The sequence below is a fragment of the Halobacillus litoralis genome (assembly GCF_009856415.1).
Classification (GTDB): Bacteria; Bacillota; Bacilli; order Bacillales; family Halobacillaceae; genus Halobacillus; species Halobacillus litoralis_C.
In genome coordinates this window covers 173,014-230,684 of sequence record NZ_WMEZ01000005.1, presented here as the reverse complement: position 1 = coordinate 230,684, position 57,671 = coordinate 173,014, and the positions used below count along the sequence as shown (strand labels likewise).

Genomic DNA, 57,671 nt, shown 5'->3' with positions numbered 1-57,671 from the left:
TTATACTAAGATAAAATGGGGAATAAGAAAAACTAACGTTATTGGAAGGAGAACGATATGGATCAATTAAATGAACGTTTAGCCCAATATTTTAATGACAATCAAACTAAATTAGTGAATGAATTACTCCCAAAAACCTTGGACAAGCTTCAAATCAACTATACAGATCAAGATCTGAATTATCATTTTGAGATGCTTCGTCTACTTCTCGACCGCGTGGCTAAAAGCCTCTTGCAGCACCCAGATGAAACAAATGCAGCTGCCATCGGTTACGACACCGAAAATTACCTCTATTCGAAAGGAGTCCTTCTGAAACAGACCGTAGATGTGTTGAGCGTCTTCCGCCTTTCTCTCATGAAGCACATGAGGAGTTCGAACATGATCCAGGAGGCTGATATCGAAGAAGGATTCGTTGTAGCGGAAGAAGTAGTCTCAGCATTTGACGCGGCTATTCGAGCGACAACAGACAGTTATAACAAAACCAAGGAAAGAGAACATGAAGAAATGGAGAAGCATTTGAATTCTGTCTCTACCCCTGTCGTACTCATTGATGAATTTCAAGCTGTTCTTCCATTGGTCGGAGAATTTTCAACCGAACGTTTCGATGTAGTCAAAGATCACACGCTACATAAAGTCAAAGAGCATGGCTTGCGACTTTTATTTATTGACTTTTCAGGCATCGCTACGTTCAATGAGGTCTTCATTAATGACTTGTTCAATTTAACAAAAACCATTAAACTGCTGGGTACAAGAACAGTACTCACCGGAATTCGTACAGAGATGGCCATTGCGGCGATCCAATCAGAAATGAATTTTGAGGAACTGGAGACCTTCAAAGATCTTAAGCAGGCCCTGATTACCATAAACGAGAAGGAATAAGGAGTTGGACTGATGATTCGCGTAGCTTTATTAAGTAAGTGGCATGTGCATGCCGTGGATTATGCACGTGAAGCTTATGAAAATCCCGATATTTGCATCTCAAAAGTTTGGGATGAAGATGTAGAGCGGGGCAAAATGTGGGCGGAGGAACTCGAGGTCCCCTTCGATGGCGACCTCGACCGCGTGCTTTCAGACCCGGAAATCGATGGTGTCATTGTCACAAGTCCAACAAACGTCCATAAGGAAATCATCATGGCAGCTGCCGATCACGGAAAGCATATTTACACAGAGAAAGTCCTCTCTTTCAGTAGTAAGGACGATGAAGAAATTCTTTCAAGCATTGAGAAGGCTGGCGTGCATTTTATGATCTCCCTACCTAGATTGACTTCCGATTATTATCTTTATGCGCAAAAGATCATAGATGATGAGGTGCTCGGAACTGTAAATATGATCCGCTGCCGTGTGGCTCATAATGGAGCGGTATCTAATGAAAGCCATCCAAATGGTTGGCTCCCTGACCGTTTTTTTGACAGGGACCAATGCGGAGGCGGAACGTTGATCGACCTCGGTGCCCACCCGATATACTTGGCGAACCGTCTTGCCGGTAGACCGAAGGCCGTATCTGCTCGTCTTCATGCGCTCATGGACCGAGGTGTAGATGATCATTCTGTAGCCACCGTAGAGTATGAATCTGGTATTCTAGCGGTATTGGAATCGAGTTTTGTCTCATCCGGGAGCCCTTTCCAGCTCGAGATTTACGGGACAGAAGGGACACTTATGGTTGAAGGAAAAGAAGTGCGTATCAAAAGCAGGACACACGGGATGGATGAATGGATATACCCCGATCTCCCAGAGGCTATCCATTCCCCTCTGCAACAATGGGTGGATGATATCCTCCACCAAGAGAAGCCAACCATCAAGATAGAAGATGCCCTCCAATTGACAGCCGTCAACGAAGCAGCCGCTCTTTCACACAAAAACCAAAAGAGAATTACCCTCGAATAAAAAAAACGCCTGCCCATCATTTTCGTGATGGACAGGCGTCATTTAAGCTCTTTTTTCAATGTTACTAATGGCCTTGATCTACCTCGAAACCATTCTTCTGTGATTTCCCCTGTCGGTACAAATCCGTTCTTTTCAAAAAAGCGTAAGCTCCCCTGATTATCCTCATAAACTTCCGCAAAAACGCTCTTCATGCCAAAAAGAGCATGGATCTCTTCGAGAAATAAATGGAGAGCCTCTGTTCCAACACCACAGTTCCTTTTTTCGGCAATCACCATACCGATAAAATCCCTTTCTGGTGTTCGGAACAATTCCACCTTACCAATTAAGCGGTCATCCAAAACCACAGCTTTCATATATAAATTTGGTTTTTCACCGTTGAAGTAGGATTGATAAGCTTTTACGAATTGCTCATATGTACGTGGAACATCCACACCTGTTTGCACTTGTAATTTTTCGTCCATTTCCCACTTATGCAACACTTCTATGTGACTACTGTTAATGGCTTCAATGGAAACTTCCATAAATCAATCTCCTCTTTAAAAATAACCTGAATCATAAATTCAGTACCAGACAAAATGCCTGGTACTGTGAATATTCCCTGTTCTATTATTTTGAACCCATTAATTTCGAACCGTAAACTTAGGAAAACGAAACACGATAGCCAGAAGTCCTGAAAGAGCAAGCAGAATCGGATAAAAACAGTAAGGAACAATACTGACAGGTGATAGGCTTGCCACTCCTGCTACAGACAAAATTTGCGCACCATACGGAAGCAATCCTTGGACAGAACTTGAGAAGATATCCAACAAGCTCGCTGATCTCTTCGAGTCAATCTCAAACCGTTCTGAGATTTGTTTAGCAAGCGGTCCTGCTGTCATGATGGAGATCGTATTATTGGCCGTCGATACATTCACGGCGCTTACCAATCCTGCAATACTGAATTCTCCACCTCTATTCGAATGAGCACCTCGACTAATTTTGTGAAGCAGAAAATCAATGCCGCCATTTTGACGGATTAGTTCAACAAGGCCTCCGAGCAGGATGACAAGCAAGGCCAATTCCTGCATGCCGGCAAATCCGTCTCCTAAAAGGGTTACGAATTCCATCCCTGAAAAGTCCCCCATAAAGAGGCCGATCAAACCTGCAAAGCCGATGCCTCCCATAAGGACGTAGATGACATTGATGCCCATAATAGCAAAGATAAGGACCCCTAGATACGGCAACACTTTTACAATGCTAAACGGATGTTCATCCTGAAGCGTGGACGCTGCATCCATTGTAAGAACGCCAAAAATAATAGCCGTCACAATTGCAGCCGGAAGAACGATAAAGAAGTTCGCTTTGAACTTGTCCTTCATTTCTGTCCCTTGTGTACGAACGGCGGCAATTGTTGTATCAGAGATAATGGAAAGGTTGTCTCCAAACATCGCCCCACTGACAATGGCCCCCATCGTCAGGGCGGCCGCGACATCGGTCTGCTCCGCAATGCCCATTCCAACGGGAGCCAGAGCTACAATCGTTCCCACAGAGGTCCCCATGGAGATGGAAATGAAACAAGCGATAATAAATAAACCGACAATAAGCAAGTTCCCAGGCAATACACTCAACCCTAAGTTAACAGTAGAATCAACAGCGCCCATCCCTTCTGCGACTGTAGAAAAGGCACCGGCCAATAGGAATATGACCACCATCAAAATAATATTGGAATGCCCTCCGCCTTCCGTCAATTGTTGTAATTTCGTTTGAAAAGCTGTTTTTCTATTCATGAAAAGGGCAACGAGAATGGCGGCAAAGACAGCCACCAATACAGGCATTTTATAAAAGTCACCGGTCAATATTCCAGACCCGATGAACAGCAGGATGAATACCCCGAACGGAATCAGCGCCCATCCATTCCCCTTATTCCACTCTTTCGTTTCCATAAAAATCCTCCTTAGTCAGGATTCGTTTATAAGCTTCATATAAAGCAATAGAACCTTGATAAGCTCTTTCATACTCTACAACACTCGAAGATGAGATATCAAGTTCTAAGGAGTATTCATATTCATTAGAATGACGAACCGACCGTTTAAAAGAAACATATCTATCGTTTTTTTCAAATATCAGATACTCCGTTATTCATTCCTGCCTTTTCTTCTCCATTTACTGCATCCAGAAATAGCCTCATAAATTTCAAAAGAATCAGCTATGTAAAACCCCCAAAAACAATAAAGGATGAGCGAAACCTATCCATGTAATGACCTCCCCTATTGTAAATAAACGAGGCGCAGCTGAAAATTTCAGCTGCGCCTTTTTTTACCTAATCCATATCCCATTTCATAATTAAAACTGCAGGAGACCCTGTTTAACAAAGCCATCCTTTTTCCTTCTTTAAAAGAATAGTAGGTGAGCAAGCAGTGCTGCAATGGGTAAAGTAATGACTGTACGCTGCAGGAAAATCACGAAAAGCTCAAAGAAGTTGATTGGAATTTTAGACTTAATCAATAGGATGCCGATTTCAGACATGTAAATCAGCTGAGTCAATGACATGACTCCAATAATGAAACGGGTCAGTTCTGATTCAATGCCGCTTCCCACCACAGCAGGTAGGAACATATCTGCAAACCCAACGATCATTGCCGGTGCGGCCTCTGCCGCTTCTGGAATTTGCAAAAGGTTCAGAAACGGAATGAACGGGTAGGAAAGCCATGTGAATACCGGCGTGAATTCAGCAATGACAAGGGCGGTGGTTCCAAGGGCCATCACAAGTGGAATCAGGCCGAACCAAATATCCGCTACATTAAACATTCCTTTTCTTACGATTGATCCAGCGCTTTTCACTTGATCCGCCTTCGCTACTGCCTGGTCAAGACCGAACTTGAACGTAGAGGTTCCTTCTGGCACAATTTCATCAATCTGCTTCCCTACAGGTTCGTAATACGTTTCTTTCTTCCAAGAAAGCGGCGGAATTCTCGGACAAACGACCGCTGCTACAATCCCACAAACCACAACCGTGAAGTAAAAGGACACAAACATGTGATCAATCGATAAAAACTTTGCAATCACAAGACTGAACGCAATCGACGCAATCGAAAAGTTACTTGCAACGACTGCCGCTTCCCGTTTGGAATAGTAACCATTCTCATACTGCTGAGTGGTCAACAGCACACCTACCGTCCCACTACCCATCCAAGAAGCCATCGCATCTACAGATGAACGACCAGGCAACTTGAACAGTGGATGCATCACTTTTCTTACGACCGTTCCAATTAAGTCCATCAAACCGAATTCTAGTAACAGTGGCATAAATAAACTAGCAAATAAAAACCAAACCATAAGAACAGGAATTAAATCATAGAGGACAACGCCCCCTGTCAGTTCAGAACCGATGAAGGAAGGGCCGACCTCAAGGAGCGTCAGGATAGCAAAAGCTGCTCCAAAGAAACGCAATACCATCCAGAACGGTCCGACATCAAAAACATTTGCAATGAATGGGTGATTTCTTATTTTACTGCTCGCACCTTTGACCCCGACACTTCCTATCGCAGAAAGCGAGATGACAATGGTCATGAACAAAGGGATCCAAGGGCCAATCGAGGCTTGAAGCCCATCAGCTAACAAACCGAGTCCGATTGTCACCCTTCCATCAACAGAGATGGGGACGAGGAATAATAAAACCCCGATCAGAGATGGTAGAAAAAATTTCATCCATTGCTTTGTTGTATAGGATGTGGATGATTGAATAGTGCTCACTTTTGATTGTTGAATAGCCATGATTCGTCCTCCTCCGTCATTTTTATGCATAATAAGGTATAGATAAACAGTGCGTGATAGTTAATAACTATACATTTTCATGCATGAAAATTCAATAGATTTTATGAAGTTTTCCTAGACGGTTTATTCAAGTAAAGAAAAAGGAATAAATAAGACTACGAGAATGCTAGTAGAGGAGGAGTTACATAATGACGGTCAACGTACCGAAAGACAAGACGATCGACAACACTCTTGCGATCTTTAAAGACGGGTACAACTTTATACCAAAACGGGTACAGAATCATCACTTGGATGTATATGAAACGAGGGTGCTTGGAGAAAAAGTGGCTCTCCTCAGTGGGATCGAGGGGGCAAAACTTTTTTACGACACCAGTCGTATGAACCGCAAAAACGCTCTCCCTAAGAGAGTATTGAAAACCTTGTTCGGGGAAGATGCCATCCAAACAATGGATGGCGATGCACACACGCATCGCAAATTGCTGTTCATGTCACTAATGACTCCTGAAGCTCTACAAGAACTGTATGAGCTCACAACTAAGAACTGGGCGCGTTTCACGAAAAAGTGGAGCACCATGAAAAAGGTGACGCTTTACGACGAGTCCCGTGAACTCCTTTGCCGGACAGCGTGTGAATGGGCCGGCATCCCATTAGAAGAAAAAGAAGTGAAGAAAAGAACAAGGGATTTAAGTAACATGATTGATGGCTTCAGCGCTGTCGGACCGAAGCATATAGAAAGCCGAAGAGCACGCAAACGGTCGGAGGATTGGGTGGAAGACCTCATTTTACAAGTCCGGCAAGGTCAGCTTGAAGCTGAAAAAGGAAGAGCGATTCATGAAATGGCTATGCATAAAGATTTGGAGGGTCACCCGTTAGACGCAAGAATGGCGGCCATTGAAGTGTTGAATGTGATCCGGCCACTTGTCGCCATTTCTAAATTCATCGCATTCGGCGGTGTCGCTCTGCATGAACATCCAGAAATTCAAACGCGCGTCGCCCTGGATGATGAATATTTATTCCGGTTCGCACAGGAAGTCCGTCGTTACTTCCCTTTCGTTCCTTTTCTCGGTGCGAGGGTCGACCACGACTTCACATGGCAGCAATATCCGTTTAAAAAAGATCAGCTTGTTTTGATTGATATCTACGGAATTAACCATGACCCTAAAATTTGGGAGAACCCTGATCAATTCAATCCTGATAGATTTATCGACTGGGATGGAGGATTGTTCGACTTAGTCCCTCAAGGTGGAGGCGGGTATTATAAAGGGCACCGCTGTCCAGGAGAATGGCCGACCATCGAAGTATTACAAGCAAGCTTCCGGTACATGACTAAACACTTAGGCTATGATGTACCGAAACAAGACTACAGCTACAGTTTGAAAAAGATGCCTGCCCTTCCGAAGAGCGGTTTCACTATAAGCAACGTCCACTTTAAAAATTAACGATCAAAAGCTAAAAACCGTCCAGGTGTTTATTCCTGGACGGTTTTTCTATTCAGAGGGGTGATAGAGTCGGTAAAAATCATACCCGTGTTTCAGCAAAACTTTTATTACGGAATACGTAGGTACAGCGATAATCATCCCGACCACTCCATACAACGGTGCTGCCACCACAAGTAACAGAATGACCGTTAACGGATGGATATCCAAGCGTTCTCCAAAGATTAAGGGGGCAACTAAATTCCCCTCTAATTGTTGGACAACAATGAATATGATGATCACATAAATAGCCATCGAAGGCTCCTGCATGAGAGCAACTACAATTGCCGGAATCGCACCAATAACCGGCCCCACAAAAGGAATGACACACGTTAACATTACAAATATTCCTAGGATCAATGCATAATCCAACCCGATGATTACATAACCGATATACGTCAATACACCATCCACCGCAGCGATGGTCGCTTGCCCGACAATATAGGAAGAAACCGTATAATCTAAATCTTTGAGGACCTTTTCCCCACGTGGTTTATGTTTTTCTGGCAAAGCTCTTTTTAAGAAAGGGATCAGTTTGTGGCCATCTTTCAAAAAGAAGAACAACACGAATGGAACGATAATTAAGACCGTGGTGGCGCCAGCGATGGTGGAGAAAACACTCATCATGTGTTCCCCGATTTGTTGAGTTAACCCGCCGAAGTATTCGGTTACTCGCTGTTTAATGGAAACGACGGACACCATCCCCATATCGTTTTGCTCAAGCTTTCGGCCCGCCTCTTCGGCTGTCTGTTTTAATTTTTCAGGCAGCTGTGATATATCCGTAATCTGTTTTTTTATGGTACCTGCCAAAAAACGGATTCCTCCATAAATGAGAGCCCCAATGACCGCAAAAACGAGCAGGATGGCAACTGGCAAGGGAAAGAATTTTGATTTTGCTATGAAGTGCACGGCCGGTCGCAAAATATAAAAAAGAAACCCAGCAATTAACATCGGGTAAAATAGTGTTCCAAAAATCGTTTTGACTGGATTCAACAGCTCTAGCTTTTCTAAGAAATAATACAGAATGAGTATAAGTATAGCTGCTGTAACGTACTTAAAAAATGAATGTCTAATCCACATGTCCCTTCACCGTCCTTTTACCTCATTCATTCACTAAATGGACGGATTGTAAACTAAAGATTAGAAGCCATGAATGATACCCCACACCAATCCATTATTGCTCCCTATTCTTGAGAGCTCCGTTTCGAGAATGCAGCAATCTTCCTCATTCATTGAATAAGCCACCCTAGGATTCACTTCCCATGTAAAAGAGACCTGCATCGTGGCAAGTCTCTTCTTTTTAAGAATCATGTTGTATGATGTAACCTAACCCTGCATACGTATTTTTAAAAGTTTTCAGCCTTTTGTCAAAGTATTGGAACGATAGAGCGAGCTTTGGTGTAATTCCCACTACAAGACATTCGGTACCTACTAATTGCAGCGCCTGATTCAGTTGCTTTAAGTGTCTGCTGAACTGGTCGTTAAATGTGTGAATACCGCTCAAGTCGATCAAGGCATACTCAATATCCCCTTCTGTACACTCTTTCAGCAGGGAGGAAATCAGATGGTCGACCCTTTTTTCATCCAGCTCACCAATAAGCGGAACAGCTACCGCGTGTTCCCATACTTTCAAAATAGGAATAGAGAGCGATTCTATGAGGTGATCCTTCCGCTCCTCTTCCTCTGTCTTCAAGGTTATATCCATTAACATGATGATATAGTAACTCACTTCCCCTTCTCTATTTCTTAATGGAGTAATCACTGTGTCTGCAACAAACTGATTTTTCAAATTGATACGTCCCTGAAGTTTCTCCGTTAACTTATCCACACTGTGGAGTTGACTTCCTTCATTAACATAAAAATTGTCCATGTTCTTCCCAATCAAATCATCCGCGTGCTCGTACCCAAATAACGGAGCAATATCTGTGAAAAGACTTTTGGCCTCATCGTTCATCCACACCAGATCATAATTGAGGTCTGCGAGTAATATGTTCTCCCTCATACTATTAAGCGCATCTGTCATCGTTAGATCTGAAGTCATTAAAGCCATCCATGCTCCCACCTTAATCAATTATTTTTTCTTTATTATAATATCATTTGCGTCCCATAGGTAGAGGTGAAAAAAGTCGAATACTCTCATGTTATAAAACATAACAAATTAAATATTATATGTTAGATTATCTTACATATTAAGTGACATATAAAAGTTTTTCCGCTATTCTATATTCATCAGATAAGAATAGGAGGAGATCATGGTCTTTTTTCCACCCCGACGATTCGATGCGCCAAAAAGAGAAAGATTTCTCACATACGGGAGTGAACCTTAATGAAAAACCATTTGAGGACCGCTGTTGAAAGTATGAAAGAACATTACATTCAGAAACTTATTGATGCAGGAATGTATCAAGACTCTGATGAAATGCTACAGTCGTTGACATTAACGGAGCTCGAAGCACTCGCTTCAAGGGTCGAACGACCATAAGGAGGCGCAACATCGAGGAGGAGAAGTGATGTCGTCTTACAAGCACAAGAAAGTAATTTCAATAGGTACGGTCAACGAACTCACAGGCCTCTCCCTCAGGCAGATCCGGTATTACGAGGAACGGCAGTTGATTTATCCTGAACGTACCAAGAGAGGAACACGCAAGTATTCTTTTTCTGATGTTGAAACCCTCTTGCAGATTGCCGACAAACGGGAAGAAGGTGTACAAACGTACGAGATCCGAAAAGATTTACAGTCTTCCAACAAAGGGAAGGTTATGGAGCGAATGCTTCGCGGGCAATTAAATGCCCATTTTCGAATGAACAAATGAATTCATTTACAGGCAGCCCGGACACCCCTAGGTCCAGGGCTTTTTTTTGCACACATTAAATATCTCGACATAAAATATCTTGACTTCAAAATAAATAGAGCGTATAGTTTTATTTAGAATTCAAACTATTTTATTTCAAAGGAGAATGTAAAATGACTAATTTAACGTTGGATCAAGTCCATAGCAGCTTGAATTTCCAAATCAAACATATGATGGTATCAAAAGCGAAGGGTGAATTTGAAACGTTCGACGTAGAATTTTCCGGTGATTTGAATGATTTACCTTCTGCTAAAGTGACCGTTACCATTCCTCTCTCTTCAATTAATACAGGGAATGAACAGCGTGACGGCCACCTTCGTTCCGGCGACTTTTTTGAAGCTGAAAAATACCCGAACCTCGTGTTCCGCAGCACGTCCATCAAGAAGATTTCAGATGACGAATTTGAAGTAACCGGTGACTTCACGATAAAAGAAGTGACGCATCAGGAAACCTTCACGGTTGAATATAACGGGACTTCGAAAAGCCCGATGGATGGCAGCACAATTGCCGGTTTCGATGTGAGTGGAAAAATAGATCGTGAAGCATATGGGTTAACCTATAACGCGGCTCTTGAAACAGGCGGTGTGCTTTTAGGGAAAGACGTTAAATTCGAAGGAAACTTTGAGTTTGTTGTAGGGGAATAAATCTACACCATTGAAAAAAGCTGAGTCTACTCATAGGCTCAGTTTTCTTTCATTCTGGTAGATTTTCAATTTATCATTCCAGCCTGTGATCACGTTCAGTCACTTTAGCTTCGAGTTAAGGCACTTTCCCTTGCAGTTAAGTCACTTTCAACGAAGTTCAGACACTTTGAGTCTGAGTTAAGCCACTTTCACCTCGAGTCAGGGCACTTTCACGCTCCCTATCTACTTCAAACATAAAAAACCGCCCACAAGATGGACGGTTACATTTCAAAATATAGAGGATAATGCAGGCGGCAGCCTTCATTGAATCCATGCTGACACACGGGACATCGGGGCGCATTCATATATTCGTGAACGGTCAACTCATGGTTGCAGCTGCCACAAAGAATCGCGCGTTCATCCCACAAGCGCTTTGGCCAACGTGACGGTTCATGGTCCGCCTGTTCCTGATGACAGGAATAACAAGCATAATATTCTCCGCAACAGTGAAACCGGATGGCAATGACATCGACATCACTGTGATAATGGGCACAGCGTGTCTGGATATCCACCTGAATTCCTTTGACGAGAGGCGTCTTCCCCATTTTACTCTCTCCTTTAAACAACTCTTTCTATCAACCATATCTCTATCAATCTTCACAATTAAAATAGCATAGCCATGGTCTCGATTATAACACGGACAATTACCAAAAAAAGGTGTACCAGGTCATCCAGAATATGGATGACCTGGTCACTCATTCGTCTTTATAGAGTGGTAGGAAGATATATAGGAGGATGAGCAGGAAGGTGACGCTCAACACTCCTGTCCATTGGTAGCTTTCCCAGAGGGTACCGATGGCTGTACTGCCGATGGCTACGCCTAAGTAATAGCTGATCAAGTAGAACCCTGATGCTCCACTTTTATGGTGAGTGGCGGATTTGCTGACAAGGGCAGCGGCCATGGAGTGAGCGACAAAGAAACCCATGCAGATGAGAGACAGTCCCACTAGTACAGATGTTCCAGATGGAAGTGCAGTTAGGGCCGCGCCGACAATAAGGATGGTCACACCAGTAAACATCACTTTTTTCAAACCAATCACATCAGAAACCCGGCCGGCAAGAGGGGGCGCGAGGACCCCGAAAACATAAGCAAAATATGTGAAGGCGATCCATTTTAGGGACCAGCTGAATGGGTCCCCTTGTAAATGAAATGGGATATAAGTCCAAATCGCCGTGAAGACGATTTGAAGCAGAACCCCCATCATGAACAAGACGAGCATCGAACGACTCTTCAAGTGGACAAGCATCCCTTTCAAATCATCACTGATCGCCTGATCTGTTTTTTCAAAGAAGCGCTCTTTTGGAAAAAGGACTAAAAATAGAAAAGCTGAAAGCAGTCCAAATGCAGCAAATATATATAACGTCGACTGCCAGTCAAACAAATCCGTCACGTACCCACCTACGACTCTTCCTCCCATTCCTCCGAGAGCATTGCTGGATATGTATAAGGTCATCGCCAGACCCAAGTGTTTATGAGCCACCTCCGCTCCTAAATATCCCATCGCCGCAGCAGGGATTCCAGCTAAAAAGAACCCCTGTATAAGTCTCACGACAACCATCCACCCGAAGGTCGGAGTAAACGGCAAAAGGATGAGGGTCCCTGCTGTTATAAACAAGGAAACTTTCATGACAGCCGCCCGGCCATATCGATCGGCAGAAAAACCGAGGATGAATAGACCGACGACCATGGCGATGACACAAGCTGACATAAGTAAACTGGATTCCGTTGCCGACACTTGGAATTGATCAGTAAACACAGGGAGCAACGGCTGAAAAACATATAATGTTGAGAATATGGATAAGGAAGCCAGCATTAAGGCAATGGTGACGCGCCAAAATTCACTTTGTCCTGGTGTATAGGGTTGTCTGTTTTTTTGTACGGCTTCCATATCTATCATCCTCTGTTATGAGTTAAAACGGTCCGGAAATGTTGTTAGATCGATTCCCCAAACGAATGGCAGGTAGAAATAAATAGCGATGGTGATCAAAATGACGGCTGCAATATTCAGCCACAACCCGGCTTTTGCCATGTCTGGAATTCTCAAATATCCACTTCCGAAAACGACGGCGTTCGGAGGTGTCGCAACAGGCAGCATAAACGCACAGCTTGCCGCTACACCCGCTGCAATCATCAAGCTGTAAGGGTGTACCGAGATAGCGCTGGCTAGAGAGGCCATAATCGGAAACATCATCGTCGCTGTCGCTGTATTGGATGTAATTTCTGTTAAGAAGATGACGAGGGCTGCAACGATCACAACGATCAAAATCAGACTGACGCCCTCTAAAATCGTTAGCTGCGTCCCAATCCATTCGGCAAGCCCTGTTTCCTGAAATCCCGCGGCAATAGCCAGGCCTGCACCAAATAGTAGCAGGATTCCCCACGGCAGCCCTTTTGCTGTATCCCAATCCAGGAGGTAATCCCCTTTCTTGTTCTTGGAAGGAATGAGAAAAAGGAGGATGGATGCGCTCATCGCGATCATCGTATCGTTGATATTTTCATTGATGTTTACGAGTAAAAATGATCTGGATATCCACGCCACTGCTGTCACAGTGAACACGGTCATGACGATTTTTTCTTCTACACTCATGACCCCGAGCGCACGCCTTTCTTCCCCAATAACTTTTCTACCACCAGGCAATTCTTTAATTTTCATAGGGAAGGCAATTTTCACTAAATAGAACCAGGCGAGTGCTAAAAATAGAATCGTCAACGGAACACCGAACGCCATCCAGCCTGCAAAGCTGATCTCAATTCCGTAGGTTTGTTCAACAACGGCTTTGAAAATCGTGTTGGGTGGTGTTCCGATCAGGGTTGCCAATCCACCAATAGAAGCACTATAGGCGACCCCGAGCATGACAGCTTTTCCGAAATTGAAATTTTCGTGATCGACCGCTTCCCCTTTTTTCTTCAACTGCTCAGAAGCCTGATAGATGACCGCCATGCCAATCGGGACCATCATCATGGCCGTCGCTGTATTGGAAATCCACATTGACAACGTCCCCGTCGCAACCATGAAACCAAGCACGATTTGTTCTGTGCTTGTCCCTACGGATGCGATGATGAACAAAGCCATCCGCTTATGCAAGTTCCATTTTTGCATCGCAAGGGCAATGAGGAAACCACCCATAAACAGGAATATCGTATTATCACCATACGAGGAAGCCGTCGTCCCACCGTCCAGTCCTCCGGTGAGAGGAAAAAGAATCAACGGCAGAAGGGATGTCGCAGGAATCGGAATCGCTTCTGTAATCCACCATGTGGCAATCCAGATGGTACTCGCTAAAACAGCGACCGCACTTTGCGATAGTCCATCCGCTTCTAAAAACAAAAGTGTAAGCGCAAACAAAATTGGACCTAGAAAAAGCCCTACTTTTTGACGCGTATCAAAAGATGGGCCCGGGTCTTGCCCTTCAGCCTTTTGATTCGTCTGCGTCATCGTCGAAGATCCACCGCCATTTCCTGTCACCGTAAACCTCAATAAATCCTTCGCCTCGTAGTGCATCGTCCAAAGGCGGCTCCATGCCCCCCTTAACATTGATTGTGCACCCATGCTTATTCCCTCACTTTCTATTTGTCAAATATGTATGAATATTTACAAATTTTATCATAAAGTACCGCTTCTTGTAACACATTCGCCTCCACTTAAGACCGATGACTCAACAACTACCGCTTAATGGAAAAAATATACACACCAGGTCATCCATATTATGGATGACCTGGTGTGTCAAATTATCCCATATCTTATGTTATTTCTTATAAAGGAGGTAGTACTTTCTTACTTTGTTGAAGTCTTTGAGCTCATCTTCCCAACGATCTTTCATGTCTTCGACGGATTCGCCGTTTTCGATCGCTTCGCGGATCCACCCATTACCGACTAAAAGATCGAAGAAGGAAACGCCAGCTGAGTTTTCTGCACGGAACTCGAAATCTTCCGGATACATGTCATGAATCGTCTTCACGAGATAAACACCGGTTTCTACAGCATTGAACTCTTCACGATCGATGACGTGGATCTGCACACCATTACTCAAATTTCCTGCATGCTTCGAGAAAGATGGTGTAAAGGAGGCCGCTCTGAATTTGACGCCTGGTAAATTATAGGCATTCATCTCTGCAGCTAAATCTGTACTATTGATGAACGGTGCGCCAATCAGTTCGAATGGTTGCGTCGTTCCCCGTCCTTCAGAAACATTCGTCCCTTCGATCAAGGCTGCTCCTGGGTATACGAAAGCCGTATCGACAGTCGGCATATTCGGAGAAGGAGCAACGAATTCAAGGCCTGTCTCATCATAGTCCATGCTACGCTTCCATCCTTGCATTTCCACAACAGTCAAATCCGCACCAATATCAAACTCATTATTGAAAAGCTTCGCAAGTTCCCCAACTGTCATTCCATGGCGAAGTGGGATCGGGTAGTTTCCGACGAAGGACTTGTATTCTTCATTCAATACAGGACCTTCCACTTGTTCTCCACCGAGCGGATTCGGACGGTCAAGCACGATGAATGGAATGTCATTTTCCTGAGCAGCTTCCATCGCATAAGCCATCGTGTAGATGTACGTGTAAAAACGTGTGCCTACATCCTGGATATCAAACAGAAGCACATCAATGTCTTCTAACATTTCAGGAGTCGGCTTCCGCGTCTTACCATAAAGACTGTAGACAGGAACTCCTGTCTTTTCGTCAATATAAAAATCCACATACTCTCCAGCCTGAGCACTGCCCCTGACCCCATGTTCCGGGCCATACAAGGCCGTAAGGTTAACATCCTCATCGTTGTGTAACAAATCAACGATACTGTTCAAGTTTTGATCAACACCAGTCGGGTTTGTAATTAGCCCCACATTCTTACCTTCAATCAGTTCTTTTTCTTCATCTAAAAGGACTTCCACTCCAAGCTTGAATGGTTCTCCTTTTTTATGGTGTCCTTTGTGTTTCCCAGGGTTGCCGTTATGATCTGCGAAAACGACCGAGAACGTCGACCATGTCATAATTAAAACGAGCCCGAGCATCAACCATTTTTTCAAAATAACCCTCTCCCTTTTGATAATGATGAAGAAGGGCGTGAAGCCCTTCTACTTGAAAACAGCCTTACACTAGTAGCTCAACCCCGTACCATATTCAAACAATACGCCACCATCTGCACCTGGAATCGTCACAGGCAGTTGTCCGGTTGGATTATTTGCACCAAATATGGTTGCAGCCGTTGCTTCAAAGCTTGCATCTCTAAAGCCGTATTGCGCGATATAAGCGTCCACCCCTGGATAGGCCATGACGTCATAAGGATTTCTAATCCCAACACCGATTACTTCTGCATCTGTGTTCGCCATCACATCCTGCATCAACTGCATTTGAGGATGGTTTGCCGAACGAGAATATACGTTGTACGTGTACGTTCCGAAAATGACTTTGTCCGCTTCAGATACTACCGCCCTTTGCTCGTCCGTCAGTGCACTATTTTCAGAGCTGATCAAAGTTGTATTGGAGTGGTGGTCAGATACAGCATCTGCAAGGTCACCAATAAATGTGTCCCCAATCACCACGACTTTTTCATCACCTGATGCGTCTAAAGGCAGAACCCCATCATTTTTCACAAGAGTAATCGAACGTTCAGCTGCTTCTTTTTCAACAGCTTTATGTGCTTCTGATCCGACGACTTTTTCCGCTTCTGCGATTTTTTCATCAATCGGCTGCGGCGTCTCTTCTTTAATGATGCCTCGGTTCAACTTCAATGTAAGGATGCGTTCAACCGAATCTTCAATCGTAGCCATTGGGATTTCACCGGACTCTACAGCATCATAGACCCCTGAAGCCACTTCTTCGAGACCTACAGGCATGAGCGCAATGTCTGTTCCGGCATTGATCGCACGAATAACGGCATCGACCGGTCCGAAATGGTCAGCAATTGCTTTCATATTCAAAGCGTCCGTGACGACGACTCCTTCATAATTCATCTCCTCACGCATCAGCCCTGTAAGTACCTTCTTAGACAGCGTTGCTGGAAGTGCAATTTCAGTACCATCTTTCTGTGAAATCACTTTTGTATCATCAATTTTAGGGAACGTGATATGTGCGGTCATGATCGCATCAATCCCCGCATCCATTGCCTGTTGGAACGGATACAGTTCAACTTCCTTCAGACGCTCAAGATCATAAGGGACTTCAGGAAGCCCAAGGTGGGAGTCTGTCGCCGTATCCCCATGACCCGGGAAGTGTTTCGCCGTCGCAGCTACACCGTGCTGTTGCAGGCCTTTCGTGTAAGCGACTCCCATTTTTCCGACGAGCTCTGGATTTCCACCAAAAGAACGAACGCCGATGACAGGGTTATCTGGGTTATTGTTGACATCCATGACAGGGGCAAAGTTCATGTTGATGCCGAGGGATTCAAGTTCAGCTCCGATGACTGACCCTACATCTTCAGCAATTTCTTCTGAACGCGTGGCACCTAAGGCCATATTCCCAGGCATGTCCGTCCCAGATTGAAGACGTGTAACAATACCACCTTCCTGGTCAATCGTCATGAGCAGTCCGTACTTTTCAGATGCCGCTTGATAATCGGAGACAAGCTTCGCTGTTTGTTCTGTCTGCACAACGTTTTCCCTGAATAAAATGACCCCTCCTAGATGGTATTTCTGTACCATCTCTTCGATTTCAGGGAGCATTTTCGTCACGTTTTCGCCTTCCCATTTCCTGAAATCAGGCATGAGCATCTGCCCTACTTTTTCCTCCATCGTCATGTTCTCCAGTGCATGTTGCACGAGGTTATAACGATCACCGTCCTGCTTTTTAATGGAAGGCTTGAATTCCGGCTTTCCTTTCTTTTTCGTTGAACGATCCGGCTTGTAGTCCAAGGCGATCCGGTCTTCGAATTGACCATTCGATACCGTCACCCATGCTCGTCCAGGCTGCCCTGTGAAAGTGACTGTACCGTCATCTTCGACAGTGGCAACATTTGAATTCTTAGATTTCCAAACCAGTCCTTCATCCACCTTTGTGAAATGTCCATCTTCATACACGTTCAGTGCGGAAAGAGTGAATTCATTTCCTTCCATCGTTACATCTGCCTGCGGTACATTTTCAAAGATGACGATATCCGATAGTCCGTCCGCTTCAGCCGCCTCCACCTTTGTACCCATCAACCACGACGGCAGCATCATGCCAATGGTCAGTATAAAGATCAACATCCATTTGCCCGCCATTCTCATTCACCATTCCTCCTTGATTTATCTATTTGTAAAAGGTGCCTTCCTATCCAAAAAGACCCTTTTGCAAAACATTTTTCAAAAATAAGTGCCACCATAAAGTCGGTACAGGAGAAATTTTGTTGTAAACGTTTACATTTTGTAATAAAAGCGTAACGGAAATAGATATAGTCGTCTATACCACTTAAGGCCCTAATCTTCATATTTTCATCTGATTTCCAAAGCTTTCCTACTATTCCAATCGACTCATTTTAAAATATAATGTCAAATTATTTTAAAACCACTGTAAAAAAAGTACATAAAAAAAGAGCACCTGAAACAGGTGCTCACCCTCCCCTTAAGAGGCGCTCTTCCATACTTTTTTTCCATTTTCCACTGTGAACTTCGGATACCTGAAAGCGATCGCTAAAAGACCAGCCACAGCTGTCAGTAGAGGGTAAATACAATACGGAACAATCGCGACAGGAGAAATGCTCGCCACACCTGCTACCGCTAAAATCTGCCCGCCATAAGGAATAATCCCTTGAACAGAACTGGCAAAAATATCGAGAATACTTGCGGAGCGACGTCCTTCAATCCCGTATTCATCAGATATTTGTTTAGCCAGCGGTCCTGCGGTAATGATGGAAATCGTATTGTTCGCGGTAGAAAAGTTGACCGCCGTCACAATCCCCGCAATGCCAAGCTCCCCTCCACGATTGGAGTTCACTTTCCTGCTCACGACTTGCAACAAAAATTCAATGCCTCCATTTGCCCGGATCAATTCCACAAGTCCGCCTAACAAAATCGCAATCATGGCAAGCGTCTGCATGTTTGTAAATCCATCACCTACAAGGGTTACAAATTCCATGCCGGAGAATTTCCCAAGCAAGAGTCCGACTCCACCCGCAAAAACAATGCCTCCGATCAGGACATAAATCACGTTCACGCCGGCAATCGCAAATCCAAGTACTCCTAAGTAAGGCAGGATCTCCACAATATTGTACGAGTAATTTTCATTCAAACTGGCCGATGCATCAGCGGTCATCACTCCAAAGATGATGGCGGTAATGATGGCAGCCGGAAGAACAATGAAGAAATTCGCTTTGAACTTCTCTTTCATCTCCGTCCCCTGTGTTCGTACAGCAGCAATGGTCGTATCCGAAATGACAGAAAGGTTGTCCCCGAACATCGCACCACTGACAATTGCCCCCATCACCAGTGCAAGTCCAATGTCCGTCTGTTCGGCCACCCCCACGCCAATCGGAGCAAGAGCCACAACCGTACCCGTGGATGTCCCCATGGAAATCGAGATGAAGCAGCCGATAACAAACAACCCGACGACCATCCAGCCACCAGGCAGGTAGGTTAAGCCGAGATTGACCGTTGATTCAACCGCGCCCATTCCCGATGCTACGGCAGCAAAAGCTCCTGCAAGCAGGAAGATCATGACCATCAAGATAATGTTCGGATGTCCTCCTCCTTTCGTCAGCTGGGATATCTTCGTTTGGAAATCCGCTTTCCGGTTTATGGCTAAAGCGAAGAGGATCGCTACAAACAGGGCGACAAGAACTGGCATTTTATAAAAATCCCCTGTGATGATGCCCGATCCTATGAAAAGCAAAATAAAAATTGCAAATGGGATAAGTGCGTAAGCGTTGCTCAATGGTTTTGTCATGATTTGACCTCCTTTATTGTATAACTCATCAGAATAGTTGGTTTTATCCCGAGAAAAGTTCCTGATTCAAAAGAAGGCGGCCAATAAAAAAGAGCCTTCTCACATAAGAAGGCTCTTGAAACGTATCCGTTCATTCCTTCTTATCTCTCAAGTGATCAACACTTGCTGGAATTAGCACCGGCCAACCGATGTTGGTGGTTGCTGAAGCTTCACAGGACCAGTTCCTCTGCTTCTCTTGATAAGAAATATTCAATTGAGTTAATGGTTACTTTACAATAAAAACCATACGATGACAAGCGTTTTTTCAGAAAAAATGTTATCGATCATAACGCCCGATCACTTCCATCGCTTCTTCTGAAAGAGAGGTGTCGATGGCATCATTGAAGTCAATATCTCCACGGATGGCGCCGTTCGCGTCATACATCTCGAATTGCTTCTTAATATCCTCAATAAACATTTCTCCGTTCGGATCAAGTCCCGTCACACCGACTTTTTTCCAAACTTCTGCGTCCTTCAACGCTGTGTGTTTCGTCATGATATCAATTACTTCATCCAGTCCTTCATCGTGGAGAAATGCATCATTATAATCACGCACACCCTTCAGGTAGGCAGCCATAAAGCGTACGGATACGTCGGTTTCTTTTTCGATGAAATCAGGCGATCCAAGCACCATGGCAATCTGTGCATCCGGAGCGAAATCTGTGGCGTCACCGAAGCGGACGTGCAGATCTTGCGCTTCCCCCTGGGTAATCAGAGGCTCAATTTGCAGAGCGGCATCAATCGACTTATTGCCCATGGCCGCAAGCATGTTTCCAAAGTCAGACATGAGGACGAATTCCACATCGTCTTCCGTCAGCCCGGCGTGTTCAAGCATGCGCTGGAAGATGTAATCATCGACGGCGTTTCTCGATGAAACGGCAATCCGCTTCCCTTTCAAGTCGCTGTACTCTTTGATTTCATCCTGAAGATCTTCACGAATCACAAAGCTGAAGTATGAGCTGCCATCAAAATAGTGTCCTTTATCAGCGATGATTTTTACGTCAATGCCCTGGGCGATGGCGTTGAAGAAGGAAGCCGTGGAAACGCCGCCGGCTATGTCCACTTCACCCGCTGCCAGCGCTGGTAGCATGTCGTCACTGTTGGCGAATGTCGTGAACTTGATATCGATATTGTAATCATCAAAATAGCCTTTTTCCTCAGCGATATAAAAACCGGCTCCCGATGCGGCGCCGTCTTCAGCAATGAAGACTGTCGCTTTCTTATCTAATGGTGCGAAATCGCCGTCAGTAATTTCCCCGCTCCCCGTACCTTCCCCATTATCCCCAGAGGCACAGCCGAACAACACAAAGATAATGAACAAAAAAGAAAACAGATGACATACTTTTTTCACCATGGGATTTTAATCCCCTTTCTTTCACTATTTACGTGAACGCTGCACTTCATCCTGAAGGTGATTCCAAATCTCTACAAAATGCTCCGCCATCAAAGGATCTGCCCGGACCTGCTCCATATTCCTCGGCCGCGGCAGGTCAATGCGTTTTTCATCAATGATGGTGCCGGGCTGTGAGCTCATTAACAGAATCCGATCGCTAAGTAGGAGCGCTTCATCTATGCTATGGGTGATAAATAAGACCGTTTTCTTCGTCTCCGACCAAATATTTAATAGTTCTTCCTGCAAAATGAATTTGTTCTGCTCATCGAGTGCGGCAAAAGGTTCATCCATGAGGAGAATTTCCGGATCGTTTGCAAACGCTCTGGCAATACTGACACGCTGTTTCATCCCGCCGGACAGCTCTTTTGGATAGAGTTTAGCGAATTTTTCGAGTCCCACTTTATTCAAATAATATGCCGTCCGTTCCTTGATCACGTCTGCAGGCAGATGCCTCATTTTCAACCCGAAACTGACATTGCCTTCAACGGTCAACCACGGAATGACCCCGCGCTCCTGAAAAACCATCGACTGCAGCGGACGTTCTTTTTTACTTTTCGCAATTTCAAAAGATCCCCCGCTCGGCTTTTCTAATTCAGCCAGAATCCTTAGTAACGTCGTCTTCCCACAACCACTTGGTCCGACAAGACACACGAACTCCCCATCCGCAATATCAAGCGAAATCCCTTCAAGTGCAGTCACGCGGGTCTCTTTTTTGTAAAACACTTTCGTTAAATCCTTAATCGATATTTTAGCCTCCATCCCCTGTCGCTCCTTTCATGTTAGCGCCATGGCAGCAGTTTGGCCTGCAGCCCCCGGAGAATGATCGAAAATAAATAGCCGAAAAACGAAATGAGCACAAGCCCGACAAACATCTCTTTCAATAAAAAGGCTTTATACGATGTCCAGATCAAATACCCAATTCCTGAATTAGCCCCCATCATCTCCGCCGCGACAATTGTCAGAAGCGCAATCGCCTGCCCCATCTGAATCCCTTCAAGCATGACCGGAAGTGAACCCGGCAAAGCGATTTTGAAAAAGAACTGCTTCGAATCCGCGCCATAGTTTTTCGCTACATCCAAATAAATGCGGTCGATGTTTACAACACCTGCTACCGTATTAATAACGACAGGGAAAAACACACTACCCGCTATCGTCACCACTTTAGATACTTCTCCGACACCAAATAAAATGATGATGATCGGCAAAAGCGCAAGCGTTGGAATCGGCATCAATGCCATGATAAGCGGCGACAGGAAATGCCGAATCGGTCCGTAAAGCCCCATGAGGAGACCAATCACAATAGCCGGTATGACTCCGAGCAAAAAGCCTGCAAAAATACGAAACAAAGAAATCCCGACATGATGGAACAGCTCTCCGCTCATCCCCATCGCCCAGAACGTCCCGACGATTTCTGTCGGAGGCGGAAAGAACCGGGCATCAATTAATCCCGTTCGTGATAAAAACTCCCACAGCAATACAATGAAGATTGGCGAGGATATGGTCAGTATCTGCTTCAGACGATGTTGCATCTGCCGCTTTTTCCATTCTTGTTTTTCCATTTGTAAAGGGTCTGTCATAGATTCCCTTCGGACATCTTTCATTCTCACCACCTCTACAGCTAATTTATGTGCGAACGCCCAATTGTGTGAAATTGTTCCTTTTATATATCAAGAAAAGCATAAAAAAAACGCCAACCAGGCGTCTTTTTTAATCTTTCTCTTCGTTTGTTTCCTCAAGATTCGTCGAAAGTTCTTCCAACTTCTTTTCTAATACTTTCATGAAGGCGACCTTTCCTTCTTGATTTCCAGATGGTGTAATTTCTTCTCCAAAGATGTACCTCATGTGTTCCTCCATCTGAGAAAAAAACTCCCCTTCACCGATCTGTTCTAAATAGGGAGGAGACTGAAAAGCACCCAACTCTTTTTTCAATGCTTCATTCTCTTCCCGCTGCTTTTCTGACTCACTAATATGCTTATTTATTTGAGTACGCAGGCGTTTTGTTTCTGCTTGGTTAGTAGAAAGGGATTTTTGTAGCCTTTTAACTTCTCCCTTGAAGGTATTGCACTCTTCTTTCCATTTATTCAAATCTTTATCGGCTTCTTGTTTCTCTTTCGACCTTTCCTTTTCAAGCTGTGCTTTTTCTTTCTGATAGGTGTTTTCTAATGCTGAATAATCGTCACGCGCTTTAGCGAGGGATTCTTTCACACCTTCTAACTCTTCCTTGAAGGTTTGTGAACGGTGAGTGAGTTCTTCATTCTTCCTTTCTAACTCTTCCTTATTCTTTTTCCAATTTCCCGCTGCCTTTGTATGCTTTTGATTGGCTTCATTCAACCGTTTACTTATTGCTTCACATTCCTGCTTGGCTCTCTTTTTCATCTGCATCTCATTAAGTCTTGCGGTCCGCTCATTGTTGAAGTTATTTTGTAGAAAAGAAAAATCTCTTTGTCCTTGGTTGATCATTTCTTTTTTCTGCTCAAGGTGTTCGTTTAACTGTGCACATTCATTCTCTAGTTTCTCAATCTCATTTGAATAGCTTTTCTTGGTATCTGCTAATGCTTCTTTTAATGTGTTCACTTTCTCTTCCGCTTCCATTCTTGCTTCCATCACTATTTGTAGTTTTTGCTGTATTTCCGCATAGCTTCTTTGTAACATGGAAAGGTCTTTTTGAGATTGAAAGAGTCTCCTTCTTGTCTCTGCCAGTCCGCCTTCGAGATCCTGAACTTGACCAGACCATTCTTTTTCTTTATGGCTCCACTCGATGGCTCGATTTTGCCAATCATTGATCTCACTCTTGTATTTTTCCTCTTGTTCCTCATAACGTTTCACTTGTTCCTCAAATCCTTGAATCCTCCGTGTTAATTCTCCATTTAATACGGATTCTTCTTTATTCCATTGCTCCATGGTCTCTTGTAATTCTTCGTTCTCTACTTTTAACTTCTCTAGTTGGGAGTAATGATAATTCTCTTGATAATCCTTCACCTTTTTCTTGTATTTGTCCAACTCAGCCCTATAATAAATCAACTTCTGCTGTAACTGGATAGGATCTTTTTTCACTCACTCCGCCCCCTTCTAACAGTAAACCGGTTGATTCATTTTATGTTAGAAGTTTTCCTTTTATCACTTTCCTTCCCTTACCAATTGAAGATCCGAATGAGCCGTCTCCATTATGGAGGAACTGCTTATGATATCTATAAGAAAGGAGAAGGAGTATGAGAAGAAAAAAGCATAGAGAATCTTTAAGACAAAGAACACAACAAAAAAGCGAGACCAATACCACCCAAACAGCAAGAAAACGAACTCGAAAAAGAGCAGGCGGTTGTGGATGTGGCAAGAAAAAGAAATAAGTCATAAAAAAGAATGGAAGCTAACCTTCCATTCTTTTTTATGATGGGCCGACTTCGGTATAGGCATTCTGATCAGCCACTACATCCAGTCCTTCCGGAACACGGATATAAAGAGCGGAACCGTTCCAATGCGAAACAGTTGTATCTCCCCACGCATACCCACCTTCTTCATCAAACAATCGGAATGGAAACTCAGAACCGAACATCTTGTATTTGAGGTTCAATTTCTCCCCTGGATAAACCGAAAGTGTTGCCATATCCATACTCAATGCCGGCATGTACTTTTCTTCCACTTCATATCCATTGATCATCAGGGGTGTCTGAAAGTAGAAGGCCTCCAAAGTATCTGTAAGGTCATCTGTACGCTCGATAAACAAGTTGATTCCATTCACATCATTTTCTAATACTTGAAGATTTAATTGTTCTTCATCAAAGGGAAACGACCATTCCTGGATGCGCCATTCTTCTATTTCATCTAACCTCCCCTCTTGAACAGCTTCATAGAATTGCTGAGACTTTCGCTCCGCGTCTCTATCATTCTCTTGTCCTTTCAGTTCAGTACTCCCAAGTGGAATCGCAAGAAAAATAACCGCAGATACGACTAGCAGGGCCGCATAACCCATAAGCATCCAAAGTCCTATCTTACCTCTCCCAAAGCCGAACCGGGAACTTTTCTTTATGAGAAGGCTCATAGCAATGAAAACCGCCAGCAAGATCAGGATTGGCATGAAAGCTACAACAATCATTGCTTCACCTCCAAACGATTGGAAACAAGGACAGCCAGCGCATAGAAAATGGTCGTCGCAGCGAGGGTTTTAAGTGTAAACAGCCAAGCATTGCTTTCTTCAAAAAAGAATTCAAAGAAATACACTTGAACTTGAAAACCGCTTCTATATAACAAAATCATCAGCCCCACGACAACGACCGGCAGAATAATGACGAGCATTTTGTTCAACTGAACAATCATGCCAGCCAAATAGCCTAAGCTGCTGAATAGAAAAACGATGAGAAAGGTGGCAAGCATCCCAATCAGCCATGGGCCCACATCCCCAACCCCCTGGGTAAGAAGTATTTCTTCTCCAGGCAGCATAAAATAGGCCAACAGTTTCAAAGCAAAACTGGACAGCAAAGCGGTCAACGCGCCGATCACACAAATCATAAACAAGAAAGCAATCGTTGAGAGTGTACTCGTCTTCCTATTCGTAACAAATGCAAAATCATCTTCCCGGTAAGCTTTCGTCGTTAATAGAAAAGCCGTAAGAAAGCCCCAAAATATCGTGAAACCAACGACGATGTCTGCGGTGTAATAGGTGATGTTCACATCGTAACCTGTTCTCCCACTGCCCATCGAACCGGACCCATTCAATGAAAACAAAAGTCCGAGAATCTGAATGACTACAAGAGATGTGAATACGCCTGTATAAGCCTTCCATTTATAGCCGATCTGCTTTTTGACGACTTCAGACGTCTGCACTTCGATCAAAGACATCATCCACACTCCCCTTTCCATGCTCAGATTCAGTCAGATAGATACATAGATCATTCGCTTTGACAGGCGAGACTTGAATCCCTGCCTCCTGCATGCGCCGGTATTCCTGGTCCGTAAAATCGTTTTTTATCACCGCATAGCACGAATCAAACGCCTGCTCCTTTATCCATATAATCTCTTTTTCTATTAGAAGTGAATCAACCACATTTTTCTTTCCAGTGAGGCCCACTCCATATTCCTTCAAGTCATCCATCGACGTATGAAGTCTCGAGGCTCCCTCATGAATCACGAGCACCTCTTCAAGCAAATCTTCCATTTCTTCTAAATGATGTGTTGATAATAGGATCGTTCTCGGATGTGCCAAGTAATCCTTCAGCAACGCACGGTAAAAATCTTTTCGAACTGCTGCATCCATCCCTGTCGTTGGTTCATCGAAAATCGTAAGCGGGGATCTGGAAGCAAGGCCGACAATCATGTTGAACGTGCTCTCTTTCCCTTTGGACAGTTCGTTATGAAGCTGCTTCGGATCGAAACCGAAATAATCGAACAAACGCAGCGCTAAATCATGATCCCATTGGTGGTAAAAACGCTTGCCCTCCTCAAGAATCTCTTTCAAGGTCAGTGCCGCCGGAAAGTTCATAGCATCATCGATATAAATCGTATTGGCAGACACGAACAAGTTATTAAACGGTCTCCTCCCATAAACCTCGACAATCCCTGATTTCTCCTTCAATAACCCAGCGATGATCTTCAGCAGTGTCGTTTTCCCTGCTCCATTTCTGCCGATTACTCCGACAATCTTATTTTCTTCGATAGAAAAAGAAAGGTCGTTCAACGCGTTTTTCCGATAAAAACGTTTGTTCAAATCTTTGCATTTAATCGCCTTCATCCTTGTTCCCCTTTCCAAGCATCCCTGACAAGTTTAATGGTGTCTTCCTCTGAAAGCTCCAGTCTTCCGGCTTCGGTGACAAGGTCATTGACCAGGTTTCTCAGTGTCTGATTTTTGCGCTTGTCAACAATGATCTGTTTTGCGTTGGTCGAGACAAACTTCCCGAGCCCTCGTTTGTCATAAAGGATTCCTTCTTCTGCAAGCTTTGTCAGACCTTTAGCGGCTGTTGCTGGGTTGATGTTATATAAGTCGGCCAGTTTATATTGCGAATATACCTTTTCATCTGCCTGGAAGTTTCCATGCAGAATTTCGCTTTCCAGCCATTCGGCAATTTGAATATAAATCGGCTTTAATCCGTCGGTATCGAGAATCAATGTATCGCCTTCTCTCTGAATGGGTGCATTAGTGTTGTAATGTAGTATATGACTATTTCTAACTTTTGACAAGGAAAAAATTACACTTGGGTCTTGAAATTTCCTTCTCGCTGATGGACACTTAATGTGATAGTTGAAAGCGATTACATATTTAGGAGGTTGTTTAGGATGCTTCGAGGAATCACAAACTTTTTCGACCGGATGGTGCAGCGTTTCTTACCCGATGCGTTTTTGTTTGCCATCATTCTGACACTCGTCGTTTTTGGATTAGGGATTTTCTTCACAGGCAGCTCACCAGGACAGATGGTGCAATTTTGGGGAGATGGATTCTGGAACCTGCTTGCATTCGCCATGCAAATGTCATTGATCGTTGTCACGGGATACATACTTGCGAATACTCCTTTAGTCAAAGCCGCTTTATCTAAAATAAGTACGCTGGCAAAAACTCCAGGACAGGCTATTTTATTAGTTACTTTTGTAGCTGGAGTCGCTTGTGTAATCAACTATGGATTCGGACTTGTAGCCGGCGCACTCCTTGCCGTCCACGTAGCGAGACGTGTGCCGAATGTGGATTATCGCTTATTGATGGCCAGTGCCTATAGTGGATTCATTCTTTGGCACGGAGGGTTTTCAGGATCCATTCCATTGACCATTGCGACAGAAGACCATTTTCTAGCCGATTCGATCGGTTCCATCGCGATTACGGACACACTGTTCAGCGGAATGAACATTTTCATCATTGTGACACTACTTCTATCTCTTCCTCTGCTAAACTTATGGTTGCTGAAATCCAGCGGTGACCTGAGTAAAAACAATCTCGACTTCTTAGAAAATGAAGATAAGTCCGAGCAGCAAATGGCCGCAACAACAGCCGACTTGACCCCAGCTGAACGGATGGAAAACAGCAAGATCATCTCTTACTTGATTGGGGCTCTTGGCCTGGCATTCATCGTATATCACTTTATTAGGAACGGGTTTGACCTCAATATTAATATTGTGAACTTTATCTTCTTATTCCTCGGAATCCTTTTTCATCAGACACCAAGAAGATTTTTGAACAGCGTAAATGACGGAGTGAAAAATGCTGGCGGGATCATCATTCAATTCCCTTTCTATGCAGGCATCATGGGCATGATGGTGGCTTCCGGTTTATCTGAACAGATGTCGAACTGGTTTGTCAGCATTTCAACAGAATTCACGTTCCCGGTGCTCGCTTTCATCAGTGCCGGCATCGTCAACTTTTTCGTCCCATCCGGGGGTGGACAATGGGCAGTGCAGGCTCCGATTATGATCCCAGCGGCGATGGACCTTGGCGTAAGCACAGCCAAAACGGCGATGGCAGTAGCCTGGGGAGATGCGTGGACGAACATGATTCAACCATTTTGGGCATTGCCACTTCTGGCGATTGCCGGACTAAAAGTTAAAGACATCATGGGCTTCTGTGTCATTATTCTGTTTTGGAGCTTCATCCCAATATCCATTGCCCTTCTATTCTTCAACTAAGCCCACAATCTCAGTTGAGGTGCTACGGGAAAAGATAGAGGAATTAAAAAGGATCGCTGTCCAATGGCTGGACAGCGATCCTTTTGGGTTAACCTGTTTTATTATTCTTATGATCTTGCTCACGTATCATTTGCTTCAGCTCATCAAGGTCATTCATAATCTTCGCCATATCTTTACTTTCTTCCTCCGCATGTTCGGAAAGCTGCTGGGCATTGTTGACGATTTCACCAATAATCAGATTCAAAATGATGAAGGCAGAAATAACAATGAAGGAAACGAAATAGACCCAAGACCATGTAATTTCAGCAAAAATCGGACGGAAGACACCACTTGCCCAACTCTCCAGCGTAAACACTTGGAATAATGTCAACGTACTGAGGCCGACGTTTCCAAAGTATTCTGGAGCGATATCTCCAAAAAAGGTGACTCCGATGATCGCATACACATAAAAGATGATTCCCATCAGGATCATGACGGACCCGATGGCTGGAATGGCAAGGAACAAAGCGCTTGTTAGCCTCCTTAGAGAAGGGACAACTGAAATCGTCCTTAATACTCGGAGCACACGCAAAATTCGTAACACACCAACGAAATGAGTATTATATAGCACGAGACTTCCAAATACGATCACAAAGTCGAAAATGTTCCAACCATCCTTAAAAAAGTGGCTGCGATAAACGACAAGCTTTAAAATGATTTCAATCGTAAAGATTGATAAAACCAAAATATCTAAGAATATGAATAACGACTGATAGTTTTGATAAATTCTGTCATCCGTAGAGATTCCAATAATGACAGCATTGATCAAGATAACCGCTAATATAAAGCGTGAAAAACTTTTATTTTCAATGAAATGGCGTAACTTGATTCTCTTCTCCCCGCTTTCTCCCCAATATGACTCTCTCGTCTTTTATATAGGATTTAAGCACAGTCGTCAATCACCTTTAGGCCCACTTTTGGACATCGACACACAATTGCTGATAAGCCTTCGATTCATCCAGCATTTTTTTATCTGCGTACACTTTCGACAACCACCTTAGTGGCTCCGGCGCACTCGGTTTAAGTTCCATTTCCATTTGGAAGCATTCGATTGATTTCTCAAGCTGATGGAACCCGTAGTACAGTTCTCCGAGCTCCTGCATACAATCGAGATCTTCATGAATTTCGTTCATCCGCTCCACTTTCCTCATGAGCGAGCTCTTTTTCTTAAATGCCTTTAGAAAATCATGGACCTGTTCTAGCTCCATCGTTTCAAGCAATCTGATCACAAATGCATCCAGTAGCTTCCGAGTTTGATCGGGATGCTGGGCTGTGATTCGCTTCATGAAAGGAAGAAGGTTTTCGGGAGTTTCGTTGAACCGATTTTCTTCAAGTAAGGCTTCCACCTGCTTGAATTGCTCTTCATTCAGATTTAGCTCCCGTTCTGTGTAGAGGCGTGCCACTGCATTTACATTTTCATTTACTACATGGTTGTGGAAAAGGTCTTCTGTCACTGGTTGGAAGGATGGAATAGCTTGAGACAATTCCTCAAGGATATAGGTTCGGCTATCGCTATCGAAATGCCGGGAGAGAGAGGCTCGATACGATTGATAGCTTTCTGAGGTCGGTTGATTAGAGATATGGGACAGCTGGTGGGTATACGCTTCAATCCAACGGCCTTCTTTTTCCAACAGGCGTTGGTGGTCTTCGAATGATGCACACATTTCCTTAAACAAAGGGTCGCGTTCCATAAGTGTTTGCGATTCTTCTAAGTATAGATTGGCAAGCTTGCGATAAGAGAGGTCATTAGCCATTTCTTTCACAAACCGGTTATTCGGTGCAAAGTCACGCATCACCCGAATCACACGATAAGCAGCGGACATGTTCCCTTCACGACGGTATTGATAAAAGAGAGATTTCATATCTTGGAATAATTGTTTCTTAGGAATGAATGACTCAAAAAAGGTGAGGATTTTCGCTTGTTCCTGCCTGGAGTACGGACGTGCGATTTTCTTTTTCAGCTGGGGATAGCTGTATTTTTGAAGAGGGATATTCGTTTCAATTAAAGCTTGTAAAAATGGATGCGGAGATTCATATACCGTACCTTCCTTGAATGCACAGGCCACATAGGAATGGAGCTTCAGTCGTGTCGTTCGGACGGCCGTTAAATACTTTTGCTTATAAAAGAAAAGCATATGGCATTGGGATTGATCATCAAAAGTTTCCACGAGTTGCATTTGCTCGTAAAAGACAACACGAGATGGAGCGAGCGCTAAATCGTGCTTTTGTTGCTTTACATGAATCGTCATTGGGTTCATCAACATCCGCCTCCCTCTTTTCTTCACTATACCACACCGCACGTTCCATGTTAAAAATAAGTGTTGACCTTCCCAGTCTTAAAGGCTTTAATCCCATACTAATCTTTGTAAAACTGCTGTCATACTCGTAAAAAACAGACCTTTCTCAAAAGTCTGTCAACCCAGGTAAACTAGTAAAATATCTATACTAAGGATTATTATTCCAAAAGATCGTATTGCATGGATTTTTAAAAATCACTGAGATTAAAGGAAGGTAAGGTCAACTTCAAATCTACCAATCTTCTCTTATCATCCTATGGAAATATCATCCTCCTATGTTACAAAAGTTCAGTGGTACGATAGAGTCGTTCCAAAAAACAAAGGTTTCAAGGAGGAATTTTCAACATGATGAAAAAGTCATTGATTGTATCAGGAGCACTCGCTCTATCCTTACTAGCATCACCAGCTACTTCCCTTGCATCCACAGGTGAAGTACAGCAAAACGTACAAGTAGAAACAAAAACGATTCAAATAGATTCCGGTCAATTGAACAACTGGATCACTGAAAATGAAGAAGCTTTAAAGAACAACAATCTTCAACAAGTAGATTTCCAGTCTTTCTTTGATCAATTCGCACAAAAATATCAACAAGCACCACCAGAACAACCGAAACAAGAACAACCCAAACCAGAAACACCTGTAAAGGAAGAACCTAAACAGGAAGAGCCTAAACAAGAAGCACCTGCTCCTCAACCTGAAGCTGAACAAGCTCCAGCACCAGAGCAGCCTGCTGAAGAAGAAGTACAAAAAGAAGAAAACACACAAGAAGAAGCAACTTCTGAAGTATCTGCATTTGAAAAGCAAGTCGTTGAATTGACAAACCAAGAACGTGAAAAGCAAGGACTAGCTCCACTGAAACTAGACACTGAACTAAGTGCCGTAGCTAAAGACAAGTCTCTAGACATGCAGCAAAACAACTACTTCTCTCACAACAGCCCGAATTACGGTTCTCCATTTGACATGATGAAGTCATATGGCATTGACTACCGTACAGCTGGAGAGAACATCGCCATGGGACAAACGACTCCAGAAGAAGTTGTCCAAGGCTGGATGAACAGTCAAGGTCACCGTGAAAACATCATGAACCCTGACTTCACTCACATTGGTGTAGGTCATGCGGAAGACGGTAACTACTGGACACAAATGTTCATCGGTAAGTAATAGAATGATAGGCAGTTGCCACCGGGACTTCCCGGTGGCTTTTTTTGCGCGATCCGACTACTCTTTGGCGCGAAAGGTCATCCTCAAATCGGATGACCTTTCGCTTCATATCGTACAGAAAATCCCCTGATAGATTGGGCTATATCTTTGTAGCGGTAGGCAAATTCCACAAAATTGTGAACGAATGACTTTTTTTCTTTTTTATTTGTCCAAAACCTATTGCAATTAGACTGAATATTCCATAAAATCAATCATAATTTAACTATATCAAATCAAAAGGAAGTGTTCTTTTTGAATACAAAAACGGTGAGTCATCTTTACAATGTCTGCCCCCTTTGCCACGGAACCGGCACTTATCAGGAATATGACGATAGCAAGGCGAATATGATCATGGATCACTATAGCCGAGTGAATCATGCGAGTGAGAAAACCGCTTGGAAAATGGCAGTTGAGGAAACGAGTTACAACACTGAATGTGGACGATGCCATGGGAATGGTCACGTGCTGAACGATGAAGGTAAGCAAATGTACCGTGCACTACAACAGTTCGCTTAAAAGAGAAGTGCCTGCCCGTAAAATGACTAGGCAGGCACTTTTTTATGTCATACTGAAAATTTTCATAATATTTTCCATTAATGTTTTTTTATTCGAAGAGTCCTGTTCTACAGTTTCTTCTGAGGAACTTACATCATTAATACTCTGTTGATCTAGCGATTCCTCTTTAGTGAAGATTTCTTTTTCCTTTGTATACTTCTTGTTAATTCCAAGCTCAGGTTCTTTGACATCCTCTTCAGTTAAATCTCCCCGTTCATTAGGAACATCTTTCTCCTCTTCTTCATCTTTAAGGGGTTCATATTTTTCCACACTTGGTTCTACACTCTCTACTTCTTTGAACTTTTGAATATCCGGGATTTGCTTTTCTTCTTGTGATGAAAATTTATCTAGATCTAATTCTGTTGGAGTTTCGTTTTCTAAGGGTACGTCTTTTCGAGCGTCAGGAGTTTCTTTAGATATATCTGGAACCTTATTACCACTCTTCTTGTTAACATGTAGTGGAGTGTCTGCAGAAGATGGTTTAGGTGCTACATCATTTTTGCTTGGTGGTGTTTCATCATTGTCTTCCGGGTCAGAATAAGACTGTTCTTTTTGACTTTGTTTGTTCAAATCAGTATGTTTCTCTGTTTTTTTCTTCTTCCTTCTTTTATGCACTGGATTACTGATCGGTCGAAAAGATTCTTGTGTTTCGGACAAGTTTTTTAACGAGTGATAAAACCAACTATCTTGATCTACATGCATGGTCTGGGGTTCTTCTTCCACGTTCTTTTCATATGAAGGAATGTCGTTCGTATCATTTTCTTTTGATTCAGGTTCTTCTTCAAAAACTATTTCTTTTCCTTCTTCAGTTATAGTAGCAGGAGTTTCCTTTTCTTCTTTGATCTGTTCTACGTCTTCTTGAGTAGATTGAACAACTTCCTCAAGGCGTTTCATTTTTTCAATTATTTCATCCATCGATTGCTGGAGCTCTCTCGGTAACTCGTTCTGATATTCTGTATACTTCTCTAAAAACTCAAGGATGAAAGCAACCTTTTTATCAGTCTCGTTCAATTGATGATCAAGGTTGCTAACATCATTATCTGTTTGATTTGGCTTGATTTTCTGATTTATATTCTCAAGGCGTGCGGTAAGTGACACAATTTTTTCATCTAATTGTAGAGATTTGTCTTGGTCGAAAGATGCTTCCAATTTTTCCAAACGCTCTGTCAGAACAGATACGTCCTTATTTTCTATATCACTCATATTTTGTTTCATTTCGTCCAGACGTTTTTCAATCTGGTCGAACTGTTTCTGCACATCAGGCTGGGCGTCCAAGTAATTATGAACCTTCTCCAGTACTTCTTTTACTTCTCGATCCGAGTCCGTTACTCTTTGAAAAAGTTCATCTACCTTTTTTGCTTCTTCAGATTGATCCTTCAAAAGTGATTGTATTTTTTCATCAATGGATCTGGTCCATTGTTGTAAATTTTTCGTTGCTGTATTAATTTGTTCAACCTTTACTTCATTGGAGGATTCTGAATCACTCAATTCTTCCAGCGACCCTTTCACCTGTTTCAGTTCCCCGTCCATTTGTTTCATTTGTTTTTGTAAAGATGCAAGGATCGGAGATTGATTCTTATATTTCTCCTCCAATTTTTCTTCTAGAGCAACCGCACGTGTTTCAATATCACTGAAGTGTTGCTTGATCACTGTTTCTGTCGGTAATTGCTTCAGATTTTGCTCTCTTTCCTTTAATTGTTGCTTCAAAGATTCGACCGTTTCTTCTAAACTCTTATTATGTTTGACCTGAATATTATGCTCCGTGTAGAGTTCTCTCATCGTTTTTAATAAATTTTTCTTATTAATGGAAACTTCATGGATGAAATAATTGGAATCTGCTTGTTCTTCCACAAGCCGGTAGAGTTCATCTAAGCTTTGAGTCATTTTTTCCAGTATTCCAGATTGCAACATCTTTTTACCACCCTCACTTTGATACTTTCCCATCTTATGTATATTCTCTAATGATTTTATTGTGAAATACCTATATAAGAAAATCGTTGAGTAAGTTATGGGCGCTCTCACTAAATTTCCTAATTTTTCATAAAATGGGTGAACCACTCATGCCGTAGGCCGGTTCTTTACATAGGATGTATCGAACAACAAATAGGAAAGGAAGATTCATGTATGGATCCAAACATTGACTTGAGTCGTTTTCGCCGGGAATGTATTGATACGAATAAGGTTTTTGATTATGTTATCGCAAGAGGGACTGATGTCCAGGAACTAACTCTTGGTGGAATTACACAAGATGTAATTGATGGAATTTGTGAAGCACTTACTGCCGGAGGAACAGTTCAAAATGTGGAAGTAGAAATTGATTTCGGACTTTTACCAGTTGATGACACAGGATGTACTGCTGAAGGAACAGAAATGGTACCTCTTGATGATGGTGAAGAAATTGAATTAACATTAGTAACCGTTACAAAGAGCGACACTATTCCCATCAATATCACTTTTGATGTCTTTGAATCTGATGGTGTAACTCCAGTGTACGTAGATGTAGAAGCTACAGCAGAAATTGACGGTACTGCAATTTGTGAAGAACCGGTACTGCTTTGCTGTCCAGATCAAGTAGGTTCAGAAATTTCTTGTCGAGTCCTACCAACCTCAACTTTCAGGCTTTTAGGTACCCCTACATGTGTAGATGGGGATGGAGACGGTGCGTTAGATTTACTTTTCAACCTATTATTCACCCTTTGTCAAGAAGTACAATGCTCTGCTCCTGTCAAGCTGGAAGTCTTTGCTCGCCCTTGCGAACCACGTCCGCTAATTCCACTAGGCGATTGCAGACAAGAATTACCGAACCCTTGCCGACGTATTTTCCCAGTAATGGATGAAGACGATAACGGAAACGGTTAAAAATGATGTGTAGAACATTCTTGTTCTACACTTTTACATATAAGCCACATTAAGCCCGATTACTTCATATTATGTAAAACAGGGGGGGAAGTTTATGAACCATAACATTAAAACGATTGAAAAAAAGCTAAATAAGCTTGAAAAAGATTTATTAGAGACAAAAGAACTTCTAAACCAAACGAAACAGACTGCGCTCCACCAAGGAACATTTCATGTTTTTTCTTACTTTAATCACTCTTTAAAACTCTCCAAAAACACAGGTAATCCAAACCTTTATATTTTCGGAAGCTTTCTCATTAGAAATATTGGAGAACAAAACCTTAATCGGCCATATATCTGCTTAAAAATGAACCATACCAAGAATATTTCTTTTTCTGGGAAGATTAGTCCAGAGGATTTATTGGACCGCGCATTCAGTCCTCTTCCCATGCAAACTTGGTATTACATTGATGAGAAAGCTGAGTTGCTTGCACATAAGAAGGGCGAATACTGGCTTCAACCACTTCAATTCCAGCAACTACCTGCAGGTCAATCACTCAGCTTTGCAAACTTTATGATCCGTCTCGACCAGACAAAACTTGATAGTACCTTTAAAGTGGAAGGAGCTGTTTTTGGGGATGAATTAGAGGAAGGACTCCCTGCTTTAAATAAAATTCAGGTGAATATAAGCTAGCTAAAATAATCAATAATAAAAGAGCCATTTCTGTTACCAGAGTTCTTCTAAGGAATACAATCAAAACGAAAATGATCTCGGCCAACTATAACACCGTGAATTATCCAGTGAGAAAAGGCTTGGAAAATGGATACTGAAGATACAGCACGGAATGCGGACGATGCCATGGAAATGGTCATGTACTGAATGATGAAGGCGAAGAAATGTACCAGGCCTTAAAGCAGCTTGCTTAAAAAACAGAATAATGAAACGACTAAAAATCCTGTGTGAATTTCTATCACACAGGATTTTCATTTATAGCAATCCGCCCGTTTTTTCAATATCCACTTCTACATCCAACTTGATCTTCATCTCTTTATACTCTTTCTCCCAGTCGAGACGCTTCCATTCCTTCGGGTACTTCGACGCTATTTCCATCCCGATTCCTAACGGGTCACTATGGACTTCCTGAAGAATTGTTATGACTTCCTCCATTCTTTTTGTTATAACTTCGTCTGCATGTGCCTCCAAACCTTTAAGGTCTGAATCTCTGAGTGGATTCCCGTTAATCTCTGTTTTGATTTTAAGATCGATGGTGCTCGTAAACGTCCCGTCTTTGGAGACTTTAGTATTTAGTTCTCTCTCTAGCCCCATGATGGATAAACGATACGTCTTTTGGGGATTTTTTTCATATGGAATAAAAATATCTCCGGTAAAACCTAGATCGTCTTGCATAAGCATTAAAAGGGTAGCCTGCTTCGTATCCAAATCCTTCCCTGTGTATTTATCTTGATCAAAAAGAGCTAAACCGGTGATCTTGGGCAAGTCATCCTCTTTTTCCACAAGCGGGAGGACAGGGTCCATTCTTTCATCGCCCATTTTATTCCATAACGTGAATAAAGTTACTTTTGGAAGGAGTGTGTTCTTTTCTGCTGAACGAACACCGTTCAAGACACGAAATGCAATTGGACTTTCGTCATTATTAATACTTAGAACTTCTAATGCTTTCCCTTTCACTACGACCACTTTCGAAGGCAAGTACCCGAGATTCCCACGATAAAAGGACTCCAGTAAAGGACTGATTCCTTCTTTCGAGAGCTCATCGCCTATAAAAATGATGAATGTTTTCGTAACATCCAGACGTCCAGGCACATAATTCTTAATCTCATGCCCAAGTTCGTCTGTGGTAGGTCCTTCTGTGGTTAACAACTCATCTTTGACTTCGATTTTTCCTCCGCCCTGAGATTGAATGTTAAGAGCACGTATGCCTCCCTTAATAAGGTTTGGGTCTTCTTCAGAAAGGTCAAAGCTGATGCCGTTAATGAGTCTCCGGTCGCTTAAATTTTCCTGATCCCAGCAGCCGGCAAGCAAAAATAGGGATATAATTAGGAATATACATTTTCTCATGCGTTCACCTTCTTCTTTTTCAAAAGATAGGATAAGAGGGTTAGCAAGAAAGGAAGAAAGAATACAACAGCATATATGGTGTATTTCAAGATTTGTTCATACAGTTGAAAAGCTTGTTCATCATATGAAGCTGAAACAACCAGTAGATAAATGATCCCCCCGCTTATAAAAACAGTCCGTTGGAAAGGCTTCCCTTCGTTCGCAATACTTTTACTGCTAATCAGTAAATAAATGATCACTGATGCCGTCATGGGACTGAGCCACATAAATACAAACAATAGGTCGATACGGTCAACGGTTCGAAATGATAGAGATCGCATCAAATAAAGGACGGGCTCCCTTATCTGCTTCAGGACATCCGCACTGAAAACCATCACACAAAGAACAATGACAACAAAATAAATCAGCGTAATCGTAGCGTTGGAGAGTGAGACGGTACGTAATAGTTTTGAATGTTTCATATGGACATACGGCCCGATAAATAACATCAGTTCAAATCCTAATACCGCGAACAAGTCCACCTCAGAACTTTTGATAACCTTTAGGAATCCTGATTCGCCAACCGGCATCAAATTCCGTACTTCAAGAGGGGTTTGAAATAGAATAAGCAATAAGAGGATAAAGACCGGTATGAGCACCACAGATAGTACAACTAAATAACGAGCAACGACCGGGTAGTCCTGAACGACTAAATACATGCTTAGTGCAATGATTAATAAGGCAATGGCCCATACAGGTGTGAAAGGGAGCAGCCAGTTGTTCACCAAATTCACGAGAAGGATCATAGAATACGTACCAATGATTAAAAAGCCGATATAGTTAATTGTATTGATGGCTTTTCCAATATACGGACCTGTAATGAGCACGGGAATTTCATGATAGGAGGTACCTGGAAACCGTTTGATTAGAAGCCAATAGATAATCAATGTAAGTTGAACAAGCACACCAGCAACAAGGACGGGCATCCAGGCATTTTGTTCCACTTCCTTCTCCAATAAATTGGGCAGCGAAAGAAGACCAATGCCCAACTGTGCTTGAATGATCATCAAATAAATTTGAAATTTCGACAGCAACCGCCCGTTAATCATTGAACTTCCTCCTAGCTTGGAGATTCCCCGTTTTTATTTGGCTTACGAAGAACAAAATCCCCCATTTCATTGGTTTTTAATGGAGCTAAAGGGGCGAAATAAGGTTCTCCAAACGATTCCAGTTTGCACAAGTGAATGATAATCGCCATTAAAATGATGGCGATTCCGAATAAACCAAACAAAAAGGCCGCAACCATCGAAACAAAACCGAGCAGCCGGGAGATAACGGCCATTTGGTTAAACGGCGCAGCAAAAGAGGCGATGGCTGTGAGGCCGATAATAACAATCATCGTATTCGATACAAGGCCTGCTTCCACCACCGCTGTTCCGATAACAAGACCTCCAACGATTCCGATTGTCTGCGCAATGGGGGAAGGAAGACGAATGGCCGCTTCCTTTAATATCTCCAAAATGATCTGCATTAGAAATGCTTCTAATATTGGGGGAAAAGGCACATATTCAATCGACGTTCGAATGCTGTACAACAGCCCAAGCGGTAAAATTTCCGGATGAAAACTAACGATTGCGATATACATAGCTGGAAGTGTGACGGCAATCAAAAATGAGATCAAACGGAGAATTCTGAAGAACGACCCGACAATCCAATGCATCGTATAATCATCAACGGATTGATAGAAAGCAAAGAAAGTCGTTGGCAAAACCAATACTTCCGGTGTCCCATCGACAATGAGAACGGCTTTTCCCTCAAGCAAATAAGAAGCAGCACGGTCCGGTCTTTCTGTGCTTAAGGCCTGAGGAAAAGGAGAATGCTTGTTATCCTGAATCACTTCCAATAGGGCTGTCGAGGTCTGCAATTCTTGAAGATCGACGCTGTTTAATTTTTCTTCAATATGATGTATAACCTTCTGATCAATGACCTCGTCTATGTACATGAGCGCAACGTTTGTACCAGTCAAATGACCAAACACATATTTTTTCATTTTAAAGGAAGGGGCTTTGATCCTTTTTCTTAAAAGCATCATATTTGTAGCCATCGATTCTCCGAATCCATCGTGAGGACCGCTGATGATATGTTCAGAATCAGGTTCTTTAATGGCCCGTTTCTCCTCCACAGGTACAGAAGCTAAAATGGCTTTTTCTTCCCCTTCTAACAAGAGGGCGCAGCTTCCGCTTAGGAGTTCAGAAACGAGTTTGTGAACCGTACCTGTCTGCTTTTCCTCAGAAACCTGAAGAGATTCCAGGGCATGTTTGACTTTGCTTGATTTGAGAGGGCGAATGATATAATCCATCACCTTATCTTTGGCGACAAGTGAATTGATGTAAAGGAGTTGACCGCGTTTATGACCAAAGACAACCGATTCTACGACTAAATCTTCCGTATGATAAAAAGCCCGTTGAATAAGCTCAACATTTTGATTCAAATTATCAGTAAGAAACAGTTCTTTGCCCTCGATCTTTGACATAGGTATCCTCCTCCCTATAACATTCACTACTCTTATCTTGTTACGCGAGAAGAAATTTATGCCATAGACAGGCGGATCGTATTTCATTGAAATCCATCGGACTATGTGCCTGAATATGTTGCAGTTGAGCATTTATTTTGAAACTGAGATAAAAATCACTTAACCTTAAAATCATTAGCTAAAGAAGGGTGGATTCTATATGTTATTTGATTCCTATAAACTAGACAGCAAAAAATTGGACAACCGTTATGTCGTTGCACCGATGACTCGTATCAGTGCCGAAGCAGACGGCCGTGCCAATGACCGTATGAAAAGATATTATCAGCGTTTTGCCAAAGGTGGATTTGGTGCCATCATTACGGAAGGCATCTATCCAGATACGATCTTCAGTCAGGGATACAACAATCAACCCGGGATTGCGACCGATATCCAGGCAGATGCATGGAAACCGATTGTGAATGCAGTTCACGATGAAGGAAGCATCATCATCGCCCAGCTCATGCATGCCGGCGGACAAAGCCAGGGAAATGCGTACACCGATGAAACCATCGCCCCTTCTGCTATTCCACCAAAAGGAGAGCAATTGGGATTTTATGGAGGGTCAGGTACATTCCAGACGCCTCGTGCGATGGATGACCAGGACTTTTTAGAGGTAAAAGAAGATTTTGTTGCGGCTGCACGCCGTGCAAAGGAAGCTGGTTTTGATGGAGTGGAAATTCACGGAGCCAACGGCTATCTTCTGGATCAATTTTTAACCGATTACTTAAACAAGCGAGAGGATGAATACGGGGGATCTGTGGAGAACCGTCTGCGTTTTGTATTGGAAGTCGTGGATGAAATTCTCGCAGAGGTTGGTGAAGACTTCATCATCGGGATCCGCATCTCTCAAGGGAAAGTCGCCGACCAAACGCACAAATGGGCTGGTGGTGAAAAAGAAGCCGAGCAGATCTTCGGTGCATTAGGAAAAACGGGACTGGATTACATTCACGTCACAGACGGCGATGCGACGGCACCTTCCTTCGGTGAAGGATCCAAGACACTTGCTGGTGCAGCTAAGACTTATGGCGGAATCACCGTCATCGCCAACGGCCAACTTCAGGACCAGGAAAGTGCCGAAAACCTTATCGACTCAGGACAAGCCGACCTTGTTTCCATCGGCACAGGAGCCCTTGCCAATCCTGACTTACCGAACAAAGTAAGAGACAATGTTGACCTGAATGCCTTCGATTTTGAAAAGACCTTGTTACCACAAGCAGAAGTCAAAGACCACGAACTCGAGGCTTCCATCAGAGAATAAACATCAAAAAAAGACCCGGTCACTTGTAAAAGTCGACCGGGTCTTTCCTATGTTCTTAGTCATTTAATAATCTGCACTTTTCGCACCATACGCCCTTCAATCTCCAACACTTTGAACGTCAGATTGTCTTGTTCCAATACATCTCCTTCGGAAGGAAAATCATTGAATTCCTTGATGAGATAACCCGCAAGCACGTCTTCCTCTTCCGGAATCTCTGTATCAAAAATTGAATTCAGGCGGCGCAACGTGATTTTACCATCACAAATCAATTCTGTTTCAGAGATTTTTTCAATAATCGAATCACTTTCTACATCCATTTCATCTTCGATTTCCAAACCAATCATTGCTTCAATGACATCTTCATGGGTCAGAACGCCCTCGGTTCCCCCATACTCGTCCAAAACAATCGCCATGTGCTTCTTCTCTTTCGTCATTTTCCTAAACACCCATTCAATCTTATGGAACTCATAGACAACCAGCGGATCTTTGTACATATAGTCCATAAACGGCTTTTCCGGTTCCATCGCCCACGAAATCAAATACTTCGAATGGAAAACGCCGATGATATCATCCATATCCTCCCCATAGACAGGGTAACGGGTGAATGGGTGCTGCACGACCATGTCACGGACTTCCTCGAAGGTAGCTTCTTGATCAATCGCAATCATATCGACACGCGGTGTTTTCAGCACATCTTTTACATTCAAATTATAAAAATCAAGCACACCTTTGATTCGGTGGGATTCTGCTTCATTGAACGTCCCCTCCGAGTCTGCAATGTCCACCATCGTACGAAGCTCTTCTTTTGAAATGGAAGATTCATTCGCCTGACCTTTTGATAAGGCGTTGGTTATAAATCCTGTTAACCGGTTCAAAACAATGGTAATGGGCTTGAAAAGGATCACAAAAAAACGAATGACTGGGTAAACAGTCAAAGCGATACGGTCTGGGAAAGCAGCGGCCACCGATTTCGGAATGACCTCTGAGAAAATAATAATGGTTATTGTCAGAATCGCAGAAGCCAGTCCTACACTGAACCCATATTGAATGGCTAATGTAGTCACAAGCGTCGGCAAAAGAATATTAGCGATATTATTCCCGATTAGAATCGTAGTGATGAACTCACTGGGGTGTGAGAGTAAATCTAGTAATTTACCTGCTTTTTTATCGTCTTTCTTCGCTCTCGATTGGAGCTTCATTTTGTTAGCTGCCGTAAGAGCCGTTTCACTCCCTGAGAAGAAAAGCGAAACGAACAGCAAAAAGATGATCGCAATGATCACGGGGCTATTCCTCCTTGAATGATGGACACATGATTAAGTAAGCTGTTCCTATTCTCGTGTGACCTTTTGAAAAAAAATACACACAAAACGCCAGTAGCATCTATTGTACACTACATCCTTTTCCCTTAGAAGAAATATGAAAACTACCCCCTTCCGTTTACTGAAGGAATCAGTCTTGAAAAACCTTCGGATGAACTTTTCTATGAAACCTTTCATTGAAATGACACGTAAAGGATAAGGAAAGCAGGTGACGTAAATGAAGAAAATAATATGGAGCGTGTTTTTGTTTACCCTTCTTTTATTCATCCCCATCCAAGTATTTGCGGTTGAGTTTACGATCGAAGAAACGAATATCCATGCGAACCTGAAGTCAGATGGGTCCGTGGATGTGAAAGAAACGCACACGTATGAATTCAACGATGATTTTAACGGCATCACCCGTACGCTTATCCCGAAAGAGACCTCTTCCATTACAGGTGTAAAGGCTACTGAAAACGGTTCAGAGCTTCCCGTTGAACAAGAGGATAACCTCTATAAAATCTACCGGAGCGGCTCGGATGAAACCGTAACCATCGACCTTTATTACACAATCAACGGTGGTGTCGAAGTGTTTGAGGATGTCGGTCAGTTCTATTGGCCATTTTTTGATAAAAGTAATGAATCGACCTACGAGAACCTAACGATTACGGTTGAACCTCCGGAACCTGCGGAAGTTTTGGCCGCTTACGGATTTGATGCTGCTTACGATACAGAAACAACGACCTCGGACGGAAAAGTCATCTTTGATTTAGGTAAAGTCAGCGATGGAACGAATGGAGATATCCGCGTCGCCTATGAAGCTTCTCTCTTTTCTGAGGCACCTGTCACGAGTTTTGAACCCATGTTAAAAGAGATTCAAGAAGATCAAGTACAATTGGAACAAACCATAGCAGCAAGAGCAGAAGCGAGAAACTTTTGGGATAACTTTGCCGTTTATTTTCATAGTGCTCTCATTCTCGTAGCGGCGGTGCTGGTCATCTATGCCCTCCGTAAAAGGCATGAAACTGTGCGGGAAGCAAAAAGGCAAAAAAGCAGTACGGGCAGCTTTCCTAAAGAAAAGATGAGTCTGCCTGCGATGATGCTTTTTACCAATCATGGACAGTTGCCGATATCTGCATTGACAGCTGCTCTGTTGGACCTGGTACGTAAGGGGAATATCGAAAAGATATCCGAACAAGAGTTTAAACTGAGTCATCGACAAACCGATTATCCACACGAACAACGATTGATTGAATGGCTTTTTGATGAGATTGCAGATTCAGAATATCTTCATTTAGAAGACATCGAAGCCTATGCAGAGGAAAAGGCCAATCACGAGAAGTATCAATTGAATCTAAGTGCATGGCAGGAGAAAGTCAAACAGGAATTTCGCGAGTACGATGTCAGGGAAACAGCACACAGCCCTCGCTGGGTAGCAGGTGCAGCTGCCTTTACGACGCTTCCATTCATCGTTTTGTTCCCGTTTTATGACCTGTTCCTATGGATGTTTTTTTCTATTCTGCTTTTCACCTTTTTCCTCAGCTTCAGCATCGGTTACCGACCTCTGAACGTGGAAGGACGCAAATTGAAAGAAGAATTAAAACCATTAAAAATCAGCGATCAATGGAAAGAGTGGGAAAAAGAAGACCAAATCCTCGCCCTTCTTTACCAGGTCGGAATGAGAAAACGAAACCTATCCCATAACACCCCTGCTCCCCTATCGAACTCTAGTGATGACTGGATCATGTTCCTGGCTCTCAGCGTAGCGGTGCAAACGAGCTTTGAAAGGGCAGGTGCTCACGCCTCTGTTTCTGCCTCTACAGGGGGCATTAGTGCCGGAGGTGGCGGCGCAGGAGTCGGTGGCGGTGGTGGCGGATCAGGTGCCTTTTAAACCATTAAAAACTCTACTTCTGCTCCAGTAGAGTTTTTTTATTTCTCTTACATATTATTCCATTCATACACATCAAAAAACCAGACCTTTTAAAGGTCTGGTTTTTAATCGGGTCTTACAAGTTAACTGTAACTTCTGCTTCTTCACGAAGGCTGTCAACGAGTTTTTGAGTGGCTTGTCCTTCTTTTTGACGAGTCAACTGCTGTTCAATCGTTGGTTTTGCTTCTTCATAAGATGGAACTTCTTGTTCTGTATCCATTTTTTCTTGCTGCTCTTTCATTTTGTCATAAGCTTCTTTGATTTCTTCTTCTGAAGGCTTCACATCGCCAGCTTCTTCAGCAATCAGCTTATCAATTTTAACTTGCGTCTTAACTTGAGACTTTACTTCCTTCTCGCTCATCCCTTGTTCTTCCAGCGCTGCAAGAAATTCATCAGCAGAACCGACTTGCTGTTGCTTTGCCAACTCCTCAAGGGTCTGATTTACTTCTTTTTCAGAAGCTGTAAATTCACGGTTATCCGCTTCCTGCATCAACAGCTCTTGTCCAACCAGGCTTTCGGCTACTTGCTTCTTCAATTGATCTTGATCAAGTTCTTGACCTGTCATTTGAGACTGCATCGCTGCTTGTTGGAACTGCCCTTTATAAGTCGTTTCGAATTCTTCTTTTTTAATTTCTGTACCATTTACACTAGCGACAACTTCAGGGACACCTTCAAGATCTGGCTTAGGTGCTTCAGGTTGTTCACCGGATTCTGCTTGTTCTGTTTCCTCTTGTTTTTCCTGTTCCTTATTATCAGATGCGCCTTCTTCATCGTTACCGCAGGCAGCTAGTAAAGAAACGAACGCTACAAATAGTAAACTTAGTAACCACTTTTTATTCAATGTCATTTCTCCTTTATTCATCGTTGTGTTAGCCATTGTAACACGGAACGACCGTCTGTAAACACACCGATATCGGTGGTCACAAACCCATTTACACATAAAAGGTACGAAGAACACTGTCACGACAAGGCTTCTTCAAGGAATATTTTGTCTTTGCTACAAATGTGGAAAATTTGTGGAAAGAAAAAAAGGATTTCATCAGCGGATGACCGGTGTACGTACTCCTTTCATCCAATCAAGAAGAAACGGCGCCTGATGAGGGTTCAGAAGATTCTCTTGAATATCATCAGCATGGAAAAAAGCCTGCTCCTTACTCTCGTGGTTCGTTGCCAGCTTTCCTTCATAACACGTACTTCGAAAGACAATTTGCACGCTGAACACTTTGTCTCCATTCTCATAAGTAGCAAATCCACTTTCACCGGAGTATATGCCAAACAAATCGAGTTCTTTCAATTCCAGCCCGGTTTCCTCCTTCACTTCCCGTTTGACTGCCGCATCGAAGGTCTCTCCAATTTCAAGAAGGCCGCCCGGAATGCCCCACACTCCATGATCCGAACGTTTTTGCAGCAGAATACGACCATTGGAATCTTCAATTATTGCACCACAACCGACAGTCAGCAAGGTTTCGTGGCCGATCATCTGACGCATTGTCTGGATATAGTCATTCATTCGGTGACCTCCTCTCCACCTTTTGAGCAAAGAGCAGATGGAGAATGGAATTGAACTGATGGACTTTCACATCGTATCCGTGACTTTCCCACCATCTGATCAAGCGAGAACGATCAGCATAGTACTCATCTTCAATTGCCTCCACCGCTTCTACATTTCCTGATTCTTGATAGGTGCGGAGAACGTCCTCCCTGTCCGACGCATCCCTAAACATTAAGTCTGCAATCACCACTCGCCCCTTCTCACCTAAGACTCGATCCATCTCAGCAAGGGCAAGCTCCTTCTCCTCATCTGTTAAATGATGAAGCGCGTAGCTCGAGACAACGAATTCCGTCTCTTTATCATTTAATGGGAGAGAAAGAAAATGACCAAGACGCGTTTCCGTTTCAGGATGCTTCTTTGCACACATCTTCAACATTTCCTTAGACTGATCAACAGCAATCATAGAAATACCTTGGCTTAGAAAAAGTCCGGTCAGGTTCCCTGTCCCTGCCCCTATATCTACGCCACGTTCACCTGATGATGCATTCACCCATCTATGCGCCTTCGCTAGAGCTTCTTCATAATGCTCATGTACATTAAAACGATACCCCGTCGTTTTAATGTTATTATCATAATCCTCCGCCTGATCGTCAAAATTCCAACGATCCTTCCAGCTGGTTCTCTTTACTTTTAAACCTTTCAACTCACGTGCCATATTCATCATTTGCTCCTCCTTCCCTGCCTGTCCACTTCTACCAACCATACAGTCTATCGTTGCCACCATATCTCTGATCTGAATCATCTCTTCATAAAGCAATGAACGCTGGGTGTGTAGATAATCCGTAAAATCATCATTTTGCTCCAATGCCTTTTTAATTTCCTTCGTAGATAAGCCGACCTCCCTCAAAGCCAGGATGGTACGCAAATCCTTGACCTCTTCCTCTGTGTACATACGATAGCCATTGCTCGCTTTTCCCGGTGAAATCAATCCTTTTTCTTCGTAAAAACGTATAGTTCTTGGCGTTGTTTCTAATTTTTTCGCTACTTCAGTAATCTTCATGAAGCAATCCCCCTTTTCAAATCCCACTATAAAGGGTAACGTTACGTAAAGGTAAAGTGTATTTTCAAAAATCTTCCCTGAAAATGATACTCCCTCAAAAACGACTAATAATCTAGTTCTCCTGCACATAAGCTTTTAGAGATTAAGTGAGAGAGTGTCACAATTTTCGGATAGCAGTTGAAAATCACTGTGAGCTTTTATAGTATAATGGTAACAAACAGTTTCATAGCTTTGATTTCCGTAGAGGAGTGAGCAAATGTTAAAAGAATCTGACTTTCCCACAGAAGAATTAAGAGACCAATGGATCAAGGTACGGAATAAGAAACTGGAGGAAATGGCCCAGTTCATCCAAAGATACTTCCATCTAACAAAAGTCAGAGAAAACCCGGGCAGTTATGAAGTTCAGGGCTATTTCTATCAACCTGGATTTGGTGAAGTACGCATGGCGTTCGAATTCAGTTACGAGAACGTCGCCAAATTCACGGATCTATTTGATGAGCCCATTGAAAAATAAGAAATAGAAAAAGACCCATCACTGGGTCTTTTTTTCTATCCTAAAATTCAAAGAGTTAAAGAAACGCTCCCGATTGTGAGACTCAGTTTCGAGACTTTTGTGTGAGTTTAGGGGCTGCGGGGAATGACTCGCCCACGGAAAGCGAACCTTTTCCCGGAGCCCCTAACCTCCAATAAAAGTATCGAAATCAAGCCTTACACAATCCTGCCATATTCTTTAATGGCAAAGCTTTGTGCTTATTACATAGCCATCGATTGAGTTAAAAGAGCACTTGCTTCTGTTTTGCTTAACGGCTTACTGAATACATACCCTTGATATTCCGCACACCCGCGACTGCGGAGGTAATCCAGCTGGACTTCCGTTTCTACCCCTTCTGCAATGACACTTAACCCGAGCCGATCCGCCAATTGGATAACGGTATCCACAACCGCTCGGTCCTTTTCATTCTCATGAATGGTCTGAATAAATGAACGGTCCACTTTCAATGTATCTAATGGAAAGTCTTTCAAGTAACTGAGTGATGAAAATCCTGTTCCAAAATCGTCCAATGCAAGTTGAATCCCCATTTTTTTCAACCGGTTCATCACCGGGAGTGCCTGTGTGGAATCCTGTACAATACTTTCAGTAAGTTCGATTTCCAAATGTGCAGGTGCTACTTTCGTTTGTTTAAGAACGCTCTCGACGGTAGAAACGACGGTCGGATCCATGAACTGGATGGCTGATAAATTGACACTGATTCTTTCTAGGTCATGGCCTTCATCCATCCATTGCTGATATTGGCGACAAGCTTCAAGTAAGATTTTCTCTCCGAGAGGAACGATCAATTTCGTCTCTTCTGCCAGAGGTATGAATTCATCTGGGCGTATGAAACCGAATTCTGGGTGGTTCCAGCGAGCTAGGGCCTCAAAGCCAATAATTTCCCCTGACCTCACGTCCACTTGCGGCTGATAATACACATCAATCCCCTCTTGCTCGATGGCTTTTCTCAGCCCGTTTTCCAGTTGGAGTTTCCGAGTGATATGCTGATCCATTTCTTCCGTATAAAAACAATACTGCCCTCCACCATCCTGTTTCGCCTGATACATTGACGTATCAGCCCGCTTGATGAGCAGATCGGGAGTGGTCCCATCCTCTGGATAGAGACTGATTCCAATTGACCCTGAAATGTAAAGATCTCTATCTTCTATTTTAAATGGAGCAGCAATTTCCTCTATAATCGACTCAGCGATGCTTTTCGCCCCTCCCACACTTGTGTCTGGGAGAACAATGATAAACTCATCTCCGCTCTGCCTGGCCAAGAGGTCGCCTTCAGTCAAATGGTATTTTACACGTAAAGCCCCTTCATTCAGCAACAAGTCACCCATCCGGTGTCCATAAACATCATTGACCTGTTTGAATCGGTCAAAATCCAAAAACATGACCGCAATTTTTTCATGCACGTCCTGAATATACCCAGCCAAATGTTCATACAGAGCACGTCGGTTAGGTAAATGGGTGAGGTCATCTTTGTAAACCAGTTCTCGGATACGCTCTTCATTTTCGATACGCTCGGTAATATCCCGGATAATGCCTGTAAAATAGGTCCTTCCTTTGTCTTCAACCGTCGATAAGGAAAGTTCCATAGGAAAAGTAGATCCTTCTTTATGTAAACCTTCAAGTTCTACGGTCTTTCCGATTACGCGGGCATTCCTGGTTTGATTATATCTCTCTATGCCTTGTTGATGCGCATTCCTATAGTGTGCGGGCATCACTTTCGTTAAAGGCTCACCAATCATTTCTTCCGCCCTATAACCGAACGTTTGCTCAGCGGATTTGTTCCAAGCCAGAACTATTCCTTTTTCATCCGAAGTTACGACGGCATCGTTGGCGGATTCTAATATGGAACGATACATTTGGTTCGCCACTTCAAGACGTGTGTTTGTCGTTTCCATTTCCGTATCAAATTTAATCAACACAATCAAAAATCCGATGGTTGCGATCACTCCGCCAGCAATCATCCAGGCAAGCATAGTCGGATCCACAACGGGACCACTGATCGCAGATTGGCTGCTTCCTTCCATAAAAAAGGTAGCCGATTCCATCCCCGTATAGTGCATGCCGGAAATGGCCATCCCCATAAACGTTGAACTTCCCCATACTTTCCAGTGATCCTTTTCGTTATCGACCTTCCCTTTTTGTGCATACAAGGAAAAGAGACGTAACCCTACAAAGGAAACAGCTAACGCAATAGCTCCCGACACCGCCACCAGCCATGGATTGTATTCTATGAAGGCGTTCATCTTCATGGCATCCATACCGATGTAATGCATGGACACGATGCTCAAAGCAATCAGCACGGCTCCCGTAAACCGCCAGATCTTCTTATCCAATCCTTTACTGATAATAAAAAAGGCGGTGAAACTGGAAGCAACAGCAGCTAATATGCTTAGTACAACTAATGCAACGTCGTACACCACAGGCATACCCATGTCGTAAGCAAGCATGGCAATAAAATGCATCGACCAAATGCCGCCACCGAAAGTCAGACTTCCTAGTGTCAGCCATTTATATCTTGTCCGCTGAACGGAGGCCATCCTGTTCACAATTTGTAAGGCTGTATAAGAAGACAAGATGGACACGACTACTGACAAAAGCACCAACCATCCGTTATACTCACCGACCACTTCCATTATTTCCACATCCATCCTTTTTTCGACATCAGTATTTCTTCCCATTATACATCACCCCCTATGAATGGAATAGAAAAAAGCCTGTACCAATCGTCCCATTGGTCAGGCTTCCCTTCTAGTCATGGAGCGTCTTATTTGCATACACCGTCGGAGCTGTTTCTGCCTGTGCAATGAGGACAGGCCACCAGAATGGCGTCCCGCGCCATCCATGTTCTTTCTTTCCTTCCTGACGAAGCATGATTAAAGCCGGCTGTTGTTGAGCAACTTTCCTTGCCACTGTCAGTTCTCCTGTCCCTTTACCTGGGGTATCAGGGGAGTTTTCGAACTTTCCATCCTGTTTGAAGCGACGAATTTGCCTGTTCGTTTTTGTAATCATCCAGACAAAAGCACCTTCCTGAGCTTCAGAACCCAAATAATCGAGGATCCCTTCATATTCATCGAGATGAAAATCATGACCTGTCTCCATTTCCAGCGTCCCGTGTACAAGGCGGAGGATCTCCTTAGCCCTCGTTACTGGAATAAGATAGGCACCATCATTGGTCGCACAGGCATGGTTCCTAGCTTTTTCGATAAGCTGATCGATCTTGCGTATCGTTTTTTCAATATGCGTTTTATATCCCGTTTGGAAACCGACAGGCAGCATACGCTTGTGTGGTTTAATCATCGTTAGGCTTGATAATAAAATTTTGTTTGGATTGCAAGGCATAATCATATCTTTGAGATCTCTTTGAATGAAAACAACGCCTTTGTGATGGCCACCGCGCTCGAATGCATCCCTCAGTTCCCTGTCGAACTCATGGATTCGTTTCATGACTCCATAGATTTTCTGTGTGGTGTAAAAACGAGTGACAGCAAGGTCGGCGACAGGTCTCGCCCCATACATACGGGAGTGTTGCAAAACCGTATCCTGCAGAAAGGATTTCGGGTTTCTTCCATAGAAGAAGCCAATCAGGTTATGAATCGTCACACCCCGATCTAGGATCTGGCCGCCAATAAAGATGTTCATCGGAGCTCGAAGCTTCAATTCTCCCTTATGGTCAAGCAGCTCGGTCACATCTTTTTCCGAATTGACGACACTATTGACGATATATTCTTCATCCAATGAATGACGGACTTCTTCATACACATCGTTAAAAGTAGGTGCCGGAGTCTTTTTCAACGTTTCTACAGAACGAATAAGATCGTCGTAAGATTCACGGACAAGCCTGTGAAACTCCTCTGATTCCGAACGGGCCGCCTCAGTAAGCAGGGTTTCGAACCCCTGGATCAATTCGGCCTGCCACGCATGCGCATTTTTCCCACGTTCGGTGTGGATGATAAAGGAATACTTTTGTTCCCTGCGCCCTTTCATCCGTTGCTGAAAACGACGAATGCTCGCGCCTACGATAAAGTTCACAACCGCCTTCCGTATGTTCGTAATATTTTTCTGACTCAACAAACGGTTCATTTTCACACGGCGACCATCCATCTTTTTCATGACCTCAAGCTCCTTTTCCTCCACTTCATGATAAAGGTAAGAAGCAAGGTGACCGTCTTTCTCACTTTTGTCAAAATAGACACCCCCACCGATATAACGGTCGTGTACAGGGACAAGTTCTGTGAACGCCGGGCGAATCGGTTCGAACACTTTCCCCACATGGACCTTCATTTCTTCCGGCTGCAAATAAAGGGAATAAGGGGTTGCGGTTACTTGTAAAAATGCTGGGCGGTCGAGCGCTTTTCTAAGGTTATTGATTTTTGAGGCAATCACCCTCATTTGTGTCACGTTCTGCTCTCGCTTGTACTCGTAAGCGACACTTGCGAAGTCTGCTTCGTCATCAATGAAAAGCACGCGCTTATTTTGAAGAGCTGGATACTTCTCCATCACTGCTTGCAGACGGTCGAGATTATGGGTTTCTTTTTTCACGATGAGAGCCAGTTTTTGTGATAATTCATACTTTCGTAGATTTTCAGGCATGTTCATAATATCAAAAACCTGCAGGGCATCCTGCTCGATCGCTCCTTCGAACTCTTCGTGAAGACGGGCATATGTCTGTTTGACGAGCGCATTCGTTCCCTTCGTCAAAAGAATGACCAAATCAAAGTCATGATCATACGCGAGTCCCATCACACCGATGAACGTCCGCGTCTTCCCCGATTGGATCTTCCCAAGCAGCATCCCCGGCCGGTGCTCCGTTGTGTCTGCATCTTGAAGTTTCGCCATTGTCCGCAGCATACACTCACGAACAGGCTGCTTATATTGATTCTTTTTATTTAAATACTTGAAAAAGGCTCCATTCGTTTTCAAGTGTTGGAATGTTACCGTCATCGTATCTTCTCCCTTTTACAAAACACGCTTATTATACATGATTGTGGAACATGAAAAAAGCAAGGAAACCTGGAAATGGTCTCCTTGCTTAGTCTTCTTTCTGGACAGGGTCTTCCAAATCATCGACATCCACTTGGCCGTTAAAGAGTTTCAAGAGTCTTGCTTTCGCCTGTTCCTTCACTTGTTCATCGATATGGGAGATCACTTGATAGACAGCATAAATGATGACCGCACTATCATCCGTAAAACCAACGACCGGAATGAAGTCGGGAATGACATCTACGGGTAGGATCAAATACCCTAGCGCACCCGCAATCGTCAGTTTTGCTTTTTTCGGAGTATCAGGGCTCTTGAATGCATAATACAACAGCAAACTATAATAGACGATTTTAGTACCGATTCGACTGCTATACGTACGAAGCTTCTCTCCATACTCTTTTTCTGAAAAATAAGCCCGTCCCCGCTCCACTGCTTTGCGAGGGTCAAGGTTTTTCAAACGGTCCTGATAGGTCTTTTGTTTTGGCATAGGCACCTTCCTTTTTTACGTACTATAACTTTTGACGAAAATCACTTCTTCTAAACTTCTTTAGACGATGATTCGTTTTATTTCCCGGGAAATCGACCCTCTGTAAGGTAACCCTGGGGCATTCCCTAGTTGTGTTCATTGTAGAAAAAACACTAGTTTTGTCGAAAGTGCGAATAAAGCTTACAGTTTTTGGCCTATTCTGATACTTTAAGAGTAACAGTGTCAAAGTTTCCTATACTTATATTTTCACTGACAAAGGAGAGGTTCGAAATGGATTTAGATCAACTTGAATTGAATGCGACTGTAGATGAAACGGTAGAAACAAAACCGTATTACACCGCTTTAGTCGGCTGGAGTGTACAGGCCATCGAGGCTGCAGCTCGCATGAATCGTCCATTCGTCGTTGTCGGACCTGCAGATTTTGAGACGTATGCAGAAAAGCACGATATTCCGTTTGTAGGATGGGACTTTAACAAGCTCAATGAAAGCTCTGATCATCTGTATAAACAGTTGAAGGACATGGGTGTCGAAGTCGCTGTTCCTTTATATGAAGAATGTGTGGAATGGGCCGGTGCTTTAAACGCCCGTTTCCGCGAGGATCCTCGAGTATTCAACCGTTCGTTGCTGCTTCGTGACAAAGGGATGATGAAACGGAAAGCTCAAATTTCCGGTATCAAAGTCGGCGTTTTCGAGGAGGCTCACGAGAAAGAAGACGTCAAGCGTTTCTTGAAGCGCGTCAACGAAGCTTTGTTGAAGCTGGAAGGCGATCACCTTGATCCGATTCACGTCAAACCTTTGGACAAGGCTGGTTCTGTCGGTCACTTGGCCATCTATAATAATGAAGATATTGAACGAATTCAAGATGTTGATTTCCCATTATTGATGGAAAGTCACCTTGACGGACAGGAATTCTCTTGTGAAGCGTTCATCCATAAAGGTAAAGTACGCTTCCTCAATATTACCGAGTATGTGAAGCTTGGCTATTCCAACTTCGTTCCTGCTTCTCCAAGCTTAGAGGAAAAACGTCCACTGATTGAACGTGCGGTCCAACAACTGGTCGACGCTTTCGAGATCGAGTACGGCGTCATCCATCCCGAATACTTTATCACCCAGGACGGAACGCTTCACTTTGGAGAAGTGGCTGCCCGTGTACCTGGAGGTCATATTTTCGAGTTGATCGAACGCGCTTATGGATTCAGCGCCTATGAAGCACAGATCCTTTGCAGTGATCCGAATACAACGGAGGAAGAAATTCGCGAATTTTTCCCAGACCCTTACGATTATCAAAGCTACGCCGGGTGTCTAATGGTTCACCCGAATGTGGATTATGTCGAAGACTTGAAGATTCCTGAAGAGCTTGAGGACCATCCGTACTTTGAGAAGCATGATATGTTCACCCCTCCTCAAGGAAAAGTAGCCGAACGCATCGGCTTTGGAAACCATTATGGAACGATCTTTTTCTATGGCCGTGACAGTGAAGAAATGACCGATTTGCTGAAGACATACGAGCAATACAATTTCTACGTATAAGCGCAAGCGATAGAGAAAGGAGAGGTTTTATGCCTCAAACGACGAGTGCCCTTGTCGAGCGTTTCATCTATGCTTTAGACGAATTGAATAAAGCTCCATCCTTCGCCAAATCCAAGTACCAGACGGATGTCTATCAGGAGGCGAACCGCCTTATTGAAGCAGAGGATGGCTTTGAAAATTTATATCAGCATGCCGGTCGATTGGAAGAAGCGGGTGTATTTCAAGATGGTCCATGGGAAGCAGCGGAAAAACTCCAGCCTCCCCTTGTCGCAGGTTCTTTGAAAGCGAAAGGTCTGCCTATGATCATCGAAGTCCTCAGCGAACTGCGTATGCTCGCCATCGCTAAAGGGCAAGCGACAAACCCGAATGTTTCGCCTAAAATGGCGGAAGAGTTTTTGAATGAAGTGATGGTCCTGAACTTGAATCTGCTGTTCCCGGATGCCAGTGAAAGTTCCAGGATTGAAAAGCATGAGAATGATGAAAAAGCAGGAAAGTTGTTTCAATTCCTATCGACTCATCTTTCCTCAAGCGCTCTGATCCAAACTCTCATTAATGAAATCAAACGTCTCACAGCCCAACGTCCGATCATGGTGAAGCGAATTGTGTCCATGATCAAAATGGCGAAGGAAATGCTGGACCAAGATTCGGATGAGCAAGGGAAGACAGAACTGAAGCAATTCATCGCAGCCATTGAAGGGCCTTCTAATCTGAGTTCACAGTTCAATGACGTCCATGCGTACCGTTCTCAGTTGAAAACACTCACCCGTACAGACCTTATATCTGAAAGTGTCGCACTCGCTCAATCCATGCGCGAAACGGGGCTTGTAGCACCACATCACGCTACATTGATTCGCTTTTTGAGCAAAAGAAACCCTGCGCTTCTCGCTTATGCGTTGAACTTGAACAGTAAAGGCAGTGCGAATCTTGAAGAACACCGCGAACTCGTCATCCAGTTGATTCGGGCTTCCATTTTCCCTGGAACCCGTCAAGCGATCTATGGCCTTTCGATGTTACTAGAGCGCGGGGTATTGTCACACTCCCCTGTCGCCCCAGGTTTAAGACGCTTGGTCGAACTTGATATACGCCCGGATGTTCGGAACGCTCTGTATTCCACAACGAATACAGGTGAAGGGGTTACAGCCAACAGCATCCTTGTCGCGGGCACCATTCAAGTGCTCGGTCAGCCATTGGGCGTTGGTCAAGGGTTCAACCCGACCTGTCAGGCAGCCCGTGGCATCAGCCTATGGGCCCAGCACGCGCCAGGATTTTTACTCGAAATCATTCCGCGTGCCGCACGTGATGGAGACCTGGACTTCACGTTTGAAGGAACACCGATTCACTCCAAAGAGCTAACAGGCGGACTTGCTCCGGACCTTGATAAAGAGCTCGATCCTGTATCGCTTGTCCTCGTGCCACACCTGGACAAAATCTACAGTGAAATGATGACCCGTGTCGCTTTACGAGGCGAAGACGGCCACCGCTGGGTCAACCCGGCTTTTTATGGAAACTGGGTCCAGAAAGGCTTCAGCTCCGTTTTCGATCCGATCACCGGATATGTACTCGATTACCAGGGATTCGTCAAACTTTTCTATGCCACACATCACACGGAATACAATGATGATTATGAATTGATCTACCCGAACCCTGTCGGCATTTTCATCACGAATGTACACGGCAAACTACTCGGCCTTCACGCCGTTTCGATTACAAGAATCGCGAAAGATCCGAGCGGTGAGGAAAGGATCTACTTTTATAATCCGAATAATGACGGCTCCCAAAACTGGGGACAGAACATTGAACCAAGCGTCATCGGAAATGGCGAAATGGAAGGCGAAAGCTCCCTACCCTTCCATGAATTCGTCTCCCGATTATACGCTTTCCATTACAACCCTTACGAACAAGGGGATGCGTATGCAGTGGAAAATTCCATTGTTGACGGCATCCGTCAGCTTGCTCAAGAAAGCTGGGGGAAAGATTATACGTGGGTGTAAACTCAGAAAGAAGCCAGGCTCCGTTATAGGAGTCTGGCTTTGTTTTGTTCAGTGGGTTAAGCGAGATGAAGGGTTATTCGTAGCTTTTGCGATTTTATTAGCAACTTCAAGCGATATATTCGCAGGTTTTGAACTTTTATTAGCGACTTCAGGCCATATATTAGCAGCTTTCACAATTTTATTAGCAATCACTGATTTCTCACTAACTTTTGTACTTCTATCAATGACTTCCCGCAACATATCTGTATTCCGCTAAAAAAACAAAAAAAAGACTTCCGAACGAGTCGGAAGTCTTTTTAACTTACTTATTTTTGAACGTTAGCCGCTTGTGGGCCACGGTCGCCTTCAACGATTTCGAAAGAAACTTGTTCGTTCTCTTCTAGAGTTTTAAATCCTTCGCCTTGAATAGCAGAGAAGTGTACGAATACGTCGTCTTGACCTTCTACTTCAATAAATCCGAAACCTTTTTCTGCGTTGAACCATTTAACTGTACCTTGTAACATGTTGTTACCTCCTGCGTGGATGACGATCCACATTGTATTACTATAATTGCTCTGCCTATTCATTCAAGACGAAAGTCACTTTCAAGTTCCTTTAGCTTTCATTCCTAACCGAACAAGAATAATTAACTTTATTATATACCCATATCCAACCCACGTCAACCATCGAGCCAGATTATTTTTTATCCAATAACGGAACGGCTTCCTTTCTAAAATACACAGCCAGCAGCTGCTGGAGCTTCACCCCGGGATATTTAGCTTGCAATTTCTCTTCAAAATTCTTTAAAGAAAGTTTTCTTTGTAACTCCAAAGTGTACACGCTCCTATCCATAAAGTCAGCAAGAGCAACGAGTTCTTCATATGAAAGCGGAGCCGTGTAAATCGTTCCTGCTGTCTCCCCTATCCTTTCACACCGTACCCGGAAAGCCTCGAGCACTTTTTCAAAAGGGCCCTGTTCAAAATGCTCAACCGCTAAGAATACATTTCTCTTTCTCATC

Annotated in this window: 51 protein-coding genes and 1 riboswitch; of the genes, 17 read left to right on the top strand and 34 right to left on the bottom strand. The window is 43.5% G+C overall.

All coding sequences use genetic code 11. The features are described from left to right. Positions 1 to 57 precede the first annotated feature (57 nt). Together GLV98_RS14065 and GLV98_RS14060 are read left to right on the top strand one after the other, a co-directional pair. Positions 58 to 879 (top strand): STAS domain-containing protein, encoded by an 822-nt coding sequence (locus GLV98_RS14065; protein WP_160916289.1) that lies wholly within the window; start codon positions 58 to 60, stop codon positions 877 to 879. Positions 880 to 891: 12 nt separating this feature from the next. Next, positions 892 to 1,884, top strand: coding sequence for a Gfo/Idh/MocA family protein (locus GLV98_RS14060; protein ID WP_160916287.1), 993 nt, complete (start codon positions 892 to 894; stop codon positions 1,882 to 1,884). Positions 1,885 to 1,922: 38 nt separating this feature from the next. Here the strand turns inward: GLV98_RS14060 and GLV98_RS14055 are convergent, their stop codons facing one another. From GLV98_RS14055 to GLV98_RS14045, 3 genes are all read right to left on the bottom strand, one after another. Beyond that, positions 1,923 to 2,405, bottom strand: coding sequence for a GNAT family N-acetyltransferase (locus GLV98_RS14055; RefSeq protein WP_160916285.1), 483 nt, complete (start codon positions 2,403 to 2,405; stop codon positions 1,923 to 1,925). 99 nt (positions 2,406 to 2,504) lie between these two features. After that, entirely contained in the window at positions 2,505 to 3,806 is a 1,302-nt protein-coding gene (locus GLV98_RS14050) for a Na+/H+ antiporter NhaC family protein (protein ID WP_160916283.1), read from the bottom strand. Between the two features lie 448 nt (positions 3,807 to 4,254). Then, entirely contained in the window at positions 4,255 to 5,637 is a 1,383-nt protein-coding gene (locus GLV98_RS14045; RefSeq protein WP_160916281.1) for a YjiH family protein, read from the bottom strand. Between the two features lie 188 nt (positions 5,638 to 5,825). On the opposite strand from GLV98_RS14045, the gene GLV98_RS14040 reads away from it, so the two are divergent. Further along, a complete protein-coding gene (locus GLV98_RS14040) occupies positions 5,826 to 7,076 on the top strand; it encodes a cytochrome P450 (RefSeq protein WP_160916279.1) in 1,251 nt (416 codons plus the stop codon). 48 nt (positions 7,077 to 7,124) lie between these two features. Here GLV98_RS14040 and GLV98_RS14035 read toward each other — a convergent pair whose 3' ends face one another. Then, positions 7,125 to 8,192: an AI-2E family transporter gene (locus tag GLV98_RS14035; RefSeq protein WP_160916277.1), complete on the bottom strand. Its 1,068-nt coding sequence runs from the start codon at positions 8,190 to 8,192 to the stop codon at positions 7,125 to 7,127. Between the two features lie 220 nt (positions 8,193 to 8,412). Continuing rightward, a complete protein-coding gene (locus GLV98_RS14030; protein ID WP_160916275.1) occupies positions 8,413 to 9,162 on the bottom strand; it encodes an STAS domain-containing protein in 750 nt (249 codons plus the stop codon). A gap of 276 nt (positions 9,163 to 9,438) precedes the next feature. On the opposite strand from GLV98_RS14030, the gene GLV98_RS14025 reads away from it, so the two are divergent. From GLV98_RS14025 to GLV98_RS14015, 3 genes are all read left to right on the top strand, one after another. Beyond that, on the top strand, positions 9,439 to 9,594 hold the full coding sequence (locus GLV98_RS14025; RefSeq protein ID WP_160916273.1) for a Fur-regulated basic protein FbpA: 156 nt from the start codon (positions 9,439 to 9,441) through the stop codon (positions 9,592 to 9,594). 28 nt (positions 9,595 to 9,622) lie between these two features. Continuing rightward, positions 9,623 to 9,925 (top strand): MerR family transcriptional regulator, encoded by a 303-nt coding sequence (locus tag GLV98_RS14020; RefSeq protein WP_160916271.1) that lies wholly within the window; start codon positions 9,623 to 9,625, stop codon positions 9,923 to 9,925. A 152-nt stretch (positions 9,926 to 10,077) separates the two neighbouring features. Next, positions 10,078 to 10,608: a YceI family protein gene (locus GLV98_RS14015; RefSeq protein WP_160916269.1), complete on the top strand. Its 531-nt coding sequence runs from the start codon at positions 10,078 to 10,080 to the stop codon at positions 10,606 to 10,608. Positions 10,609 to 10,868: 260 nt separating this feature from the next. Here the strand turns inward: GLV98_RS14015 and GLV98_RS14010 are convergent, their stop codons facing one another. The 10 genes from GLV98_RS14010 to GLV98_RS13965 all read right to left on the bottom strand — a co-directional run bounded on the left by GLV98_RS14010 (position 10,869) and on the right by GLV98_RS13965 (position 23,993). Further along, positions 10,869 to 11,192 (bottom strand): CHY zinc finger protein, encoded by a 324-nt coding sequence (locus GLV98_RS14010; protein WP_160916267.1) that lies wholly within the window; start codon positions 11,190 to 11,192, stop codon positions 10,869 to 10,871. 150 nt (positions 11,193 to 11,342) lie between these two features. Next, complete coding sequence (locus GLV98_RS14005; protein ID WP_160916265.1) at positions 11,343 to 12,536, bottom strand: MFS transporter; 1,194 nt, start codon at positions 12,534 to 12,536, stop codon at positions 11,343 to 11,345. 15 nt (positions 12,537 to 12,551) lie between these two features. Beyond that, positions 12,552 to 14,183, bottom strand: coding sequence for a DASS family sodium-coupled anion symporter (locus tag GLV98_RS14000; protein WP_160916352.1), 1,632 nt, complete (start codon positions 14,181 to 14,183; stop codon positions 12,552 to 12,554). 211 nt (positions 14,184 to 14,394) lie between these two features. Next, on the bottom strand, positions 14,395 to 15,675 hold the full coding sequence (locus GLV98_RS13995; RefSeq protein WP_160916263.1) for an exo-beta-N-acetylmuramidase NamZ family protein: 1,281 nt from the start codon (positions 15,673 to 15,675) through the stop codon (positions 14,395 to 14,397). Between the two features lie 69 nt (positions 15,676 to 15,744). Continuing rightward, entirely contained in the window at positions 15,745 to 17,853 is a 2,109-nt protein-coding gene (locus GLV98_RS13990) for a glycoside hydrolase family 3 N-terminal domain-containing protein (protein WP_423785013.1), read from the bottom strand. 334 nt (positions 17,854 to 18,187) lie between these two features. After that, positions 18,188 to 19,507 carry a Na+/H+ antiporter NhaC family protein gene (locus GLV98_RS13985; protein WP_160916261.1) on the bottom strand — a complete coding sequence of 440 codons (1,320 nt, stop codon included), beginning with the start codon at positions 19,505 to 19,507 and terminating at the stop codon, positions 18,188 to 18,190. 137 nt (positions 19,508 to 19,644) lie between these two features. Next, a riboswitch (SAM riboswitch) is annotated at positions 19,645 to 19,752 on the bottom strand. 71 nt (positions 19,753 to 19,823) lie between these two features. Further along, a complete protein-coding gene (locus GLV98_RS13980) occupies positions 19,824 to 20,900 on the bottom strand; it encodes an ABC transporter substrate-binding protein (protein ID WP_160916259.1) in 1,077 nt (358 codons plus the stop codon). 24 nt (positions 20,901 to 20,924) lie between these two features. After that, positions 20,925 to 21,698, bottom strand: a complete 774-nt coding sequence (locus GLV98_RS13975; protein ID WP_160916257.1) for an ABC transporter ATP-binding protein — start codon at positions 21,696 to 21,698, stop codon at positions 20,925 to 20,927. A gap of 20 nt (positions 21,699 to 21,718) precedes the next feature. After that, positions 21,719 to 22,540: an ABC transporter permease gene (locus tag GLV98_RS13970; protein ID WP_160916255.1), complete on the bottom strand. Its 822-nt coding sequence runs from the start codon at positions 22,538 to 22,540 to the stop codon at positions 21,719 to 21,721. Positions 22,541 to 22,646: 106 nt separating this feature from the next. Continuing rightward, positions 22,647 to 23,993, bottom strand: a complete 1,347-nt coding sequence (locus GLV98_RS13965; protein WP_160916253.1) for a hypothetical protein — start codon at positions 23,991 to 23,993, stop codon at positions 22,647 to 22,649. A gap of 155 nt (positions 23,994 to 24,148) precedes the next feature. Here GLV98_RS13965 and GLV98_RS20305 point away from each other — a divergent pair, with 155 nt between their 5' ends. Continuing rightward, on the top strand, positions 24,149 to 24,283 hold the full coding sequence (locus GLV98_RS20305) for a hypothetical protein (protein WP_272917304.1): 135 nt from the start codon (positions 24,149 to 24,151) through the stop codon (positions 24,281 to 24,283). Between the two features lie 38 nt (positions 24,284 to 24,321). Here GLV98_RS20305 and GLV98_RS13960 read toward each other — a convergent pair whose 3' ends face one another. From GLV98_RS13960 to GLV98_RS13945, 4 genes are read right to left on the bottom strand one after another with little or no spacing between them, the layout of a single operon-like run. Further along, complete coding sequence (locus GLV98_RS13960) at positions 24,322 to 25,029, bottom strand: hypothetical protein (protein ID WP_160916251.1); 708 nt, start codon at positions 25,027 to 25,029, stop codon at positions 24,322 to 24,324. After that, positions 25,026 to 25,775, bottom strand: coding sequence for a hypothetical protein (locus tag GLV98_RS13955; protein WP_160916249.1), 750 nt, complete (start codon positions 25,773 to 25,775; stop codon positions 25,026 to 25,028). Before GLV98_RS13955 ends, GLV98_RS13960 begins: the two co-directional genes overlap by 4 nt. Continuing rightward, positions 25,744 to 26,661: an ABC transporter ATP-binding protein gene (locus GLV98_RS13950; RefSeq protein ID WP_160916247.1), complete on the bottom strand. Its 918-nt coding sequence runs from the start codon at positions 26,659 to 26,661 to the stop codon at positions 25,744 to 25,746. The genes GLV98_RS13955 and GLV98_RS13950 overlap by 32 nt, the downstream gene beginning before the upstream one ends. Next, positions 26,658 to 27,035, bottom strand: a complete 378-nt coding sequence (locus GLV98_RS13945; RefSeq protein ID WP_160916245.1) for a GntR family transcriptional regulator — start codon at positions 27,033 to 27,035, stop codon at positions 26,658 to 26,660. The genes GLV98_RS13950 and GLV98_RS13945 overlap by 4 nt, the downstream gene beginning before the upstream one ends. A 168-nt stretch (positions 27,036 to 27,203) precedes the next feature. Here GLV98_RS13945 and GLV98_RS13940 point away from each other — a divergent pair, with 168 nt between their 5' ends. Next, complete coding sequence (locus tag GLV98_RS13940) at positions 27,204 to 28,538, top strand: short-chain fatty acid transporter (RefSeq protein ID WP_160916243.1); 1,335 nt, start codon at positions 27,204 to 27,206, stop codon at positions 28,536 to 28,538. An 88-nt stretch (positions 28,539 to 28,626) separates the two neighbouring features. Here GLV98_RS13940 and GLV98_RS13935 read toward each other — a convergent pair whose 3' ends face one another. Further along, positions 28,627 to 29,406 carry an ion transporter gene (locus tag GLV98_RS13935; RefSeq protein WP_160916348.1) on the bottom strand — a complete coding sequence of 260 codons (780 nt, stop codon included), beginning with the start codon at positions 29,404 to 29,406 and terminating at the stop codon, positions 28,627 to 28,629. A 76-nt stretch (positions 29,407 to 29,482) separates the two neighbouring features. Continuing rightward, a complete protein-coding gene (locus GLV98_RS13930; protein ID WP_160916241.1) occupies positions 29,483 to 30,835 on the bottom strand; it encodes a hypothetical protein in 1,353 nt (450 codons plus the stop codon). 384 nt (positions 30,836 to 31,219) lie between these two features. On the opposite strand from GLV98_RS13930, the gene GLV98_RS13925 reads away from it, so the two are divergent. Continuing rightward, positions 31,220 to 32,035 carry a CAP domain-containing protein gene (locus GLV98_RS13925; protein ID WP_160916239.1) on the top strand — a complete coding sequence of 272 codons (816 nt, stop codon included), beginning with the start codon at positions 31,220 to 31,222 and terminating at the stop codon, positions 32,033 to 32,035. Between the two features lie 291 nt (positions 32,036 to 32,326). Continuing rightward, positions 32,327 to 32,590, top strand: coding sequence for a hypothetical protein (locus tag GLV98_RS13920; protein WP_160916237.1), 264 nt, complete (start codon positions 32,327 to 32,329; stop codon positions 32,588 to 32,590). Positions 32,591 to 32,632: 42 nt separating this feature from the next. Here the strand turns inward: GLV98_RS13920 and GLV98_RS13915 are convergent, their stop codons facing one another. Then, positions 32,633 to 34,480 (bottom strand): hypothetical protein, encoded by a 1,848-nt coding sequence (locus GLV98_RS13915; protein ID WP_160916235.1) that lies wholly within the window; start codon positions 34,478 to 34,480, stop codon positions 32,633 to 32,635. A gap of 273 nt (positions 34,481 to 34,753) precedes the next feature. On the opposite strand from GLV98_RS13915, the gene GLV98_RS13910 reads away from it, so the two are divergent. Both GLV98_RS13910 and GLV98_RS13905 read left to right on the top strand, forming a co-directional pair. Further along, positions 34,754 to 35,488 carry a hypothetical protein gene (locus GLV98_RS13910; RefSeq protein ID WP_160916233.1) on the top strand — a complete coding sequence of 245 codons (735 nt, stop codon included), beginning with the start codon at positions 34,754 to 34,756 and terminating at the stop codon, positions 35,486 to 35,488. A gap of 94 nt (positions 35,489 to 35,582) precedes the next feature. Then, positions 35,583 to 36,161: a hypothetical protein gene (locus tag GLV98_RS13905; RefSeq protein WP_160916231.1), complete on the top strand. Its 579-nt coding sequence runs from the start codon at positions 35,583 to 35,585 to the stop codon at positions 36,159 to 36,161. A gap of 294 nt (positions 36,162 to 36,455) precedes the next feature. Here the strand turns inward: GLV98_RS13905 and GLV98_RS13900 are convergent, their stop codons facing one another. The 3 genes from GLV98_RS13900 to GLV98_RS13890 are packed head-to-tail and all read right to left on the bottom strand — an operon-like array spanning position 36,456 to position 40,059. Continuing rightward, a complete protein-coding gene (locus GLV98_RS13900) occupies positions 36,456 to 37,547 on the bottom strand; it encodes a Ger(x)C family spore germination protein (protein WP_160916229.1) in 1,092 nt (363 codons plus the stop codon). Beyond that, on the bottom strand, positions 37,544 to 38,635 hold the full coding sequence (locus GLV98_RS13895) for a GerAB/ArcD/ProY family transporter (protein WP_160916227.1): 1,092 nt from the start codon (positions 38,633 to 38,635) through the stop codon (positions 37,544 to 37,546). Before GLV98_RS13895 ends, GLV98_RS13900 begins: the two co-directional genes overlap by 4 nt. An 11-nt stretch (positions 38,636 to 38,646) precedes the next feature. Beyond that, positions 38,647 to 40,059: a spore germination protein gene (locus GLV98_RS13890; protein WP_160916225.1), complete on the bottom strand. Its 1,413-nt coding sequence runs from the start codon at positions 40,057 to 40,059 to the stop codon at positions 38,647 to 38,649. Between the two features lie 199 nt (positions 40,060 to 40,258). Between GLV98_RS13890 and GLV98_RS13885 the strand changes: the two genes are divergently transcribed. Next, entirely contained in the window at positions 40,259 to 41,356 is a 1,098-nt protein-coding gene (locus GLV98_RS13885) for an NADH:flavin oxidoreductase (RefSeq protein ID WP_160916223.1), read from the top strand. A gap of 59 nt (positions 41,357 to 41,415) precedes the next feature. Here GLV98_RS13885 and GLV98_RS13880 read toward each other — a convergent pair whose 3' ends face one another. Then, the gene (locus GLV98_RS13880) at positions 41,416 to 42,636 is read right to left on the bottom strand and encodes a CNNM domain-containing protein (RefSeq protein WP_160916221.1); all 1,221 of its coding nucleotides are present in this window, start codon (positions 42,634 to 42,636) and stop codon (positions 41,416 to 41,418) included. A 256-nt stretch (positions 42,637 to 42,892) separates the two neighbouring features. Between GLV98_RS13880 and GLV98_RS13875 the strand changes: the two genes are divergently transcribed. Next, positions 42,893 to 44,545, top strand: a complete 1,653-nt coding sequence (locus GLV98_RS13875; RefSeq protein WP_160916210.1) for a DUF2207 domain-containing protein — start codon at positions 42,893 to 42,895, stop codon at positions 44,543 to 44,545. A gap of 115 nt (positions 44,546 to 44,660) precedes the next feature. Here the strand turns inward: GLV98_RS13875 and GLV98_RS13870 are convergent, their stop codons facing one another. From GLV98_RS13870 to GLV98_RS13860, 3 genes are all read right to left on the bottom strand, one after another. Next, positions 44,661 to 45,431 carry a SurA N-terminal domain-containing protein gene (locus GLV98_RS13870; RefSeq protein ID WP_160916208.1) on the bottom strand — a complete coding sequence of 257 codons (771 nt, stop codon included), beginning with the start codon at positions 45,429 to 45,431 and terminating at the stop codon, positions 44,661 to 44,663. Positions 45,432 to 45,623: 192 nt separating this feature from the next. Then, positions 45,624 to 46,094, bottom strand: a complete 471-nt coding sequence (locus tag GLV98_RS13865; RefSeq protein ID WP_160916206.1) for an NUDIX hydrolase — start codon at positions 46,092 to 46,094, stop codon at positions 45,624 to 45,626. Then, entirely contained in the window at positions 46,087 to 47,136 is a 1,050-nt protein-coding gene (locus tag GLV98_RS13860; RefSeq protein WP_160916204.1) for a MerR family transcriptional regulator, read from the bottom strand. Before GLV98_RS13860 ends, GLV98_RS13865 begins: the two co-directional genes overlap by 8 nt. A 256-nt stretch (positions 47,137 to 47,392) precedes the next feature. Between GLV98_RS13860 and GLV98_RS13855 the strand changes: the two genes are divergently transcribed. After that, complete coding sequence (locus GLV98_RS13855) at positions 47,393 to 47,650, top strand: hypothetical protein (protein ID WP_160914068.1); 258 nt, start codon at positions 47,393 to 47,395, stop codon at positions 47,648 to 47,650. 239 nt (positions 47,651 to 47,889) lie between these two features. Here the strand turns inward: GLV98_RS13855 and GLV98_RS13850 are convergent, their stop codons facing one another. The 3 genes from GLV98_RS13850 to GLV98_RS13840 all read right to left on the bottom strand — a co-directional run bounded on the left by GLV98_RS13850 (position 47,890) and on the right by GLV98_RS13840 (position 53,153). Next, positions 47,890 to 50,364 carry a bifunctional diguanylate cyclase/phosphodiesterase gene (locus GLV98_RS13850; protein ID WP_160916202.1) on the bottom strand — a complete coding sequence of 825 codons (2,475 nt, stop codon included), beginning with the start codon at positions 50,362 to 50,364 and terminating at the stop codon, positions 47,890 to 47,892. Positions 50,365 to 50,434: 70 nt separating this feature from the next. Then, on the bottom strand, positions 50,435 to 52,627 hold the full coding sequence (locus GLV98_RS13845; RefSeq protein ID WP_160916200.1) for a Z1 domain-containing protein: 2,193 nt from the start codon (positions 52,625 to 52,627) through the stop codon (positions 50,435 to 50,437). 88 nt (positions 52,628 to 52,715) lie between these two features. After that, positions 52,716 to 53,153 (bottom strand): YkvA family protein, encoded by a 438-nt coding sequence (locus GLV98_RS13840; RefSeq protein WP_160916198.1) that lies wholly within the window; start codon positions 53,151 to 53,153, stop codon positions 52,716 to 52,718. A 270-nt stretch (positions 53,154 to 53,423) separates the two neighbouring features. Here GLV98_RS13840 and GLV98_RS13835 point away from each other — a divergent pair, with 270 nt between their 5' ends. Continuing rightward, a complete protein-coding gene (locus GLV98_RS13835; RefSeq protein WP_160916195.1) occupies positions 53,424 to 54,683 on the top strand; it encodes an ATP-grasp domain-containing protein in 1,260 nt (419 codons plus the stop codon). Positions 54,684 to 54,712: 29 nt separating this feature from the next. Then, complete coding sequence (locus tag GLV98_RS13830; RefSeq protein WP_160916193.1) at positions 54,713 to 56,674, top strand: hypothetical protein; 1,962 nt, start codon at positions 54,713 to 54,715, stop codon at positions 56,672 to 56,674. A gap of 305 nt (positions 56,675 to 56,979) precedes the next feature. On the opposite strand, the gene GLV98_RS13825 is transcribed toward GLV98_RS13830, so the two are convergent. Continuing rightward, positions 56,980 to 57,177, bottom strand: a complete 198-nt coding sequence (locus GLV98_RS13825; protein WP_089651440.1) for a cold-shock protein — start codon at positions 57,175 to 57,177, stop codon at positions 56,980 to 56,982. 172 nt (positions 57,178 to 57,349) lie between these two features. Then, a complete protein-coding gene (locus GLV98_RS13820; RefSeq protein ID WP_160916191.1) occupies positions 57,350 to 57,670 on the bottom strand; it encodes a hypothetical protein in 321 nt (106 codons plus the stop codon). Position 57,671: the final 1 nt, after the last annotated feature.

Coding starts and splice junctions, on each gene's coding strand:
- GLV98_RS14065 (WP_160916289.1), top strand. CDS start 58: ATGGATCAATTAAATGAACGTTTAGCCCAATATTTTAATGACAATCAA.
- GLV98_RS14060 (WP_160916287.1), top strand. CDS start 892: ATGATTCGCGTAGCTTTATTAAGTAAGTGGCATGTGCATGCCGTGGAT.
- GLV98_RS14055 (WP_160916285.1), bottom strand. CDS start 2,405: ATGGAAGTTTCCATTGAAGCCATTAACAGTAGTCACATAGAAGTGTTG.
- GLV98_RS14050 (WP_160916283.1), bottom strand. CDS start 3,806: ATGGAAACGAAAGAGTGGAATAAGGGGAATGGATGGGCGCTGATTCCG.
- GLV98_RS14045 (WP_160916281.1), bottom strand. CDS start 5,637: ATGGCTATTCAACAATCAAAAGTGAGCACTATTCAATCATCCACATCC.
- GLV98_RS14040 (WP_160916279.1), top strand. CDS start 5,826: ATGACGGTCAACGTACCGAAAGACAAGACGATCGACAACACTCTTGCG.
- GLV98_RS14035 (WP_160916277.1), bottom strand. CDS start 8,192: ATGTGGATTAGACATTCATTTTTTAAGTACGTTACAGCAGCTATACTT.
- GLV98_RS14030 (WP_160916275.1), bottom strand. CDS start 9,162: ATGGCTTTAATGACTTCAGATCTAACGATGACAGATGCGCTTAATAGT.
- GLV98_RS14025 (WP_160916273.1), top strand. CDS start 9,439: ATGAAAAACCATTTGAGGACCGCTGTTGAAAGTATGAAAGAACATTAC.
- GLV98_RS14020 (WP_160916271.1), top strand. CDS start 9,623: ATGTCGTCTTACAAGCACAAGAAAGTAATTTCAATAGGTACGGTCAAC.
- GLV98_RS14015 (WP_160916269.1), top strand. CDS start 10,078: ATGACTAATTTAACGTTGGATCAAGTCCATAGCAGCTTGAATTTCCAA.
- GLV98_RS14010 (WP_160916267.1), bottom strand. CDS start 11,192: ATGGGGAAGACGCCTCTCGTCAAAGGAATTCAGGTGGATATCCAGACA.
- GLV98_RS14005 (WP_160916265.1), bottom strand. CDS start 12,536: ATGGAAGCCGTACAAAAAAACAGACAACCCTATACACCAGGACAAAGT.
- GLV98_RS14000 (WP_160916352.1), bottom strand. CDS start 14,183: ATGTTAAGGGGGGCATGGAGCCGCCTTTGGACGATGCACTACGAGGCG.
- GLV98_RS13990 (WP_423785013.1), bottom strand. CDS start 17,853: ATGAGAATGGCGGGCAAATGGATGTTGATCTTTATACTGACCATTGGC.
- GLV98_RS13985 (WP_160916261.1), bottom strand. CDS start 19,507: ATGACAAAACCATTGAGCAACGCTTACGCACTTATCCCATTTGCAATT.
- GLV98_RS13980 (WP_160916259.1), bottom strand. CDS start 20,900: ATGGTGAAAAAAGTATGTCATCTGTTTTCTTTTTTGTTCATTATCTTT.
- GLV98_RS13975 (WP_160916257.1), bottom strand. CDS start 21,698: ATGGAGGCTAAAATATCGATTAAGGATTTAACGAAAGTGTTTTACAAA.
- GLV98_RS13970 (WP_160916255.1), bottom strand. CDS start 22,540: ATGAAAGATGTCCGAAGGGAATCTATGACAGACCCTTTACAAATGGAA.
- GLV98_RS20305 (WP_272917304.1), top strand. CDS start 24,149: ATGAGAAGAAAAAAGCATAGAGAATCTTTAAGACAAAGAACACAACAA.
- GLV98_RS13960 (WP_160916251.1), bottom strand. CDS start 25,029: ATGATTGTTGTAGCTTTCATGCCAATCCTGATCTTGCTGGCGGTTTTC.
- GLV98_RS13955 (WP_160916249.1), bottom strand. CDS start 25,775: ATGATGTCTTTGATCGAAGTGCAGACGTCTGAAGTCGTCAAAAAGCAG.
- GLV98_RS13950 (WP_160916247.1), bottom strand. CDS start 26,661: ATGAAGGCGATTAAATGCAAAGATTTGAACAAACGTTTTTATCGGAAA.
- GLV98_RS13940 (WP_160916243.1), top strand. CDS start 27,204: ATGCTTCGAGGAATCACAAACTTTTTCGACCGGATGGTGCAGCGTTTC.
- GLV98_RS13930 (WP_160916241.1), bottom strand. CDS start 30,835: ATGAACCCAATGACGATTCATGTAAAGCAACAAAAGCACGATTTAGCG.
- GLV98_RS13925 (WP_160916239.1), top strand. CDS start 31,220: ATGATGAAAAAGTCATTGATTGTATCAGGAGCACTCGCTCTATCCTTA.
- GLV98_RS13910 (WP_160916233.1), top strand. CDS start 34,754: ATGGATCCAAACATTGACTTGAGTCGTTTTCGCCGGGAATGTATTGAT.
- GLV98_RS13905 (WP_160916231.1), top strand. CDS start 35,583: ATGAACCATAACATTAAAACGATTGAAAAAAAGCTAAATAAGCTTGAA.
- GLV98_RS13900 (WP_160916229.1), bottom strand. CDS start 37,547: ATGAGAAAATGTATATTCCTAATTATATCCCTATTTTTGCTTGCCGGC.
- GLV98_RS13895 (WP_160916227.1), bottom strand. CDS start 38,635: ATGATTAACGGGCGGTTGCTGTCGAAATTTCAAATTTATTTGATGATC.
- GLV98_RS13890 (WP_160916225.1), bottom strand. CDS start 40,059: ATGTCAAAGATCGAGGGCAAAGAACTGTTTCTTACTGATAATTTGAAT.
- GLV98_RS13885 (WP_160916223.1), top strand. CDS start 40,259: ATGTTATTTGATTCCTATAAACTAGACAGCAAAAAATTGGACAACCGT.
- GLV98_RS13875 (WP_160916210.1), top strand. CDS start 42,893: ATGAAGAAAATAATATGGAGCGTGTTTTTGTTTACCCTTCTTTTATTC.
- GLV98_RS13870 (WP_160916208.1), bottom strand. CDS start 45,431: ATGACATTGAATAAAAAGTGGTTACTAAGTTTACTATTTGTAGCGTTC.
- GLV98_RS13865 (WP_160916206.1), bottom strand. CDS start 46,094: ATGAATGACTATATCCAGACAATGCGTCAGATGATCGGCCACGAAACC.
- GLV98_RS13860 (WP_160916204.1), bottom strand. CDS start 47,136: ATGAAGATTACTGAAGTAGCGAAAAAATTAGAAACAACGCCAAGAACT.
- GLV98_RS13855 (WP_160914068.1), top strand. CDS start 47,393: ATGTTAAAAGAATCTGACTTTCCCACAGAAGAATTAAGAGACCAATGG.
- GLV98_RS13850 (WP_160916202.1), bottom strand. CDS start 50,364: ATGGGAAGAAATACTGATGTCGAAAAAAGGATGGATGTGGAAATAATG.
- GLV98_RS13845 (WP_160916200.1), bottom strand. CDS start 52,627: ATGACGGTAACATTCCAACACTTGAAAACGAATGGAGCCTTTTTCAAG.
- GLV98_RS13840 (WP_160916198.1), bottom strand. CDS start 53,153: ATGCCAAAACAAAAGACCTATCAGGACCGTTTGAAAAACCTTGACCCT.
- GLV98_RS13835 (WP_160916195.1), top strand. CDS start 53,424: ATGGATTTAGATCAACTTGAATTGAATGCGACTGTAGATGAAACGGTA.
- GLV98_RS13830 (WP_160916193.1), top strand. CDS start 54,713: ATGCCTCAAACGACGAGTGCCCTTGTCGAGCGTTTCATCTATGCTTTA.
- GLV98_RS13825 (WP_089651440.1), bottom strand. CDS start 57,177: ATGTTACAAGGTACAGTTAAATGGTTCAACGCAGAAAAAGGTTTCGGA.
- GLV98_RS13820 (WP_160916191.1), bottom strand. CDS start 57,670: ATGAGAAAGAGAAATGTATTCTTAGCGGTTGAGCATTTTGAACAGGGC.